Source organism: Streptococcus rifensis (genome assembly GCF_053203525.1).
Genome location: NZ_JBRUCW010000001.1, coordinates 115,344 through 173,014, shown reverse-complemented (window position 1 = coordinate 173,014; position 57,671 = coordinate 115,344). Strand labels below are relative to the sequence as shown.

Here is a 57,671-nt window from a genome sequence, read left to right as displayed (position 1 = left end):
TGAATTCTTTTGAAATCTTAAATGTTGTATTTAGTGCCAAAGTGAAAGCAAATGAAATAACAGCTACTTGTCCAGAACTCAATTGATACATCACATCCTGCTCACTATTACTATTTGCTATAAGCCTGATATTAGAATTATTTTGAGTAGTTAGTAGAACTCCCATTCCTTGTTGGTAATTTTGTAAAATTTTAGCAGTGTACATATAAAAAGGAAGCTTTAACTTTTGAATCATCTGCTCTTGGTAAGATTTTATATTATTATTTAATTCCCTAACACGCTGATGAAGATAAGTAATTGTTCGTCCGATTATTTGAAGGCGATTATCAATTTGGTTAAACATCGTCAACCTTTGTAATTCAAACTGGTTAATAATATACTCTCGTTTTTGAATGATCCTTTCTATAGTACAGTCCTCAAAAGTTTTTTCATTAGATGCATAGTATTTATCAAATAGATTTTGTGAATCTAAACTTTTAGAATAGTCAAATACTATTTGTGATCTAAGTTCATCCAAAAATGCTGAAAGTTTCCCACCATTCTCTTGAAATTTATGCAAGTTAGTTGGTAGATTTTCAAACGAAATTTGAAATTCCTTTATAGATTCTCTCTCTAAAACTGAATATTTTTCTAAAAGCGTTTCAAAATCTACTCTCTTATTTACAACTCTAAGGAAAGTACCATAGACTTCATTTGGAATCAACAGTTTTTCTTGCAATGAACTTATTAACTCTTTTTTCAAAATCTCAAACTTTTGTAGCGAAGCACTTTTATCAACTGACATAGGCGTAATCTCTGAGTTCATTACAACTAAGTTGCTAAAAGACTCAGGAAAATTATAATTACCTATGGATCGTATCACCGCCAAAAATTCATCAGGAAGAACAAAGAGTCTCTCTTGCTCAATTTGAATCTGATTTTGTAACTCTATTTTTAATCTATTTAATTCTTCAACCAAATTTAAAACTTCTATTTCAAAATTAGTCAAATTTTTACGTAGTTGATTCGTTGTTTCTTCATAAGCAAGCAGTAAATTCTTGCTTTCAATCCAATCATAACCACAAAATATACATTCTGAATGGTTATTATCACTATGTTCTTTTAGACGACTTCTTATCTCGAGTAGCTTGTTAATCGAATCTGTTCCATCATCCAACTGCTCTTTTTTAATCTTGTAATTTGTTAACTTGGAATCAAACCTTTCAAACCATACTTGGCCAAATTCCCAACCTGCAAAGCTATTTAAAGAATTCTCAATTGACTCTATATTAAGTTTATCAATTTCTACATCAAGCAGACTCTCTAGAATTTTTCCACGTTTAAACATTTTACTGTCATTTTCCAATGACTCTAGTTGTCCGATATAATTTTTAAGTAAAAAATAGGAATAATTTTTATCATTTGAAATTAAAGTATGATTTTGTTCAATATACTCTATATTCTCCTGATTTTCAAGAATTTCTCTAACTATTAAGTAGATAATAAAATCCTTATCATCCAGTACCTCTCTCGCAAACTGCTCACTTTGTCTTCTGAGGAAGTAATCCTTTGGAGAGAATGAATTTCGAAATTCTTGTAATTTAGCAATTTCTGATAGATATATATTTAAACTTTCATTTGACAATTCATCATCAAAAACAATCGACTCATTGTTAAAAGCAAAGTCAGAATCTGCTCTAAGGGGCAGCTCATTATAAATAACCTCATTTCCTATAGAGAGATTTTTTAACACGTTTTTTTTCTTTTCCAGCTCGTTTTTACTAGACAGTAGAGTTTTTCTTAGTTCAGCTAATCGATTTTTTCTATTAACATAGTTTCCAATATTTAATAGAAAATTCAATTGTTCCTTTCTATCTTTCTCCTTTTGCTTCAAATAATAAGCTGTTTCATCTTGTTGAATATAATGAAATAAATCGAAAATATCACCTAGGCTATAAACTTCTGATTCATATCCTAAAAATTGCCTAATTTCTTTTTGTATATCATTTTCATCTAAACCATCAAAATCTTCAATCGGTTGAACTGAGATTTCTGAATCAAACCGAAATCTTCTTTTGAATTTAGAAAACGAAAACTTTGGCACATTGCTGCCTTCAGAATTCATAGAACTCTTATAAAGGCTAGTTACTATCAAAGAACTACCTTCATCATTTGTCAACATTAGCTCAATGAATGTATCTTCCTCAGGATTATTTTGAAAATAAGGAGTGCTAAAACTACTTCTGCCATCGCTATAATCGGACTCTTCAATTCGACGGATTCTCCCAGTTAATGATAACTCAATGGCATCAAAAATTGTAGTTTTTCCAAATCCATTTGGTCCAACAAACAAAGTTACATTCTCTTGAAAATCAATAATTCTAGTTTCCTTTATATTTTTAAAGTTTTTTATTATGATTTTTTTGATTCTCATGGTAATAATTCCCCTATTTTTCGTAATTCAGAAATATTTTCATCATCAAGAGAAATATCTTTTAGTGATTCTGATAAGTTCTCATCAGTAACTTTACTATAAAAATCCAATAATCTATCATCTAGTTCATCCTTATTATCATGATACTGATTTTCTATACTTTGATAAATATCATTTCTTTTAGGAAGCGTAAAAAACGGTAATTTGACTCCAATTTCCATCGCCATAAAATACGATTCATTAAAAAACATATCTTTTTCAAAATCATCAATATGAGATTCTAAATAATTATAGAGTGCTTCATTAGTGGCTTTGTCTCGTAAATCCGATAACCCATTTTGAGTGTATAATAAAACGAACTTTCTAAAATAGTAATAGTCCTCTTCTATCAATAATATTGATTTTTGTATTTTTTCATCTTCAAATGCTCCTTTCAAATCATCAACTTTTACCAAAATAAACAGAGAGGTATTTTTCTTAATATTCTCGTGTTCTGATTTCACAGACAGTCTTTCAAACTCTTTTATTACTTGTGAAGTCTTACCATCATCAAAAAAATTATACAGCTCTTCTTGACTATATTGACTAACTATAAAATACTCTGAGTTTTGCGAGTTAGTATAGAAATCAAAATCTGTATCCAACTGGTTAAAATGATTATTTTGTAAAAATTCTATAACGATGTCTCTCATAATTAGTCCTCCTGCACACTCAAATTCTTTTCTTTTGCCTTCTTAATACCAATGAATTCCATATTAGGTTTAAAAATATTATGTTGTACTCCTGTATTCCATTCATCTTTATATCTATTATCTGACATACTATCAAATTCATCTATTCTTATTCCAATCGGAAAACCATCTATATCCCTATTAATAAGAAAATCATGATTAAAAGTAGCTTTTAAAAATTCTGAGTTATCAATAATATTTTTAATTACTGTTGCAATACGACCAGGGGACTCCTCAATATCGATTAAGGAGAATCTATAACTTTTTTTTACTTCATCTAAGAAACTGTAATGTTTAAACGAGAATTTTCGAACATCTTTTATCAACGAATAGAATATTCGTTCTAAGAGAGTTATATTAAATATTTTAAAAAAATCTTCATCAGACTTTTCATGAGGTAAAACCATTCTTACAAACTCACAAAACTCTTCTTTAGACATAGACAGTAATTGATTGATTATTTTGTCCATCAGTTTAAAATCATCATCAGAAATGTCACTTACATAATCTCGATGATATTTCTCCCAACTATAGATTAAAGTATTTTTCATTTCATATACTTCATCTTTAGGTGCTTCCTCTTCAATAATGGCAAAAATCTCTTTTAGAGAGATTTTTGGGAATCCTGATTCGTTATGTGCTGCTCCAATACTATGGTCTAATAATGCTCCAATATATCTTAGATATACCTGTTGTAAATGGGATTCATTTTCTTTTAACAAAGACTTTTCTAATATTAAAATCTCTTTAATTTCAGTTATACAATATTCTCTAATCTTATCATTACTATAGTCTTGTGAAAGTGGGCAATAACAAATGTTTTTTTCTCTATCATATGGATATAATTGAATACAGGAATTATTATCAGTATAGTTTTTTCTGCGACCATCTTTTTTTAAATATTCATATCGAGATAATTTGAAATCAATCACATCCACAATGACATGTACATATCTAGAATCAGTACGAACATCAACAGATTTTATTTTTCCCTGTCCATCAAAGGAGTGTATTTGAAACCCCTTTGTATCTATTTTTTCCTTTCCATCTTCAAACTTCCTCTTTTGTATATTAAATAAATCTGAGTAATCTTCTCTCCCATTTCCATTAATATATGCTTTCACTTGATGCCTCGATAATACTTGCCCATCATTGCCAATGATGTCAAAGTCCTCAGCATTCTCATACCGTATACTATACTCCTCATAATTTACATTATCTTTAATACACTGTCGTAGTTGCCTTAATGCTACTAAAAAACCAACTTTTCCTTGATGAATATAACCACTCCAACTTGATGTCGCGTTTCTATTTTGATCAACATTTGAACTCGCCAACTTAATCTCCCTTATTATTTTACTATTTATTAAATTCCCTCAACCGTTCCTGCCCCACTTTAAGCATCTCCTCCTCAACCTTGCTCCATTTTCCGAAGAGGCATTCTTGTAGAACTTCTGCTACTGAACCATCATCTTTTTCAGAATCATAGACACATGTTCTATCTCTTTTATATATTTGAATCTGGTCAAAGAGTTTATCGTTTTCTAACTCTCTTAGATTATCAACTAAATGTTCTACAATACCATCGTGATGTTCTTTAGGAGTTGCTCTAGCCTGACCTGGATTCACTGCATAGACTTCCTCATAACGGATTAAGGTGCTGAGATAGGACAATTCAGGCTTGGTTGCTATCAAAGCTAATGAGACTTGATAGCCTCGTGATTTCAATAGCCGAGCAGTTTTTCTTGGGACTTCTGTTGTTCTCAAGGTTCCTTCGATTAACAAATGATAACCTTGTTTACTTAGCTCATCGACAAGATGCTCCACCATTTTTCCTGCAAAACCTTTGGTATAATCCACGCTATCTTTACCGTATTCTTCTTGTAAAACTAGATAGTTCGGGTGTAAAGAACGATAGCTGTCACCGTCAATAATAATGATATTACCTTGGAACTCTTTCTGCTTGATACGGTGTATCGTTGTCTTACCCGCTCCGCTTTGCCCACCAATTAAGATGGCTTTGGGGTTAACTGATGTCGTTTTACCACGAGTTAAGGAACGAAGAGTCCGTTTTAAGGCTAATTCAAAGTCATCTTTGCTAAATTCTTCTAACCGCATTAAGCCACCACCTGATGACGAGCAAGCTCCAACATTCGCTCAATACCATCCAAATAACCATTGTAACGCTCTACCTCATCAAAGGTATCAACAAGATAAATCTTGGTATTGATAAGATTAGACAAATCATCACTCATCAAAATCCAAGGATTGGTTTCATCGTCAAATGCAATTTCTTGGCTATCTTGATAGCGATACAGTTGGGATAAAATCGCTGCGCCTCGCTCTTTAATGACTTCTATTTTTAACGTTAATTGATAATCTTCTACTGGTGTTAGCATTTTTTCTTCTCCTACAATATCGACATAAGACACGTTGAATTTCTGACAAATACGGTCTATCAGTTCTGTCGAAACAGAGCTTGTTCCATTTTCATAACGGCTAAGGCTATTTCGTGAAATTCCAACAATCTTTGCGAATTCTGGTTGTGTTAAATCATGGGTTTTACGTAACGATTTAATATTCTCTCCAATCATAGATGATGGCCTCCTATTTAGTTACTTTCATTATAACACAAAAAGCGAACAACGCACCAAAAATGGTGCATTATTCGCTTTTCGGTTTCTTCGCCTGCCTAAACTGCTCTATCCGCTTTTCAAGTTGCTCAGTCTTCAGTGTATTCTTAGCTTCAGTAATGGTCTCATCTAAGATTGGCTCCTTTGGCTTAGCTTTAGGAGACTTTTTTTCATCATGGATAGTTTGACGTGTAGCGTCAAAAACGACATCTAATAATTGGTTGACCTTATGTAAGTCCGATTCAGACATTCCTGATAACCGATGAATAAGACGCTTAAAACTATCTTGTTGTTGTGTTCGTTTTTTGAATAACTTCATCTTCTCTCCCCATAAAAAGCAGCCCTTGTGAGGACTGCTCATCGTTACAAGTCATCAATAGCTGCTGAAATGGCTTGTAATTTCTTATTTTGCTTATTTTTGTCATCAATCAACTGGTGCAACTCTTCAATTTTCTTCTGACTTTGACGAATGTCCTCATTGTTTTGATCCATCACATCGGCTAGGTGTTGCTTGTAGTCACTGGTAATAGTTGAGGAGGGCTTTACATCTGGTATAGATTGCTTTTGAGGTTCTTGCTGTGGAGCCATCTGATTTTTAGCCTTTTGTTGTTCCATTTCAAAGGCTGCCACATAGTCAACATCTTCAGTGCCCTCTTGGTTTTCTTTATGAAATAGTGCCGCAATCTTCGCACGTTCTTCCGATGAAGATGTCGGTGTGTTATCATCTAAGGGTTGGTCAAAGGTCCAGTCTTTTGTCATGTGTTATTCCTCATTTCTATTATCTGATGGTATTGGTTTTTGTTCATACTGGCCAAAGGCTTGCGTCAATGCTTCATCAAATGTCCAGGGACTATTTTGTTGGCGTTTGATAAAGGCTTGATACATCGCTGTTTGTAATTGACTGCGATAAGTTTCTAGTTTTTCCGTTTCTTTCGCAACTTTTTCCTCTTGCCTAGCCACTCTTTCAACTAGGCGTTCAATCAGACTCATAGGGTGTCCTCCTTATCACTTTCTAGATTAATCTAAGAAACTTGATTTTGTTATCACAACTCTAAAGCAGTATTTTTTCTAGGCGGAGGATTGCTTCGGATAACTTGTAACTTGGCCGATTGGATCACATCTCTCAGAGAAAGATTTCTCTGACTTTTCACGACATCATTCCAATCTGCTTTAGTTTCCAGTTCCTGTAATGATGGTAAGTCTATTTCAATGGGAAGTCCTTTCTCAGATAACTTCTGACAAAAGTCTCGCCCTGCTTCATCATTGTCAACAGCTAATGTTATCAAACCTGGGTGGTTCTGAAAAAAGATAGTTGTTTCTTGTATGATACGAAGAAAATGCGTTAATTTACTTGGCTTGATATTATCTAAAAAATTGAGCTTGTCATGTTCCTCTGCTGTTAACCTTAGTGTCTGATAAGCAATCACAGAGAGTTTTAAGCCCTCCATAGAAACTAAACGCACATCTGATAACTGCTTCTGATGGAGTTGATAATAACTCATCATATCAATTACCGATTCACAAAAGATAAGGCGTTTCGGTTTTCCAATATCAAAGCTCATTCCCACATATCCATGAGACCCTTTCATGATTTTCTTGAGGTAACCTCGATCATGTCTCTGAGCATTTTTGACAAGCCCTTGAAGACTTGCCCCCTCTAGTTGTCCATGATGATTGTAACTTTTAAAGACAAGGACTGATTCCTGAAAGATCTTTGTCTGGTAATGTGCCTGTGCTAATAGACCTTGTCTGCCAAAAGCATTGATAGTGTCATCACTTAGACCACGAATGTCATTCAGGTATATCTGTGCTTGGTCAAATGGTTCTTCCCTTAGATAATAACGAAAGGGTTGGTAGGTCTCTTCGAACACCTTAGCCTGTTCAAAGTCTCCAGTTTCAAGGTAAGACAGGGCTTCTTTAAAAGACACTCCTGTCATTAACTGAACGAAATCAATCACATCTCCTTGGATGTCACGTGAAAACCATTTGAAAGTATTGGTATCCGCAAAAATCCTAAAAGAATCGTGTTCTGGATGTTCATAGACTTGCGCTGATAGTCGTTTAAAAGAATAACCTAGACTTTCTGCCACCTCTAGAATCGCCTTTTGTTTCACTTTTTCAATTCTTGTCATCTCATCTCCTTATCAAAAAAGCAGAAGATATACTCCTGCTAGTTGGTCTCACTTGTCGTAGTGCCTTGAATCTTTGGAATGCTTGAATTTACTTCATCAGAAGATTCTTTCAAGTCTCCTAGCTTCCCATTCCAAATGGTTACCTGATTGACAAGGAGTTTATCTGACAATTTGGCATAAGATAGTTTAAGAGAGGTCGTTTCTGTCTGTGTACTTTTCTGAGCCTTGTCACTGACATCTGACACGTAAACAACCTGATAAGACACTTCCACAAAAGCTTCATTTTCTTCTGTATTGACATAGATATTGGCAGACTCAAAGCGATAATCCAACATATAGTCTTTATAGACTTGGTTGATAGAATCTTCTTGACGAGCTACCTCTTCCTTAAAGGCAGAATCTGTCATATAGGGCTTGATACGGTTGTTGTTCTCGCCCAGCTTTTCCTTGGTATAGTATTGGGTAAGGAATTCCTTGACTAACTCATCAGAGAGGACACTTGCCTTCTCTTTTTCTTTCTCTTTGATCAGCAGTTTATGAGCTTCAGTCTGAATCTGTTTCTGCGTGTGATTGGTTACAGACTGAGAACCAATGGTGTAGCCCATCATCACCATAAAGCTGGTGACTGCTAGACCACCAAAACCAATCAAAAATCTAGCCTTCATTTTATTTAACATCACTAGTGCTATCTCCTTTTTCCATAAGATAGCACTATGATAACAAGATGAACTTGAAAAAGTTATCACAAAAAGAGGTTAACTTTGACATTAACCCAACCTAATATATAAAAACAATTCCTAAATCAATAGCAAAACTAAATTTATAAAACCCCTTAGTTTCACAACTCTTAATTACAGACTCTGTACTCTTCTAAATTAATAACCTCATCATAATTGTCTTTATTGAATTTATGAGAAATTTCGATTATTGTACAATCTTGGGAATGAATCAGGTGCCGTATCTCTTTCGCATTCGTCTCGTCCAACGCAGCCGTTACCTCATCAACGAGTAAAATCGGCTTAAGTCTTAGCAAGCATCTAGCCAATTCTAATTTCATCATTTGACCACCCGATAAATTTTGTCCGTCAAGATGTATTTCAAGATTTCCACCAACTTCCTCAAACAGATTTACTTTTTGTAATACATCCTGTAAAGTTCTGTCTGAAAAATGCTGGAACAAAGTCAAATTATCCCTCAAGCTACCGTTAAAAATATAAGGTTTTTGATGAATAATTGAAACAATATTATATGATGGCTTGAAAAATGTCTCATTTTCGTTTTCAATATATATATTTCCTGAAAATTCAATATCTTCTCCACTTAATATTCTAAACAAGGTTGTCTTACCACTACCACTCGCTCCTGTAACCAAAACTTTTCTCCCAAAGGAAATACTTAGCGATAATTTCTGAAAGAGATTTTTTTCTCCAAATGATTTACTTAATTGATCTAGGTAAATTCGTAACTTTCCTATTTTTACTGTGCCACTCTCAATATTAATGCACTCATCGCTTAACTGTAAAATTGAAACGACCTTATCCTTAATAGCAGATGCTGATTGTAGACTTGATGTGGCTTCTAGGAGTTGTTGTAAAGGAGAAATGAGATTCATAGATGCTGTCATCATAGCTAATAGGGTTGTCAGTGTTAAAGACGTCGTTCTAGTGAGTAATAAACCTATCATTAAAGGGATCACTAAGCCAATACCTTTAAGAGGTCCGGTCCAAAACATGACCAAATTATGACTTGTAAAATAATGATATTGCTTATTTTCAGTGTTCTCGATATCATCTAAAACATGGTCTGAAAACTGTTGGCCAGCTTGATTGCTCCGAATAGTATCTATTCCTTTTGTAAAATCTGTAATAGATGCCATACTTTTTTCTCTAGATGAACTCAGCTCTTCACCACGTCTCTGTAAAAGTTTATTAAATACAAACTGAGGTATAATCATTAAAAATCCTCCAACTGTAAATAATAAACCAAGTTGAATATGTTGCATTAAAAGGTAGGATACTGATGCAAGAATAGATAGTCCAAAGATAGGATAAATAATTAAAGGGGTAAGATACTCTTGCCAAAACATGGGAATATCTTGTGCCAAAAATGAGTTTAGCTCTGAGGAGCTGTAATGTAATTTTTTTTGATAAAAATTTTGGAGTGCTTTTTGGGAGATGATTACATTAATGTCCTTAATCATTGACCGTGCTAAGATATTATTTACATACATGCAAAAGTATATAAAGACAAACAGTAGCACTCCAAAAAATCCAAATGATAAAATTATTCGAGTATCATTTGCATTAATCTGCCCTGCTATTTGAATAAGAAAAGATGTCAATAAACCTTGCAAGGAATAGAGTAGAGCAAATAGTAGGTATAGAAATAGCTTGACCTTAGAAATATTTTTGAGTATTGTTTTCATATCACTCCACCTTCAATTCATAGTTTATTTTATTTGACAAAATCGCAAGTTCAAAATTTTGTAGTATATTTTGCTGCATACGTTGGCATTTCTCATTAAAGGTACGTTCATTAAAAATATCATTTTCAATCTTTTTAAATAGACGATTCTCAATTTTAATAGCCAAATTATTCTTTGTATTAAACAAAAAGGTATTTTCATCCTTTGGGATTGATACAACATAACGTGAATAATTCATCAAGTTCCTCCTTTAAAAATAATATTTCAAGAGCAGAAAGTATACTCTCTGCCCTTGAAATATAGGTCATATGGAACACTGTGGGCAGTTACCACATATGTTCAAGTAAACTATCAACCTAACAAATAATTTTTAATTTTTTTTATTTGATTAATAGTGTTTACAGAAAAGTGAACATAGGTTTTATCGGAAATCATCTAGCAACCTGAACCACATCCAAGATTTTTAAAGATTTCATAATCTTGAATAAAATCATGTTCTACAATTTCATTGATAATCATGTTTTTTCTCCTTCCCTTTTTGATACCGATATTATATAATGTAAAAAAAGTAAGAAGGAGAAATTTCGGAAATCCGAATATGATGAATCGAGAAAAATTCAAGGCCATTCGTAAACAAAGAAAACTATCCTTAAAAGCACTTGGAGAAGTGGCTGGATCCGCTACTAGTATTTCTGATTTTGAAAATGGACATACAACCCTTTCAAATGATGTGCTATTTCAACTTCTAGGATTTATGCTAGTTGAAATTAATGAATTCTTTGAATGGAAAGATTTTCAAGATAAAGATTTTTACTCGCTAATTGAACAGTTAGAAGAAGCAATAAATAACAAAGATATCCAGGTACTCTCTGAACTAAAGTTATATCTTTCTGAGTTATCATATCAAAAAGGTCAATACATTTATCAAATAATGTCTCTCGTTCTAGAAGTTTTAATTTGCGAGCTCGAACAAGTAACGGTTAATCACAATACTATTTTTCAACTTACTGACTACTTTTTTTCATTAGAATATTGGACAAATCTTGATATTGGTCTACTCGGTAATCTAGTACCTTATTTCACAACTAATGCACTTATAGTCTTCACTAACACTATTCTCGAAGATACTCCTCAATCTTTAAAAAATAATCTCGATCGTATAAAAATTGATACTGTTCTAAACTGCCTCTCTGTTTTTCTAGAACGAAAAGAACGAGATGCTAGCCAAAAACTTTTGACACTATTATTTTGTAAAAAATACCCAACCTATTTTTCTTTTGAAAAGCTATATCTACATGAACTTCAAGCAATGTTTGATTATTTATGGGGGGACAAAGAGAAAGCAATAAAAATACATGAAACGATTCTAGAAACAGTTAATATTATTTTTAACTCTGATACAATGAAAGAGTGGGATTATTACTTTAGCAAAAATACATCTAAAAAAGAATGAATACAGTTCTTAAAACTTTAATTGTATTTCAATTACTAACATGATCATATATTTCTCACTTTAACTAATAGATGTTTCACAAAAAAAGGTTTAGAATACGTCAAATAAAACGTTAATTCTAAACCTTTTTCTTATTTTTTATGCCATCCGACTTCTAACAACTTTTCTAACAAGTCCAAAGACAAGTAAAAGATTAAAAATAATATAGAAAGCGGTAAAGCTGAAAATTCCATTGGTGGCTAAATCTTCCACATAGAGGTATCGCTCTGTAAAAAAGAGGTAAATCCCATAGACTTCTGTGAAAGCTAAAAATCCGATTAATCCAATGACAAATAAGCTTCCAAGCATCTTCGCAATCTGGTATAGGACAAGCAAAATCAGCCCTGTTGCTGCGATAATCAAAAGACTTTGAATAATTTGTTCAATCATATCTGTACCTCTTTCTACGTTAATTGCTTGCGATAATAATCTGCCTGTCCCTTGTCTAGGTCATCCAGTTGTGCCACTAGGTTAAGATACTCTTCTTTGGTGACCTCATCTAAATCTGGAAAGTCATTCTCACGAGTTGTGATAATTACCTCTAATTGACCAATGATTTCTCGCTTTGAAAAGCTGTAATCAAGGGTTTCATCTTCATATTGTTCCTTTAAGGCTTGATAGTTAGCTCGGTCTTCGGAGCTTGTAAAACCTTGTGCTAACCATTCTTCTAATTGGTAACGTATATCTTCTACTGTCTGGGTCATAATCATTTCTCCTTTGGTGAGTTCTTAATGTCATTTTACCGCATTCACTATTTTTTGTCAGCCTTTTTTTAAAATTCTAGAGAAAGTTGTTGGTCGTGTTGCGGTTGGATCGTTTCATTGAACTTAGCTAGTGCTGCATCAATTTCCTCAACCTCTGCTTCTTGTTCAACCAATGGGGCAAGAAGGTCATATTTAGCTTTAACCAGCTGATAATCCTCTTCTTTTGGAAAGACCTTCTCTACTTCAACCCTTGCGACTGCTAGCTTATCTTTTAGATTATTGGCCATTACTTCTGTTTTTTCTTGGTCTTCTAAGATATGGTCAATGGCATTAGTAATGCGTTGAATGGTTCCCACATCTGATTTCAAGTCTAAAGAGACAGAATACTGGTTGCTGCCTGAAATGGTTAAAGACACCATATCTGGCAGCGGCTCACTAGGACTTCTGGTTGCCATTTTAAGCTCAAACCCTCTAAAATTAGCCAGTGTTCTCACTTCTTTGGTTTCAGAACGGTTATAGGTAATGAGTTTACGTAGATAGTCTCCAGCTTCTGCACGGTTATCCATCATTTGATTGTCAAACCGCATGATAAAATCTTGTGACTTAGTTGTCAAAGATTGGGCAATATCACGGTCATATTTGCTAAGGCGATTCTCTAATACAGGGAGGTTCTGCTCACAGTAAGCAATGGTATGGCGATACTCATCTTTGGAGCGATTAAAGCCACGCTTTTGATTGTCCAATACCGTCAACTCATTCTCTAGTTCCATTTTCAGTTTGAGATAAGGATTACCTGTCGCTAAAGCCTTAAAGTCTGAAGCAGTCATGGTTTGTTCATCAATGTCTTCTGCCGACCGTACTGGGTCTTTAGAGGTCATGATTTGCGTGATATATTTGAGTTTATTCTCCTGAGTTTGCCAGAGGTAGTTATCGAAGCTCCCTTTCGTAATGTAATGATAAATATCTACCTCTTGGTGCATATTACCTTGACGAATTAACCTACCATTGCGTTGGACAATATCACTTGGTCTCCAGGGAACGTCTAAATGATGAACAGCTTTCATGCGAGACTGCACGTTTAATCCTGTCCCACCTTTTTCCGTAGAAGCCATGAGAATCCGTACTTCTCCACTGTTGACCTTACGAGATAGAGAGTTCTTTTTCTCATCCGTATTAGCGTCATGGACAAAGGCAATTGCTTCTTTGGGAATCCCTCTATCCACCAAGAGGTCTTTCAATTCATTGTAAACATCAAACCCTTCTTCCTTACTTTTAGGTGTGCCAATATCTGAGAAAATCATCTGGGTAGCTTTATCATGTTCTCCATCACGATAAATGCGTTCCACATTGTCCACTACTTGAAGAATCTTCTGATTGTCAGATAAGGTATAAGCTGGGTCAATAAGGCGCATGTCAATGGCTAATTTTCTAGCTTCTCCAGTAATCTTTAACATGTTATCAACACTAGGGTCAACGCTGCCTGACTTGATAGCGTCTGAACGGTCAACCAACTCTTCAAGATAATATTTCTGAGCTTCTGTCAGTTCGCTCTCCACCGCAATGACTTTAGCTTCAGGAACAGGTAAATCAAGCATGTCTGAGGTCTGAATATCAGCTGTTTCCTTATAAATCCGCATGAGTTCAGGCAGATTCACAAATTTCTTAAAGCGTTTCTTGGGTTGGTATTTATCCCCTGTCGGTGCTAGTTCCATGGAATTTTCGATATTTCCAAAAGCACCCACCCACGAGTCAAAGTTAGAGACTTGATACCGTTCTAAGACATCTGGTTGAATATAGCTCATCATGGTATAGAGTTCACTAATAGAGTTAGAGACTGGTGTTCCTGTCGCAAAAACCACATTACGATAGTCGTGTTCTCCTTGAACCTGTCTCACTTTCATTTCCATATCCACGTTCTTTTTTGAGGTAGTGTTGGTAATCCCTGCCACATTTCCTAATCCAGTAATGGGGCGAATATTCTTGAAATGGTGAGCTTCGTCCACAAAGAGAAAATCAATGCCAAGGTTTTCAAATTCAATAAAGGTATCTCGCTCCAGTTTTTGGAGTTCTTCCAATTGGTGTTCCAAACCTTTGATGGAACGCTCTGCTTCTTTGACCGTATAATCACTATCACTGCCTTGCTTGATGTCACGAAGTTGTTGTAACTTATCTTGGATATAAGTCACCTGCTTTTCATGGCTCATGGGGATTTTTTCAAACTGGGAATCCCCAATGACAATGGCATCGTAGTCCCCTGTGATGATCCGTGACACAAATTGCTTGCGTTTAGCTTTCGCAAAATCTTTCTTGGTCGTCACATAAACATTCTTGGTTGGGAAGAACTTCATGATTTCTTGGCCAAACTGAGCGGTCAGACTAGACGGCACCACATAAAGAGGTTTATGCACCATTCCGAGTTCTTTCAGTTTGAATCCTGCCCCAAGCATGGTTAAGGTCTTACCTGAACCCACTTCATGAGCTAGAAGCGCTCTTTTTTCTTCCACAATCCGTTGAATAGCATTCTTCTGGTGAGGGCGTAAGGAAATATTCTGGGCAAGCCCATCAATGGTTAAATGACTGCCATCATAAACTTTTGAGACTGTACGATTATAAAGGCTATTATAGGTCTCTTCAATCATCTGTTGCACCTCTTGGTACCTCGCCACAAAATCTTGGAAGAGTTCTTGAAGCTCAGTTTCCTTAGCACGAAGAACCGTTGTCTTCTCCACGTCCGTCACATGCTTTTTCTTATCCCCATCTTCCACTTGTTTGGTGATGGTTGGTTGATTGGAATTAAGCAGATTTTCAAAGATTTTTCGGCCACTATCATAGCGTGACCCAGACACACCTAGACTTCTGTCCATTGCGGTTGAATATCTAAAGGCAAACTTGGATTGATAGGACATCGTCCCATCAATTGGACTGACTTCAAGAACAGTTGATACTTCTTGATCAGTCAGGTCAAAAGTTTGTCCCATAAAGGTTTCTTGGGCAAATTTCCCATAAACGGCTAGAGGAATCCAACGTGAGCCAATCCGATAATCAATATCAGCTAAGGTCACACGTGGTGGTTTCACGTCTTCTAAGAGGTTTTGATAGTGTTGCCACGGAAAATCAGAATTGTCTTCTTTAATGAGTAAGTCCACGACCTCTAACTTAGTCATCACATCCCCTGATAAGAAATCCTGCCGAGATACATAGACCACTTCCCTATCGTTTAGATAGCGTTCTGGGTCTGGAATAATAGCGTCTCCTAATTCCTCAATCAAAGACGCTTTAGAATCCGTCTGATAAATAGACATCATGTAATCCAAATCGACCCCACGACCATCTGCTAGACTAGAATTGAGAGCGTCAAGGGCAGAAGAAACTGCCGTTACTTCCTTTTCAGGACGAACTAGGGCTTTCTCAAAAGCCAGAGACTTGGTATAAATAACTGTCTTCCCACTTGAGTCAAGACTTTCATCTTCTAAACTCGCAAGGAGCGAATACTTATCATCACTATCAAAAAGGTTACGATTCACAGCACTATTGACATAACCAAAGCGTTTCACAAAAGTATCATAGGTGCGATTGAGTTTTCCAAGTAAGTGTGCAAACTCTTCCTTGTCATAATCATAGTAACGTTGAATGGCGATGACCTCTTGGTAAACATTTCGAATATCAACCATCCCTTTAATCCGTGCCACTTCTTTCTCTGACAAGGGAGCTTCATAGAAAACCGTCTTTTTGAAATAGCCCTTAAACCGCCCACGTTTAGTGGCTTCTTCGGTCACATAAACATCAAGAGCAGTGCTATCGGTGACTTCGAGGTCATTAAAGCGGTCAATCTGTTTTTGAGAATGCTTAGTATCCCAAGCCTTAAAGGTCCCCTCCTCGTCCACATAATAGCTAATCTCCTCTGTCTTTGTCCCTACACGAATGCCCTTATGATCTCGGTAGTAAACCGTAGAATCCTTATAACCAAAACTATATTGGTCTAAGCTTTCTCTGATGTCAGAAGGAATCGAAGTATCAATAACTTGTCTTCTCATCACATCAGGAGTGATAAGGATGTCAGAAGGGTCAACACTTCTAGGCGATTTAACCTGTTTAAGAGCCGTCTGAACAGCTTCTATTAAGTTATCAGAATTGCCTTTTACAGAAAGTGTCCCACCGTTAAAGTTTCTAACCTCATAGCTCCCAATAACCTGACTGTTGTATTCTCCATCAAAGTAAGGATTGAGCCAAATACGGTCATCCTTGTCATAGCGAATAGAACCTGAAAAAGCTAAATCATCTGCCACATATCCCTTATCCACATGTTTCTGGAAGAACAACATGTCTGTTGTGACAGTCGTTCCTGCAATGGCCTTAAAGGCGCTATCTGGTAAACGCACACCACCAAGAAAATCAGTCGTCTCACGAATGTCCTGGAGAATATTTTCTGTCCGTTTGTCCATGGTTCCTGTGGAGGAAATGATAGCGACTTGCCCACCATCATGCACCAAATCTAATGATTTTTTGACAAAGTAATCATGAATCATATAGGGTTTGTCATAGCGACTATCCGCAATCCTGATATTGGCAAAAGGCACATTTGAGAGAACCAAATCAAAGCTATTGTCATTAAAGGCAATGGTCTCAAAGCCCTTTACTTCAATGTAACTATTCGGATGAAGGTGTTTGGCAATAACCCCTGTAATCGTGTCTAGCTCTACACCATACAACTCACTATTTTCTCTCAGGTGTTTAGGCATTGCCGCAAAGAAATTTCCCGTTCCCATAGACGGGTCTAGGATTTTACCACCTGTAAAGCCATCACGTTCTAACTTCTCCCACATCTGACGAATCAAGTGAGGATCTGTGTAATAAGCTGTCAGAGAAGATTGTTTCATATCGGAATATTCTTTATTGGTGACTAGCGTTTTTAATGCCCCACGTTCCTTAGAAAACTTTGGATTATACTCGTCAAAGAACTCGTTAGCTAAGCCTCCCCAACCTACGTATTTGGCAAGGAGTTCTTGTTCACTAGATGTGGCTTGACGGTGTTCAGATTCAAGAACTTTTACAAGACGAATAGCAGCAACATTCATTTCAACCTTATCCCTTGTTGTCTTAGGGTAAAAGTCTGTCAAATCTTCTGGGAAGTGAAAATCAGTGGCAGGAACTGTTTCAGTGATATCAGAATCCATCTCCAACCCATCTTCTGACAATGCTTCTTCTTGTTTAGCCTCTCTCTTATTTGATGATAGAGATGTCATCACTTGAGAAACCGACTCTTTTTGTTCTTCCATATCCATGAAGGAAAAGAGGTCTAATTCCTGATGAGATTCTTTCACTTCCTCTTTTTCTTCGACAGAAGGAAGATGGAGAGACTGATTGATGTCGTCTAATGTCCGTAAGAAAAGAACGGGGTTTTGTTCAATCACATCGGTGAAATCATTTTGTAATTCAATCCGTATCAGGTTATTAACACCTGAGTCTTCTATGGCCATTACCTGAAACTCTTGCCCTTTATAAGACACAATTGAAGCAATCGGATAGCGTTTCAGTGCTTCATCTATGATAGGATTTTGAGATGTTGATGGAGGCGTGATGATTTCAGTTTCTGTTTGCGATAGGTGTTCTCGCCATTCTCTATAGGATAGGTCTGGTTGGGACTGTTTATCGCTTTCAAAGGTTCTAGCTTCCTCAAGAGTGAGTTCTTCATGTAAGAAGGCGTAGGCAATGGGTCTTGCTTCTTCTAAATCTAGCTGACTGGTCAAGAAAAATTCTGCCTTGTCATGGGTAAGTCCCATCTGAAGCAATTCTGTCGCAAGGGCTAATTGAGTAACGGTTGCTTTGGGATAGCCCCCTAGTAAGGCTAGGTCGGCATTCTTCAAATGAAAACGCCCTGCAGCATCTATCAGTATGCCACCTTGTTGCTCACCAAAGTCAGCCAAATCTATCCCTAAACGGGTTAGTTTTTCAGTATTTTCTGCTAAAATCGTTTGACCAATTCCAGATACGATGGCTTCTTCTTGCGGTGTAAGGGGACGTTGCAAATCATAGACTGTCCCATCAGCTTCTAAAAAGGTTAATAGCTCATTGCCCTCATAGATTGGCGTCATTTCCATTTCATGGTCAAACTCCCCACGTCTCAGATTTGGAAGTTTGGGACGGCTATTTCGCACTTGGTCAAAGTGACTTAGTATCTCAAATTTTTGAGACAAGTTTAGATGTTCATAAGCTGGTAAATGCTCTGTTTGCCCTGTTCGTAAATCCAGTTGTGATAAATCTTCCTCAAGACTTGCGATTATCGCAAAATCTTCTTCCGCAAAATCTTCTTCTCGGAAGGTGATCTCTTGACGAGACTCTGATATTACTATATTCTCAACAACCTCCTTTTTTTCCTCTACCGTTTCCTGAGGACTTACCCGTTCAGGTTCATAGGTGAGAAGAAACTGTTCAATATCACGGCTAATACGGTCAGACAAATTATTGGCCACTCGGTAGACATTAACCAAATTAGCAGCTTTGCTTTTATCAAAAAGAGAAGCTACCGAAATGGACTGATAGGCGCCCTCTTGGTCTAAGAGCTGAAAGCGAGTGGCTAGGTTAAAGAGGGCTACCTCAATCACCAAGGCTTTCTCATCACTGTTTAATTGAGGTAACTTCTTTAAGCCAGCTTGACCAAAGGTCTGTGTGTAGCTGCTTAGGTCTGTTGCCTCGTCAAAGGAGCTTGCCTCTACAAAAGCAGAAACCTCTGTTTCAAAGCGAACCACTTGAACAGGTGAGGTGACTACTCCTCTTTGGGTTGTAAAATTTTGGATAAGGCTATCCCAATCCTCATCAAAATGGACTGCTTGATAGCGTAAAAAGGATTCCAAAAGAATCTGGTCACGTGGCAATCTCGCCCGCAACATCTCAAGTAATTGTTCTTGAGTCATATGTTCCTCCAATTAAAAAAGGAGCTGAGAGGTATTCTCAGCCCACTGCTTTAGTCTAGGACCAAGGCTCTTTGGTCTTTTTCTTGTGGCAACTTTTCCATTAAAGTCGTCACATACTGTTGTAAGAAATGGCTTTTCTGGTCTAACAAATCCTTCTGCAGGGCGAGATAGGTCACATCTCCAAAATAATCTTGACTCGTTAAAGACAACTCCTTTTGGATAATACCCTGCAAGGTTGCTAAGGTGAGAGACGAATAATCCTCCTCATTCAAAACCTCATATTGTGCAAGGGACTTAGAAATATTGTTGGACGCTATCACTTCCATGATGAAACTAGTTCCCTCCCCTGTTCGGTAGAGTTTATCTAACAAGTCAGTCAGTTCTTCTTGAAGCTGTTCCTGATAACCATCTGCTCTTAGGCGTAAGTCATCACTGACTAAAGACAAGTCATCAATGCCCCTAAAGTCTTGATAAAGCCTGTCAAGAAGTGGCTTGTTTTGAATGTTTAGCTCCATGGCTAAAAAGGCTTTAACCATGTCTTCATAATTTTCTCGTGCCATCTCAGAAAGGGCTCTAGAAATTGTGTCATAATTCCAAGCCATAGTTTCTCTCCTTACGCTGTTGAATTGGATTCAAGTCTTGTTGGACTTCTTCAAGGTCTGTCAGTCCATCACTATCCGTATCGCTACTAAAAGGATTGGTTCCTAAAGCTAACTCTTGAGCATCCGTTAAGCCATCTTGGTCTGAATCCATTGTGTAAATGTTTTTGGGTTCCATCTAGTTGTCCTCCATTTTGCGTTTAGAAAGCCCATAAGCTAGGCCTAAAAGAAGTCCTCCACCAACCAGTGCCAAGAGCGATTGACTCTCCCCTGTATTAGGAAGAACGCTAGCAGGAACTGGTGGTTCTTGTGTTGGAATAGGTGGTTGCGGTAGCGTTGGTTGATTTGGAGTAGGTATCTCTGGTTCTGGAGTAGTTGTTTTAACCGTGTTTGAACTGATGGTGTAACCATTAATGGTATGTAGCACGGTGTTTTCTACTTCACCTGAAGCAATCCGTTTCATCTGCAAGTAAACATCAGCCTGAAACTCGGATTCTTCTGCTAGTTTTTCAAGGAATTCCTGATCAAAACTGATGGTAACCGTTCCTTTTGACGTGTCGACATGTTGTAGCGTGTACTTCGTCACTTCTGTCCCTTTTGGTAAAACCGTTCCATCTTTTAGAGTCACATCTACTAAGGTATAAGCCTTGTACACACCATTATAGTCGTCATGGCCTTCATCGTAATCATCGTCAAAGCGGTATTCGATGAGTGGTGTCGCACGATTACCTGGAATGAGTGCTCCCACCAAACGGTAGTTAAAGACCTGATTCAAGGCAACTTCTTTTCCATCAAGGCTTTTCTCCTTTTGTGATAAATCAATCACCACATCTTTTTGTGGGTCTAGTTTTGGCACATTATTGACCACTGTCTCTGTCACATAAGCCAAACCAAAGTCAATCTGATAAGCGGTGTTTTCATACTTCCCACCAGTCTTTGTCAGCTCATTCTTAATGGTCATTGGAAGGGTCACCACTAAGGTTTGACCAGTTTTAACATAAGCCTCGTAGAACGCTTTTGGATCTTCAGCACTTAAAACTTGAATGGCTCCTTTGGGTGTGAACTGGCGTTTGGACATAGCGTCTTGAACCACTTTAGGCGCTTCTGACAATGAGGCATAGGCTTTCACCGAAATCCCTTTAACAAGATTTCCTGCCTTATCCATCACTTGGACACCATCTGCATTGAGGATAAGCGCTTCTTCAGGGTAATCATCCACCATGTAAAAACCTTTTGCAAGAACATCCTCCGTCACCACCAAGTCCTTGTACTGACTGTAATCCAGAACAATCTTATAGTAATTGACGGTATTTGGAAGAACGGTCTTCCCATCAATAGACACGCCCTCTTTATTGGTATTGGACTTATGAGGGTTTACTTTTGGCACGTGATTCGTTACCGTATTGGTTTCATAGGCTTGTCCAAAGTCTACTTGATAAGCTACATTGTCATAAGACTTTCCTGAATTAAGCATAGACTCACGAACAGTCATAGGAGTAATGATGGTGATGTTTTGACCTTTCGTTACATAAGAATCATAAAAGGCTTGCGGATCTTCTGCCATAAAGACTTGGAAAGCTCCTTTAGGAGAAATCTTGCGTTTTGATAGGGCTGCTTGTAGGGTTTCCGGAACTTCTGATAGGCTCGTATAAGTTTTTACTGTAACTCCTGTGACAGCTTTACCATCAGATGTAATGAGTTGAATCGCTGTTTCATCTGGTAATAGAGCTTCTTCGGGATAGTCATCCACAAAGTAAAACCCTTGTGCAATCTGAGCCTTATCGGCCTTAGTGCCTCGGTATTGGTCTAAGTCCCATGACAAGGTATAGTAGTTTTGTGAACCCACTATCATCGGTTTTCCGTCAATGTCCACCTTATCCTTATTAAGGTTTTGTTTTTTAGGTGTTGGGCTAACAAGGGTATTGATCACCTCATCGGTTTCATAGCCATTGCCAAAATCCACTTGGTAGGCTTTGTTTCGATAAGTCTTCGTCTGACCATAAAGGCTGTCTTTGACGGTCATTTTGGTGAGAAGGTTTAAAGAAGTTCCTGTTTTGACATACTGGTCATAAAAGTCTTGATTGTCATTAGGCATAAAGACTTGGAAAGCCCCTTTAGGAGAAATCTTGGCATGAGTGAGTTTATCTTGAAGGTCTTTAGGAGCTTCTGACAGCGACGCATAAGCCTTAACAGTAATCCCTGATACGGCTTTGCCATCAGGAGTGGTGATACCTGTCCCATTGTCTACTAAGTCCAACACTTCTTCTGGGTAGTCATCTACAAAGAAGAAACCACGAGCAATCGTCTCTTTAGAAGACCTATCGCCTTTATATTGATCTAAATCCCAGGTCAAACGGTAATGATTAGTTGTTCCTAAAGCCACTACCGTATCGTTAATGACCACACCATCTTCATTTTCATTGCGTTTTTGAGGCTCAATACGGCTAGTGGTCGTTCCATCACCAGGCGTTCGCACCGTCACGACATTGGAAGTCACGGTATAGGCATTTGGGGTTCCCTTATTAATGAGAAGCTGATAACTGTTGGAATAGGTTGCTCCATCATTTTGAAGGCTACCATAAAGTTTAGGAGCCGCCAGTTGATAAGGCTTGGTCAGGTCTTTGTTGACCTCTTGAAGCAAGGCTTCCTTGGCGGTCAAGGTCACAAAGTTCTTAGCAGCATCAAAGGTAAGGGTATAATTTCCATTTTCTGACTGCGTTTTTTCCTTGTCAAAAGCATAGCCTGCTGGAAGGTAATCTTCAAAGGTGAGGCTTGTGGTTTTGGCTCGATTTGGAGAAAAAGCGTCTACGGTTAAAGGGTAAATGACCGTTGAATCTTTTGCGACCGTTTTGTCATGAAGGTTCACTTGGTCGGTATTGATAACTTCCTTAACAATTTCAGGAGTCGTTGTCAGACGATAGTCGTGATAATGAACCGTTGGCACTTGTGGTGCTTTTGGTAACGGTTCTGGCGTAGATTCTTTAGGCAAGGTGACCTTGGTAAGTGTTAGGCTAGGCTGAGTAACTTTCTCTAATGTTTTTTCCTTAAAGCTCACAGGTGGCTCTGGCGTAAAGGTTTTTGGGGTAAAGGTTTTTGGCACAACCTTAACGGGTTCTGGAACTGGCTCTAACTTTGGTGTCACATGTGGTTTTGGACTATAAGGTTTAACCGTCCGTGCAACTGGAAGGGTATTTAAGGCAAACCAATAAGAGAGACCAACATTTTGGGGCATATCCCCTTGACCAAAGGTCACCGTATAGGTGTTGCCTGATGTAACCGTTGAGACAATCGCTCCCTTATAGGCATACTTACTATATGACGTATCCCATTCTTCAGGAAGATTTAAATCACTGGCACGGTTTGACCCAAGTGAACGAGCCAAACCTTCGTTAGTCACTTGAATGGTTGAGCCATTGATAGGAACAAACTTACCTGATGTGTCTTTTACATACTCTAAACCGATGTCATTGTGGTTGAGTGAGGAATGAGTAAAGACACCTGGTTTTTCCTTGGTGAAGCTGACTTGTGAGCCATCTTCTAAGAAATACTTGGCCTTGACACGAAACTCCATCTTGTCTGTTCGCCAATTGCCTGTCCCATCATTACGGTAAGCGATAAAGCCTTCTGTTGGGTCATTTGGCACGACTAACTGCACGGCATTAGTTCCAGTTGGAGAAACAAGGTTCGTAATGTCATAGGCTACTTTTGTGATTTTCTTACCATCAAAGCGAGCATTTTGAAGATTTTGATAGGTAAAGGAAAGGGTTTCTCCCGTTTTGAAAGTATCATAGACAAAGAAACCAGTAGAATCTAGGATTTTAGAATACCCACCAAGCATAGCGTCACCTTTTGCAACGATACGATTTGGGTTTCTTGTATCAGCTGAATGGCGTGCTTGTGGTTCTCCATTATTCAAATTTAAAGCCTGAGCAAGAGCTTGTGAGATGTAGCCTTCCTCACCTTTTGAAATCTCAGCTAAATCACGTTTATAGCGATCCATTTCTTTGGCGTTGTAGGTATCAATCGCTTCATTTTCTTTCTTGGCGGCTTCTTCTTTTTCCTTATTGCGTTTCGTGATAGCAGCAATCTCAGCTTCACGGTCTGTCACCAATTTTTGTTGGTCTTTATTGTAGGCATCCACAGCAGCTTGAGAGGCCTTATTTTCGTCATCTATCGCTTGTTGCCCAGCTTGATTGCGTTTAGTAATAGCTTCATTATCAGCCTTTGCTTTAGCAAGACCCGCTTCATTTTCCTTTTGAGTCACTAAGTTCTTTGCGACAATGGCATCTGCATCTTTTTTCTTCGATTTATATTCAGCTAGATTGTCCTTATTTTGCTTATCAATAGCAGCTACCGCAGAGGTATAATCCTGATAGCCTGAAACAGTTGAGCCATCTCCTGATGTTACGGTTTGAGTTGTAACGGTCACATTAGCCGACTGATTTTGGCCTTTGATTTTTGAAACTGTGCTATCCACTGACTGGTTCAAGGCTTTTCCTGCTTGAGTGGCGTCTTTATGACTAGCAGCCAACGCAGCATTCCCTTGTTCAACACGAGTTTTATCTTGTTCATAGGTGGCTTTATCTGCTTTATAGGTATTGGTCACCTGAGTGATGGCTTCAGCCTGCTTAGCAGCATCCGCTTCCGCCTTATCCAATTGCTTACTGGTCTCACTCGCAGAAGTTGTATTTCCCAAGTCCATAGGTTGGTCTTGAACAGTAGTAACTCCTTCAGCAGTTGCTTGATTGACAGCCTGTGTCACAACATCATGAGGAACCGTAACCGTGATAGCCCCATCTGATTGACCAGTTGAGGCAAGACTATCCTTCTGTTCAACAACTGGAGTTGGCTGAGCTTCTGGTAAGTTGGTCGCAGGATTATCTGTCAACTGAACGGCTTTATCTTGCGAGGGTGTTACCACTTCGTCAGCTTGTGCTACTTGGCCACCCCAAGCGACAACAGCCGTCACCATAGTTCCAAGAGCTACCGAACAGAGCGTACGGTACTTCTTACTTTTACGGAAGACATGTTTTTCTGCTTTTTCCTGATTGACTAAAAAGTGATGATGACATTGTTTGGTCATAAAAAGTCCTTCTTTTCTTTTGATAAGTAGTAACAATCTGTCACTCTCTCCCCATCATAAAAAAGACGACTTGATTTTGGTATCACATCAAAGAAGGACAAAGAAAAAAAGCTATCAGTAGCACTACCGGTAACTTCTGAAAATCCCAATAAAAAAGGAGAGGACTGACGCATCAGACCCTCCCAGAACCACTCTATAATGCCAAATTATGGTGAAATACTTCATTTATAATCTTTCTTCAGCGAACGTAAAGAAAAATTCATAACCCATCATCTGCAAAGTTCCTGTCAGCATACACTACTAACCCCCTAATTGATTTAAAATAATTGCCACCACTTCTACCGACTCCTCAAAACTAATTTCACTGGCATACCTAAATGATTTTTGATAGCGAGACCAAAGCTGATTCTGATAGTCAGAGCTACGGATTACCTCTAATTGACTTTCCCAATTTATCAAAACATCTAAGCTTTCTCTTTTTTTAGCAGTATTATTTAGAGCAGTTTTCAATATTGGGATATCAATCTCATCTTTTCGAAGGTGATACAATGTGTAGAGGTCATAGCGATCACGAGGTCTAGTTGAAGCAGCTCCTCGACGAATAATCGTTTCTAATTTTTCAGCAAGAACAGTTTCTAAATTATAAGTCCAAACTTCTAGCTTATTCTCTGAAAAAACAGACTGCAATTGATAAGTAATTTCTCGTGGCGTTATCCGATCACCTGTTGTTATATCAATAAAGACAACTTCACGTAGGGTATCGAATGTTGCCTTGAGTTTGAGGGTAAAGCCACCATATTCGTCATCTTGTCGAATTGGCTCTAACATATCAACTTCAAATTGAAAACCTTCAGAAGGTTGACTTACAATTTCTTTGAAGATTTTTTGAATATTTTCCTCGCTAAGAGGTTGACCTTTCAAAGTAACATCTAAATCCATTGTTGTTCGTTTATCTAAGCCAATCATCTGTCCGATAAGGAATCCACCTTTCACAATGAAAGAATCTTTATACCGACTTTCAGAGATGAGTTTTAAGATTTTTTCAATCAAATAGTTCTGCTGAACTTGTTGAACAGGTATCCCTTTTTCTCTTGCGATATTCTTAATTTTCGCTTTGAAGCTATTGGCATTTGAAAATTTCACGACAAGACCTCCACATAAGATTGCAGCTTTTCAGTTACTTTAAATAGTTGTGCATAGTGGTACAACTTGGCATAATTCACAGATCCTTTTTTGAAGTAAGCTTGAAACGCTGGAGCAATGACTTGAACATCAACATGATAAGCTGTTCTCAAACACTCTACCAAAGTTCGTTCCATATCATATACTGAGATAAACTGTCCAGCCTGTCGCTCTAGTTTTATAATACCGATTTCATGATGATTTCTAGCAACAATCGGCTTAACACCAGCTTCTTTCATTAGCCTCGTGTTCGTCCCAAAAGGAAAAGTCATCACAGGTTCAAATGGAACAGTGAGGGAAAGGCCATGTAACCATAGTGCTGTTTCTAAGGAATAAATTCCTTTTGGAAAACGATACTGTAAACTAAAGAAATCATCAATATAGGTATCAGGCAGATGATAAATCCCTCTTTCAATTGATTCCACTTTACCTTTTAAGACCAATTGATTCAGTTGTTGGTAAGAAAAGTTAAGCTCTTCTATATCACGAAAAGTTATAACTCCATTATTTTTTTTTATGTAATTATAGACAGGTTTCTCTAACAAATCCACATTACCACCTCCTAAATAATATGCTAACATTTCACTACAATGTTAGCATATTGTTTAGAAAAAATCAACCACAAATAAAACAATATGCTAACAACATGATGGTTTGTTAGCATATTGTTTTCTATTTCGTCGTAAAGACGACTTGATTTTGGTATCACATCAAAGAAGAACAAAGAAAAAAAAGCCACCCACAAAAAGTGGATGCCCCAATGGTTATCATATCAATATTTCCATTAAGATGGCCAATTAACCTTTCTAGCTTTAGCAGTCTTAAAGCGTTTCTTGTCAACAAGTTTTAGCTCTATTTCTCTACAATTTGTAATTAAGGTGTCGTTGATTTTAAGACTTCTTGGAAAGTATTGGTTCCCTTGTTCCCGCGATAATTCAACGGTATAACTAATACCATTACTTAATTTAAAGACCACAAAATAAATATTATCTCTTCTAAATCGTTTGCCAACTTTTCTATTCAAAATACCATCCGTTGTGTAGAATTTACATTCCATCACATGTAACATTTGATAAAGTAATAATGTTCCAACGATTTTGAATTTATTTTCGTTAAACCAACCATTATCAGCCTTATTTAGACGCTCCAATGTCCAATCATCCTTTAATCCTTCAAAAATACTCCCTGCGTTATTAGTTGGTAAATTAACATGATGATCTCTTGATAATCCTAATAAATGGGGAATAGAGGAATTTGGGACAGAAAGGACAATTTCGGGATAGTCCTCCATATTTGTCTGATAAATGTATTTGTACTGAGAAACATATTTCTCAATAGTATTGGCTAGACGAGACATATCGACATTGAGAATATCAATTTCTCCATCAAAGGTCTCGAGCCATTCCAAAGTATATGTCATTCTATTTTTCTCCTAAAAAAGAGAAGGAAGCAGATGCTTCCTTCTCTTCCACGTATTGAGTTTCACCTCACGCTAGATATGCCCTATCTATTCCTCAAGGGTAGGCAGTCCTGCTATTCTTTTTCTCAACAAACAGTTTGAACTGAGTGCGGAGCCCACAGGCGGGTGCAGACCATATCCACTAGCCCACAAGTAATTTATAACCTTTATTTACTATTATTATACGGGATAATTCCTTATTTGTCAACACCTATGTTCACGCTTAAAGTTTAGATGAGATGATTACTTTGTCCCAAATATCATACAATATTAGGGACAAAAAGACAAGTATTCTAAGATTATTTCGTCGTATAGGCAAAGCTAATCGTACTATCAACTCCTGATAACTTACGGAAGGTATAGTTAGGATTACCATTAACATTGGTCTCTGAGATGAGGAAAGATCCATCTGGGTAAACCTTCTCGACAAAGGCGACATGACCGTATTCTGTTGGCGATCCATGACCTCCTCCCGCAAAGGAAATAATCGCTCCTGCTTTTGGTTGCTTGCCTGTTTCACCACCAAGACGTGCTGCTGTTGCCACCCAATCTTGACCATTCCCCATGGTACTGATGATTGGAATTTTTTCACCGTTTCGGCCTTTGAGTTTCAAGCCCAATTGGTTAATCCGAGCGGCCACTCCCCAAGTACATTGCCCATAGGCATAACCCATACCGTCACCCCCACCTGGAACGGAGTTGTCAAAAAGGTCTCCTCGAACCGCTTCCAGCGCCTTTGGATCACTCTGGGCGGTTCCACCATTTGGTTGGCTAAAGCCTTTCTCAATTTGGTAATACCACTCTGTAGCTCTCGTTTGACGTTCTAAGAGCTTATCACCACTATTTCCCTCCCAATAAATGAGAAAGACTTGGGCAAGGCTAGCTGGGCTTCCTGAATTTTTGAAAAAGTCTTTTAACCAGTTGGTATAGTAAGGATTGTCCCCATTGAGCATAAAATCCAGTTGTAAGCCTAAGTCATACCACTTCTGGTTTTTTCGTTTGGCATACTCTAATAATAAGGTATGCCTGCGTGACCCATCTGCTGTATCTGTCCACTGCCCTAAGCCTAACCCTCGTCTTAGGATATTCGGGAACCTGCCATTATAGATAGCTGGACCATTTAGAGACAACCACCCCTCATCGTCCCAAGAACTATCCGTTGCCCCAACAGGAGGAGATAAGTAGTCGCCTTCAGCTCGTTTGGGATTGATTGAGGATTCTACTGACCAGTTTCCTAAAATAGCCGCAATCGCTTGATTAGTCGCCCCTTGACTCTTCAAATACTCATAGATAGCTTTGGCTCTCGCAAACTCATCGCCTCCAAATTGTCCAATGGTAGGGAGAATCGTCGTTTGGAGTTGAATGACTTTAGGAAAGTAAAAGGCTGGATTAACGTAAACCAGTTTCTCTGAATCATCGTCAACCTTTTGATAGGTCACTTTTAGACCAGATCCATCCTTGGTTTGACCAATCACTTCTCCTGCTTGGACTTTTTGGCCATCGCTCACTCGACCAGTATGGATATTAAACAAGGTCAATTGAGACTTGTTTAGTCCCTTACCTGACGTGATGATAATGTTCTCGCCATCTAGGGAAACCTTACCATCCATGGGAGCCACAATCACTTGATTTTCTTTAGCTTCTAGAATGATATGATGATGAAGCTTTGGCTTGTCATCAATCACCTCATAGCCATAGCGGACCGTCATGGTTAGCGCATCGTCTTCAGTCTGTCCCTGAAATGGATTATCCAATTCTTGGAGGGCAAGGTAGGTACCTTCCTCACTTAATTCCTTTAAGTCTTCTCTATCGTCATCAGAGAGCTTATAGGCAGGCTCCTTACTTAACTCAAGCATAGATTTTAAAGAATCCCCACCGTTTAAGTCCTGCCAAAGTTGACTGAGATAGGCTTGATAAGTCTTATCCCCATTTTCCATGACTTCTTCTAAAGCATAATCTTGATACTTGAGATTCATAAAGCCCATGACGTCATCAATCTTGGTGTAGTAGGTAATGCCAGTGGAGTTAGTTCGGGTGTTTTCCGCATCTTCCCACGTCATATGCGTATAGGCTTTTGTCAGTTCACTCTCATCCTGTTGAATGAGAGTGGTTCCTGAAATTCCTATCACAAAACTCATCATCAGAAGCAAGAAAAACAAGAGACCTGACACCACCCAAGTCATAGGATTAAGGGCAATCGATGAAAAGAAGGTCAGGCTATTCTTAATCGCTTGAATAACCCTTGTTATTCCTGACACACTGTGCCTTCTAGCTTGCTTGAGAAAGGTGTGGTATCGCCTTTTGGGCTTTAGGGGCTTCTGTCGGGTGAACCCTTTCCCCTTTTTAAAGTTCTGATACCGCTCCTTACTATGAGCGACTTTCGTCTTCGTAAACCGAAGACCTGTCTGCCCACTTTTGACAAGGAGTTTTCCTGACTGATAAGTAAATCTCCCATAGCGTCTTCCTTTAATCACAGACTCTTTTAGGGTTCTGATTCCCTCCAAGTCATCATCTTGAGCGACTACATCCAGTGATTCTGAGGCGACATAGCGTAAGCCTCGTTTGACCTTGGTCGAGGGGTTCTTAAACTGATGTGCTTTTTTCAGTTGTTTCACGTCACGCTTAGCTGATTTCACCTCTTTTTCTGCCTGAAGGCGTTCAAGAGGTTTTTCTTTTTGAAACTGAAACCGTGACGTTTTTGATTCTGTTCGCTTTTTCTGATAAGTAAACTTAGAGGTAACAGCCTCCTCTTTTTCGGCCATCTTGACCTCTGCCAAGTGTTTTCTTGCTACTGCTAGGCGCTGTCTAGCTTGAGGAAGGCGATACTTTTTAATTTCCTTACTTTTTAGCCATCTGGGAGACACATAGGCAATCGCTTCCTTAAAGGTATCTGTCGCTAGGTCTTTTTCCTCCTGATAGGTTTGCTTCAGAGTCTGACGTTGTTCCCTTGATTCAGCTTTCTCAGCTCGGCGCATGATAAAGCGTCGTTTCGGAAAAGAGCGTTTCAGCCCCTTCTTCTCCCTGCGGTAATGGATACGGCTAGCCTTTAAACTACTCTGAAAGGTTTTACGGGCAACCTTGACCTTCTCTTGCTCTCTTGTCATTGTTCAGCCCTCATCTTTTCTGGATCGGTACTCATGATGTCAAAGAGTTGGGTTTGAAGTGGGATTTTATTTCTAAAGGGAACAACAGTTGAGCCTGCCTTAATCAATCCAGCTCCCTTTTCTGGATTAACCAAGTATTTCTCAAGTTCTTTAGATAAGCCCAAAAGATGAACCAACTCTTCTCGGTCACTCTTAGCTTGTTTTAGAAGTATCATGAACTCGCTATTAGCGATAATACGTCTGCCGTTGGCATCAAGAAGTAAGGTTTCTACGTTTTGAGTAATGCCTGTTGGAATGGCGCCATACTTACGGACACGGCTCCATAATTTAAAGAAGAAATCAGAAGCGTACTTATCCAGCAACAGAAGCTGCATTTCATCAAAGTAAATCCAGGTCTTCTTGCCAAGTTTTTGGTTTTTAACCACGCGATTCCAAATCTGGTCAAAGATGACCATGAGGGCAATCTGCTTCAATTCATCCCCTAATTTTTTGACATTGTAAATGAGGAAATGGCTATCCGTTTTAATATTAGTACGGTGTGAGAAAATGTCGAGTGACCCTTCCACATAGAGTTCCATGTCAAGGGCTAAGTCCTTGGCTTCTTGTTCAGGTTGTTTAGAAAGAACAAAGACCCATTCCACGAGAGATGGTGTGTCAAAATGTTTATAGGTTAGCCGTGTTACACGGTCAATTAGGGACTTTTCTCGACCGTCCATTTTCCGGTCTAAGAGTTTCCCAATCCAAGACAATAGAAATTCAGATTTGACCTTAATAGGGTCTTCATCCATATTGTCATCGGATAAGTCTAAAACGTTTAAGAAAGTGGTAGAGTCAGGCGCAATGTCAATACTTTCCCCACCAAAGGCTTGACCAATGATACTGTACTCATTTTCAGGGTCTACAATGATGATTTCGGTATCAGTCTCTGCTTCTTTTAACTTGGTTGAGATGATTTCATGCTTAGTCGCCATCCCTTTACCAGCACCTGATGTCCCTAGAATCAATCCTGATGGGGTATTGAGCTTCCCACGGTCAATAGTAATAATGTTACTTGAAAGCTGGTTTATCCCATAAAACTTCCCGCCCTTATCTTGTAGGTCAACAGAGGTCCATGGGGAGTTGACGGCAATGTTTGAGGTCAAAAGAGACCGAGACACACCCTCAAGGTAGTTCTTCCCAAATGGCAATAAGCTATTAAAGGCAGCTTCTTGCATATAGGTCAGATTATCAATCACAAGGTCATTAGAACCTGCCACTTGTTTGATAATATCAAGGGAGTGCTTCAATTGGTCTTCGTTATCCGCAAAGACCCCAATCACAAAGAGGGTGTCAAAGAGCTTGTCGCCTGTTTGCGTCATGGTTTTAATCAGCTCATCGGCTTCATCGATGTTACTTTCTAGGACCTGACTAACCTTTTCAAGATATACGCCAGATCGTGCCATCTTTTGTTGTTCCCCAATTTTTTGCGATTCCATCAAAGTCTTCTTGGTACGGAGCTTGGTCATGGCTTCTGACTTGGCTGACCCTTTGGCATGGAGACTAATCATCACTTCCAAATCCGACTGCATGAGTTCTCGTAAGAACTTATCTCCCAACTCCATCCCATAGTCACGAACATAGACAATCTGAAGCAGTCTATCATCCATTTCAATATGATTTTTGTGCTTAAAGGACAGACTGGTTGGGGCAATAAAGTGCTTGGTTGTTTGTCCTGAACGCACCAGGTCTTGATAAGTAAAGGGCAAATGATTTTCCCCACGCAACATATCAGCCAAGTGATTCACACGGCTTTCTCCACTGAGGAGGGTAAAGTTCGCATCAATTTCAGAAAAACCACTCTTGAAGTATTCCCCAATCTGAGACAGAGAGCGATAAGCGAGTTTCGGATTTTGGTCTGATTTCCCAAAAGAGATGAATTTAACAGCTGAAAAGTTATTTTCTCCAGCTTCAAGGTTATTTTCCATAATACGGTTGAGTTCTTCCCGATAGGTATCGTAGCCATCCTCATGAAAAGGATACAAGACACCCTTTCTAAACTTATCCAAGTTGACCCTCTGGTTAAAAATAGTAAGTTGGAAATTGGTCTTGTCATCCAAACTGTTAATCAAGTCCGAATAGGTTTCCATAATGGCTCCCTTATCCTCCAAACCAACCGTTTGGTAATTGACATCTCCTAAAAGATAGGACTGAGAAAAATAATCTGGGGTGACTTGCATGAGACCATTAGGAAAAAGGGCTTGGTAAAGAAGCGTATTAACAGTTGTTGGTAGCACTTCTTCTTTTGGTTTACGTGTCTTCTTGTGTTTAGAAGAGGTCTTTGGTTTCATTGAGCGATTTGTTTTTTTCACGTTGTATTCCTTTCTGTCCAGTTAGTGTACGGTCTGGTATGGTCATTTCATAATGCCATTTATAATTAAGATACGTTTCAAAAGGTAAGTCATTAGGGCGATAGACCCCAAATAACATGAGGGGAATGGTAAAAGTAAAGATAAGACCATAGACAAACCAATCCCCAAATTGCCAATAAAAGAGGTTTAACCCTAAAATCAGGATGGTAATAGCAATGGCTGGTAATACAAAAATAACTTGTCGTGTGGTAAAACCTAGCCAAGCCCTGTGTTGAACTTTTGTGATGTCCTTAAAAACACGTGTATTCATAAGTATTATCTCCTTCTTTGATAAAAGGACTAAGATGGAAATCTCAGTCCAGTTTGAATGGTTTAATGAATTTGACGCAGTAGACGTCTGAACTCTCTTCGCTAGTTCCTAGCTATGACAGTTCTAGTCGTCCTTGCGGAGGTAGGACGACGTAATCGACTGCAAAGCAGTACCGATTCCTGTCCTACTCTCACATGCCTAGGATACTTCTCGCAGTCCGTTGACTGCCCACCAAGGCAATGATCAATAAAATAGCCTGAACTAAACCACCAAAGGCAGTCGCTAGCGTCTCCATCACTCCCGCCCCATTTGAGAGAGCCAATTTCCCAGCTGATTCAAAGAGGGGAACAAGGGAGATGATTAAGAAAATCAAGACACCTTGGAGAGCATAGACCATGATGTTTTTCAGGTAGCCAATCCCAACGCTTCGCCAATCGTCACTAAGGAAAGTCGGAATCGTTAAAGGCGCAAATGGAATCATGAGATAAAGTTGGATAAAGCGAATGGTAATGAGGAGATTCACCACCATCACACTAACCAATCGCACTAACCATATCAGAATGGCAAAAAAGCCAACAATGAGTTTTCCAATAATTCCTGACCCTTTAAGTCCTGAAATGGTCTCATAAGTCGTTCCCCCATGAGAAACGACACCAGCTACGCCTTCAATGATGTGAGAAGCAACGGCTAAGATGGCTTCTACAATAACGGTGGTGTTTGTAATGACCACAGCCACCATGATATAAGAGACAATCATAGGAGCAATAGCTTCAAAAGTCATGGCACCACCTGAGTTGGCGATTTTCTTAGCCATCTTCGAGAACTCAAGGACTAAAACGACTGCTAAAATAGCCACTCCCAATGGTTGCATCACTCCTTTTGTGATAGCTGACATATAAGACCAAACGGTTGGGTTATAATCCGCAAGGGATTTGACCAAGTTGGCCGTCGATTCCAAGTCAACGTTAAAGCCTTCAAATAGGCTATCGCTTGAAATTTTCTCCGAGGCTAGAAAGACAAAAGATGAAGGTAATGTGTTGTTCATGTCATACTTAGCCCTCCTAAATGGTAATTTGGGTGATGAAGGCACCTGCGGCACCTACCATAACACCCCCCACAATTTCTAAGATGGCATTGCGGACACCAGGTCCACCATCCTTGATATTGGTTGATAGGTTAATAATGCCCATGACGACAAGAAAGGCGCCTGTCGCAACCATTCCTTTTTGTAAGAGCGCCATGGCTTGGGCAAACATGGAACTAGCGTCCACGCCATAAACAAAGCCTGTTAATTTTTGGTTCATACGATTCCTCTTTTCTATTAGTGTAGTGTGTTTTCTGTACTTAAATCTCTGACCTTATGGTCAGAGGGTTCAAACGGAACTTCCTCTGTTTCTAGTGGGTCAATGTGGTAATGCCACCAACGTTCATCTGACTCCTTATCCGCCAGGTATTGCCAGTTCTTATGTTTCAAAGGAAAGAACTTTTTCTCCTTAAAAACAGGAACCCCTGCAATTCTCACCAAGCACTCATCACGTTTCATTTTTCCAATTTCATCAGGAGTCATGAGATCCCTTGCAATTTTCTGATGAGACGTTGACCCAGACCCTGTTTGGCCATATGACCGACTGGTACTTCTCACATCAATGGTTTGTTTGCCTAAGAGACCACTCATGAACTTGAAGGTCTCTTCATCATTGCCACCAAGATAAAGCAAACTGTCACAGTTTCCTAGAATGGTTTTCCAAGCCTCCTTCTCCTTATAAAGCCCTTGAAGTTGGGCAATGTTTTGAAGAATGGGTACGAGACTCATGTTCCGTGAGCGAACTGTTGAGGTTTGTTCCGCAAAGTCTGGAATTTCACCGACATTGGCAAATTCATCTAGATAACTTCTGACGTGGATAGGCAGTTGCCCCTTAAAGTCCACATCAGCTTGTCTCGTTAAGGTTGAAAAGACGGTGGAGAAAAAAAGGGCTGAAAGAAACCGAAAGGTGGTGTCATTATCTGGAATAACGAGATAGACCATGGTTTTCTGCGTTCCCCATGTTTTTAAGTCCAAGGTGTCACGTTTGGTTAAATCAATGACGGATTGGATATTAAAGAGGGCAAACTTAGCTGTTGTGACAGCAATCACCGAATCCAAGGTCTTATCCTTGTAGTTTTGGAAGTCTGCCCAGTTACGCATGGTGAAGTTTTCTGTCCCATATCTCTTGGCATAGGTCTCAAACATCACTTCTAAGACACTCTTATCTTGATTTTCTCCTTTGGATAAGAGCTTGATGAGTTTTCCAATTTCAGAAAAAGAGGGGTAACGCCCACTCTTACGACGACTGTCTGCTTCTTCCTTTGTACTACCTGGAGGATTGTAAAAATCCACCAAGTAAGAGGAAATGGCTCTCACTAAGGTCATGGAAGCTTCATCCCAAAAAGGATCACTGCGACTGCCATTGCCTTTGGTATTATTGAAATAGACCGTAAGCATACGGTTCAAATCATTCTCCGTTTCCACATAACGAAAAGGATTAAAGCCATCTGAGTTAATCATGTTTACAAGGTCTAAGACCTTGACCTGATAGCCATGCTCTAAAAAGAGCTTCCCTGTCTTTTCAGCTAAGTGATCCTTAGGGTCAACGACAATATTGGAACAGTTTAGCTGAATCAGATTGGGTTTGACAAATCGAAAGGTCTTCCCGCTACCAGACCCACCAATGACCACAAGGTTCTTGTTTCGGTCAAACTGTGGGGCTTTCTTTTCTAACAGGGTTAGCCTAACATTTCGTGACAAAATGGTGTCATTAAAGGGATTCTTACTGAGAAAGGATTTACGCTCACGATTGTTTCCAAAGCGAGCAGAACCATACTCAGCCCCTTCCCGGTAAACCTTTTGACCAGTTGAAACATAAAGATAGACTAGGCCCATCGTCACAAGCCCAAAGCAAAAGCCTAAAACTGATTTGCCAGTGAAATTTCCATTCCACAAGGGATTTAAGACCTGATTCTGTCCCTCTCCTAAGAGATAGACAAGACGTTCCAAGGGCGGTTGATTAGGTAGACTATCGTAAAGCAAGACTAGTCTATGGCAGAAATAGCCAAGAGCAAGTCCTAATACGCCAAAAATAAAGGCTTTTTTCCCTGAGACCATTAGAGAATGACCTCCTTTGTTTTCACAGCAGAGGGTTCTGACATCACAATCTGTTCCTTGGCTTGTGCGATTTCCTCATCAAGAGTTTTATCCATAGTTAGCCCTTTCAGTTTTTCTGGATTGGAAACCAACTTCTGAAGCAACTCATCTAAGTGCTTGTCTAAGAGCGACTTATCCTTAGCATAGAAATGAAGGTAATCTCCTTGCCAACTAATGGCAATAGGAAGGTGCTCTGACTGCACCAATTCCTTAAATTTTTCGACATCAACGGGTTTATCCAAGATGTCTTTTGAGATATTCAGCGACTCAATGGCATAAGGACTTTGAAGGAGTTCTTCTAACTTTTGAACCCCAATCTTATAAGCCGAGTCTTGTGCTAGGGCGTGTCTAGCTGACCACTCTAAGAGTTTGAGAAGGACCTTTACCGTAAACATAGCACTCCGTTCCGCATATTGAATAGCTTGGCGTTCCTGTTGTTCGGATGACATCATTTCCTCCTTTATATGATTCCCCATCAAAACAATAGGGTGCTTTCATGATACGAAAGCACCCTTGATTTTGGTATCACAATATAGATAGGAGAAAAGCGATACTGTTCCAAGACAGATGAACGAGAGTTGAGTTCAAGCAGTCTGTTTGCCCTCTCACCACACCAAGTGTGAGACCTAAACTCCCATAAAGCACCCAAGTGAATAAACTAGAGGGGTGGTGGGCTAAGGCAAAGAGGAGACTCGTTAACACAACTTGACTCATTGGTTGAGACAAGAGTCCCCACAACACTTCTCGGTAAAAGACTTCTTCCACGACACTGGCATTAAGGAGAAAAAGAATAAAGGACAGAACAGGAATCTGGTTTTGAACAATCACTAACGTTTCTTGATTTGCCTCACTTCCTGAAAACATAGCACTCATGATAAGAGCAATACTTACCATGACACCTAGACTACCAAGTACCCAAAGCCCTCTCTCCTTCAAGGATAGGTTTCTTTTCGGTATCTTAAACCTTTTCCAGCTCCACAATAGCAGGGCTAGAAACGTCACTTGTAAAACTGTTAACCATGCCCCATTTAGCAAACCAACTAGGTACACACTCACTAGGAAGACATTAACATGAATGGCTCCGTACATGACTACTAAACGTTTCATCTCTACCTCCTAAACAAATCTTCATAGTCAATCTCTAAGACGGTCACTATTGTCTCCACCCATTTGACTTGTGGCATGAGACGATGAGATTTGTAGTGACGAAAGGTTTGGTAGAGGCGCTTAAACTCACTAGGGTAGACGTATTGTCCCTTAAACATCTGTCGAGCAAGGTCAGCCCATGACAGTCCTTTTTCCATAACGATAATTTCCAAATTTTCCCAAAAGCGTTCGTTCATAGCTCCTCCTTATGTCGTCATGTCCTTAAAAAGATATTCACGAAAGGAAACCACTTTTTGACTTCTCGGAAGAAAGGTCCTCGCTTCTTCTAAACTCATATCGGGATACACGTTATCCTCACAAACCACAAGTGGGAGACGAAGATTCTGGTCAGGTTTCCGTAGAACTACCGTCACTAACTCACTCAATTTCATCTCTCTATGACCTTTAAATCGTTGTAGCGAAGGGGATAAGAGCGTAAAACAATCACTGCTTTTGGTAAACAACCTCAGTAATTCTTCACGTGATAGATGACTCACTTCTTTACAGGAGTAGGAAATACCATGCGAGTCACAAAAAGACAGGAGTTTTTGATTCCGACTGGTATTTCGACTTAAATAGATTTCTAACATCGCTTCCTCCTACACAGATAGCTCCTTCTCTAATGCTTGAGTTGGTGGGGTAAACACCTTACTCATATCAATAGGTGACATGCCTTCACCGTAGCATTTAATTGTTATAAGACATTGGACCATTTCATATTGACCTTTGTATTTGTACAACTGACCATAAGTTCTGAATGCTAAATGATTTTCATCTGTTAAAAAGGCATCCCCACCATTTTTTAGATCCTCATTCTGAATAAATTCTTGATAATTCTTAAGATTTGATTCAAACAGCTTTGGTGAAATTTTCTCTTTGTGATAACTATCCTCGTAGACGACCATGACATCACAATCATAGTCTGGTAGACTAGCAATTAGGCTGTCCTGTCGTTCTGTTTCAGCATAATGTATTTCTAACTCAAGATCTGAGCAGTCTAAGATACTTTTTTCATGTAGTAATTTCATGTTTCTTCCTCTTCAACCTTTCTATTGGTTGTCATTCTTAGATTTTTGATAGCCTATACCTAGACCATCTATACGATTAGCACCATTTCTTGAGTTGGTGGTGTGAACACCTTACTCATATCAATCGGTGACCTGCCTTCCCCAAAACATGTCACAGTCACAAGTGCCGTTAAGATACCAACATTTTCCTGATATGAATAGCTCTGACCATAGACTTTAAAAGCTAGATCGTTCTCTTCAGTTAAAAAGACATCCACTCCATTTATAAGGTCTTCATTTTGGAGTAACTCTTCTATACGATGTAAGTTTGACTCTAAAAAGTAAGGCGACCAATAATTTTTATGATAGTCATCAATATAGGTTACTGAAAGTTCACAGTCATAATCTGGTAACTCAAAGACTAAATTCATGATATTATCCATTTCTTCTTGATGAATGGCTTCTTCCAGTTCTGTGCATTCCCTAATACTCTTAGTGTGTAATAATGTCATGTTCTTCTTCCTCTTCAATCTTTCTAAATTCTCTAGCAATGGCTTCAATAACGGTTACGGTCACGCTATTTCCGGCCTGTTTATACAACTGACTTTTACTGGATACGCTCTCTGCCCTTTGATAAGCCCAATCAGGAAATCCTTGGAGCCTGAAACACTCTCTTGGGGTTAGGCGTCTGATTCTCAACCGATACAGTTTTCCATCTAGGATTATTCCAGTCACTTCATACCACTTGTCCTTACGGTATTCCAAAGCAGCAACAACCACTCCCATATTGTCAGAAGTTGTTAAAGTATTTGAAATCCCCTTTCCCACTCGTCCTCTGCGTTTGGTAGACTCTGGGGAAGCAAGGTTGACAGAATCTCCCACTATTGCCTTGGCATAGCCTAGTTTGGTCGCTTCCCTAATTTTCAAATGTGGCGCTTCTTCACGACAGAGAATCTTAGGAACTTTATCCCCTCCTTGCATGGTTGTCAACGTTGGAGAAAGCCCTGAAAGATCATAAACTCGTCCAGTTTGGATAAAAGAAGTTGGTAAAGTTCCTGCGACAACTACACCATGCCGATCTTGGCTAGTTAAAGTAAACATTGGATCATCGTTCCCTTTAAAGCGCCTCCCATGTTGGCGTTTTTCTAGCCTATCAGGAGTTAAAACAGGAATGGCAATTTTAGTTCCCTCACCTTTTCCTCTGGTTAAGATTGGTGCTATCCCACGTGATAAATAGACTTCTCCATTCATCCCTTTGCCTGACGGATTAACATTACCTAATCGTTCAAGACTAGCTGAGCTGTTTTCTCCTCTGAGAGGAAATAGGAATCGGGGACGGTATCTTCTAGAATGTCCGACAATAAAAATTCTTTCACGGTTTTGCGGCACCTGGAAATCTTTACTGTTAAGCACCTGCCATTCGACATCATACCCCAACTCATCCAATGTGGCGAGGATTGTTCGAAATGTCTCTCCCTTGTCGTGACTGAGTAAGCCCTTGACATTTTCGAGGAATAAAAAACGTGGTTGGATCTGTTTGGTCGCTCGAGCAATCTCAAAGAACAAAGTTCCCCTAGTATCCTCAAATCCCAATCGTCTGCCTGCGAGTGAAAATGCCTGGCAAGGGAATCCCCCACAGATGATGTCCACTTGCCCTCTAAGTTGTCTAAAGTCTTGGTCTGTGACTTGTCTAATATCATGAAATTCAATTTCTCCTTCGGTCTCATAGATGGCCTTGTAAGATTTCCTCGCAAACTTATCAATCTCACAAAAGCCAATACACTCATGGCCTTGCCGAGTTAACCCCAGTCGAAAGCCTCCAATTCCTGCAAACAAATCTAAAAACTTCATGTCTCTCATTCCTTTCTGACAAAATTAAAAAGGACCTTACTTCTTGCGTAACGTCCTTTCTTAACAATGATCTTCCATTTCTGGGGCAGTTATAAGTTCAAAAATAAACCAAATCATTCCTAATCCCCAAATACTTAATAATATCCACCAAAACATCTTACTCACCCCCCTTTTAGGTCTTTTAAGCGTTGGACCTTAGTCCATTCGGATAAGACGCCATTAAAGACATATTCCGCTATCGTTTCTGTTCTGTCCGCAAACCTCATATTCTCTAAAGCGTACTGATACCGATGATCAAAATAAATCATGGCATAATCACTAGCAGCCTGTGATAGACCAACTTGTCTCAACTGATCATGTACCAAGCCCCAAATGTAATCTCTGTCGTATCTTGTGACTCTGTCTACTTTACGTTGAAAATTGTCATTGTCACATTTCATACTTGTTAGACTTTCTTTCTCCTCCTCGTTCTCAATGACTGACTCACTCTCTTTAGTTTCACTCATATCAGTCTCACTAACTTCAGTCTCACTAGTGGCTGAATTTAAGACTGGCCCCGGCTGATTTTGATACCCCCCTGGTATTTTTTGAACACTACCCCCGTCTGAATTTAAGACTGGGGTAGCTTCATGTTCCAACTCCCCTAAGTAAATCTTATTAGCCATTCGCCCTTTTTCACTGGAAGACTGTTGGACTTCATCAATCAAGCCATACTCTCGTAAGGTTTTCTTAATCGTCAGTAACTTTGACTTGGAACAGCCAAGTAGTGCCATGAGCTTGGAGTTGGAATAGACCAAATAGATAGCCCCATCTTCATCAATCCAACCTTTACTCAGAGATAATTCCAAGCGATCTTTGAGAACAGCATAAGCTACTTTAACTTCAAGTTTCATGTCCTTATATCGATCACTCTCAAACAAAAGTTTTGGGAGCTTATAGTAACGCTCTGACGTTTGATAGTGATTTGCGGTAATACGTTTCATGATTGTCCCTCCAACACTAATAAACCGACATTTCCTAACTCATCAAATTGAATTAGCCCTGACTCTTCCATTTCAGTAATTAACTGAGTTGCTTTCTCAATATTTATTCCCATGATAGCAATGAGATGACACATCACGATTTGACGTGATGACTGTTCTTCCTTCTGCATGTTTTTCCTCCTGAAAATAAAAAAAGCGAGAACACTTATTGAAATGTTCTCGCTCACATAAAAATATATTTCTACAAATACAAATGTTGAAGAATAGCAATTCTGCACAGTATATTTATATAAAAATAAAAATCCTGCCAAAGATTTTTTGGCAGGATTTTTGGCAGGAAACCAAATCAAATTATCAGTTTCTTTAAATCGCTATAAGCTCTAAAAGACTGGTAAATCGGGCTTCCGCTCTCAAATTGCTATGTGCTTCTTATTTAAGAGTTACGCTAGCGCCAGCTTCTTCAAGCTTAGTTTTGAATTCTTCTGCTTCTGCAGCAGCAACGCCTTCTTTGATAACGCCTGGTGCGCCATCAACAAGTTCTTTAGCTTCTTTAAGACCAAGACCTGTGATTTCACGAACAACCTTGATAACGCCAACTTTTTTGTCGCCAGCAGCAGTCAATTCGATATCGAATGAATCTTTCGCTTCTGCAGCACCAGCATCTCCGCCACCAGCAGCTACAGCTACAGGAGCAGCTGCAGTTACACCAAATTCTTCTTCGATAGCTTTTACGAGTTCGCTCAATTCAAGGATTGAAGCTTCTTTAATGTCAGCAATAATGTTTTCAATGTTCAATGCCATTGTAATTTCCTCCAAAATGTTTTTAAATAAAATAGTATTTTTGTAGTCTTAAGCTACTAACAGCCTTAGGCTGCATTTTCTTTGCTGTCTGCGACAGCTTTGACAGCGAGTGCCACGTTGCGAACAGGCGCTTGAAGTACTGAAAGGAGCATAGACAGCAACCCTTCGCGGCTTGGCAATGTTGCAAGGGCTTTGACGTCTTCCACTGAAGCGACTTTACCTTCGATAGCACCACCTTTGATTTCAAGTGCATCTGCAGTCTTAGTATAATCAAAAATAACTTTCGCAGGTGCAACGACATCTTCGTTAGAAAATGCAACAGCTGTAGGACCAACGAAAACATCGTTCATACCTTCCAAACCAGCTTTTTCAGCTGCACGGCGCAAGATACCATTTTTGATAACTTTGTACTCGATTCCTTCGTTACGCAAGTTACGACGAAGAACAGTGTCTTGTTCTACAGTCAAACCACGGGCGTCTACGACAACGATAGATGCTGCTGCTTTCATTTTTTCTGCAACAATATCAACGAGTTCTGCTTTTTTAGCAATACTTGCTTGGCTCATTAGTTTACCTCCGTTTTTATTTTGGCTGGGTGGGTCTTTCCAAAGAAAAAACGCGCCCAGACCTAGACACGAAAGTACAAATGTTAAAAATTTTAGTTAACGATTTGTGCCTCGGCAGGATGTTTATGGATTAAATCCCCCTGCTGTCTTAGGTCAGTTTTTTCAAACTCCTTACATTCTACCATAATTTCGGAATAAAGCAAGCATTTCGCATGTTTTTATGAAAAAAGAGCGCTGACGCGCCCTCAAAATCAGTTTTAAGGTTTAATCCGATGCAACATCCGTGGGAATGGAATGGCTTCACGAATATGCTTGGTTCCTGCTACAAAGGTTACCATCCGCTCCAGACCAAGTCCAAATCCACAGTGTGGGACTGACCCATATTTACGGAGATCAAGGTAGAAAGCGTAATCTTCTGGATTAAGGCCTTCTTCTTCGATTTTGGCTAAGAGCTTGTCGTAGTCGGTTTCACGCTCAGACCCACCGATAATTTCACCATAACCTTCTGGTGCCAAAAGGTCCGCACAGAGCACGCGCTCTGGGTTTCCAGGAACTGGTTTCATGTAAAAGGCTTTAAAGCTTGCTGGGTAGTTAACCACGAAGGTTGGCACGCCAAAGTAATTGGAAATCCACGTTTCATGAGGTGAACCAAAGTCATCGCCATGTGCGATTGGCTCGTAGTCTGCATCCTCGTCGTTAGCATGTTCTTGTAAGAGTGTAATCGCATCGTCATAGGCCACGCGCTTGAACGGTTCTGCCACATAGCGTTTCAGTGCGTCGATATCACGTTCTAAGGTTTCCAATGCTTGTGGAACACGGTCAAGGACACCTTGGATTAAAGCTTTAACATAGGCTTCTTGCAAATCAAGAGATTGGTCATGCGTCAAGAATGGGTACTCAGCATCCATCATCCAGAATTCTGTCAAGTGACGACGAGTTTTCGATTTTTCCGCACGGAAAACTGGCCCAAAGTCATACACACGTCCAAGCGCCATTGCTCCTGCCTCAAGGTACAACTGACCTGATTGACTAAGGAAAGCTGGAGTTCCAAAATAATCTGTTTCAAAAAGCTCAGTAGTATTTTCAGCAGCATTTCCTGACAAAATTGGGCTATCGAACTTGATAAAGCCGTTTTTGTCGAAGAACTCTGTTGAAGCCATCAAAATGGCATTACGGATTTGCATAATAGCCGTTTGACGACGCGAGCGCAGCCAGAGGTGACGGTGATCCATTAAGAAATCTGTCCCATGCTCTTTTGGTGTAATCGGATAATCCACAGATTCCCCAATCACTTCTATATCCGTCACATCAAGCTCATAACCAAACTTAGAACGCTCATCTTCTTTGACAATACCTGTCACATAAACAGATGTTTCTTGACTAAGGCGTTTGATTGTATCAAACTTAGCAGCTCCTTCTTCTTCACCAAATTTTTCTAAAAAGTTTGGCTTAAAAGCTACGGCTTGGAAAAAAGCAGTTCCATCTCGAAGTTGTAGAAAAGCAATTTTTCCTTTTCCTGATTTATTAGCAACCCATGCACCAATGATCACTTCTTGGCCAACATATTGCGGAATATCTTTAATGGTTATTAGTTCTGTAGACATTTCTCTCTGTAGTTCTCTTTCTCTATGGTTTAATCGTGTCGTCCAAGGAATTCTATCAGTCACCTGACAGCCATAATTGGACCTAACGAAGCAAATCCGAGTGGAAACGTCCTATACCAAAGAATTTGGCCAAACGTCTTAGAACACTCGGTGCTCGTTTATTGTGAGTTTATTAAGCTTCCATATAGGCTTTAATGCGACGGACGGCCTCTTTTAAGGTTTCTAAATCAGTAGCATAGCTCAGACGCAGATTATTGGGCGCACCAAATCCATCACCTGTGACGACAGCTACACCTGTTTCTTCTAGAATAGCATCCGTAAAATCAGTGACATTGGCATAGCCCTTCATCTTCATCGCCTCAGAGACATCTGGGAAGAAATAAAAGGCTCCTTGGGGCTTAAGACAGCTAAAGCCAGGGATTTCAGTCAAAAGAGGGTAAATCGTATTGAGACGCTCTTCAAAGGCTTGACGCATTTCTTCGACTGAATCTTGTGGACCTTCCAAAGCTTCAATGGCCGCGTATTGAGCTGCTGCTGTTAAATTAGAAGTCGTTTGACTGATCATTTTAGCCATGCTAGAGATGATTTCTGAATCCCCTGTTGCATAACCAACCCGCCATCCTGTCATGGAGTAAGATTTAGAAACACCATTAACGACAATCGTCTGCTTGCGAATAGCTCCTGACAAGGATGAAATAGGTGTAAATTGGTTTCCATTGTATACTAGTCGACCATAAATATCATCCGCCAGAATCAAGACATCATGTTCCACAGCCCAATCACCGATGGCCTGTAACTCATCACGATCGTATATCATTCCCGTAGGGTTTGATGGTGAATTTAGCAGGAGCACTTTTGTTTTATCCGTTCTGGCTGCTTCAAGTTGGTCTACTGTTGCTTTAAAAGCGTTTGTTTCTGTAGCCTCCACGAAAACAGGCACACCTTCAGCGAGTTTAACTTGATCAGCATAACTCACCCAGTATGGCGTCGGTATGATCACTTCGTCCTCAGGATCAAGAACCGCCATGAAGAAAGCATAGAGAATGAACTTAGCCCCTGTCCCGGCGACAATTTGATTCGGTGCTAAAGAATAACCATAAAAGGTTTCAAAGTGCTTGCTAATGGCCTGTTTTAAAGCAGGTAAGCCACTCGCTACTGTATAAAAACTCGCTGTCCCATCTTGGATAGAGGCAATCGCAGCATTCTGAATGTGAACAGGTGTTATAAAATCAGGTTCACCAACCGTTAAACTAAGAATATCACGACCTTCTGCTTTTAATGCTTTCGCTTTAGCAGCAGCTTTTAAGGTGATGCTTTCTTCCATCTCTCTAATGCGCTTTGACAGTTTCATATATCCTCCTCGGAGACTTGTTCTCCTGTTTTAAAATTAAAATAAAAGAATTGCCCATCGGAAAAAACTTCCCAAACAGGCTGATTATCAATAATTCCTAAAGTCACCCGCTTAATTTGCTGAGTTCCTAGTTTCTGAACAGCTTCTTTCACTTCATTTGCTGAAACACCTTCCTCAGCTGAAAAAGTAAGAATTTGTCCACCGTCTTGAGGGATGAGAACATGTATGTCTTGACTATCTGTCGATCCAGACAAGCTATAATAGCTTTCATCAAAATGAAACAGAGAGTAAGAGTCGACCGTCTCTAAGCCAGTGTACTGGTTCGCGATTTTGATGGCTTCTTCCTTGTCCTTGCGGTAGGGCCTTATGATGACAAAAAGACTAATTGCTGAAGTTACAAAGAGAGTTAATAGTAACATTAGCCCTCCAATCAACAATTGCTTTTTAACAGTAAATGGCTTCAACACTGAATTCACCCCAAAATCTTTCTCCCCATTATACCAGAAATAGGAAGAATTTTCTAATATTTTAGAAAAAAAGGTTTCATTTATGAAAGTTATTTTACAGCAATAGTCAAAATGGCTTGTTTGTTCAACTAAAACTTGCTACAATATAGGCATGAAAAAGAATGACATCGATACTATTATAGAAGCTAATCGCTCTGCACTAAACAGCGTGATTGCACTCAGACGAACTGTCCATACTATTACACTCCTCGAATCCCCCTTAATCAAACAGCATGGGATTACACTGACCCAATTTGGAGTGCTTGAGATTCTCTATAACAAAGGAGACCTCCGAATTCAGGATTTAATTGATAAAATGTTAACGACATCAGGAAATATGACGGTTGTCGTCAAAAATATGATTCGAGATGGTTTGATTACAAGACATCCCAATCCCCTTGATAAGCGAGCATGCTTGATTAGTCTGACAGACAAGGGAAGGGATTTTATAGAAACGATTTTACCAGATCATTACCAAAACGTTGGTCGCATTTTTAGTGTCTTGACCGATGAAGAACAAGACCTTTTAGTTAGTCTCCTCAAAAAATTTAAAAACTTGAGCTAATTTATTGCTAATTAGTGATAAAAGGAGTATACTACTTTCATGCTTAAAAAGCACATTAATTCAAAGGAGTTTTATCATGAAAAAAGTATTGTTTATCGTCGGATCGCTTCGCAAAGGATCTTTTAACCACCAACTCGCTGAGCTTGCGGAAAAAGCACTTGAAGGCAAGGCTGAAGTAAGTTATCTTGAGTATACTGACGTTCCCGTTTTCAACCAAGATTTTGAGACACCAGTTCTACCATCAGTTGCAGCAGCCCGTGAAGCAGCTCAAGATGTCGATGCCATTTGGATTTTCTCTCCAGTTTACAACTTCTCTATTCCTGGCCCAGTGAAAAACCTGCTTGATTGGTTGAGCCGTGCGGTAGACCTTTCTGACCCAACAGGCCCTTCTGCTATCAATGGGAAACTGGTAACTGTTTCTTCAGTCGCTAACGGTGGTCAAGAAAAAATGTTTGACAGTTACACAGATCTCTTACCATTCATCCGCACAACTGCTGTTGAACCATTTACCGCTACTCGTGTTAACGATTCTGCCTGGGGTGATGGTCAATTGGTTCTTGAAGCCGATAAGTTAGCGGAACTTCAAGCACAGTCTGACGCTTTAGTCGCAGCTATTGGATAAGCTGACCGTGTCTTATTAAAAAAACCTACTTTAAAAGCCTTGAAGCAATTTGCTTCAGGGCTTTTTGATCGCTATTTTTTGACGAAAACAAGTTCTTTTTCCTTGGAGAGGTCTGCCTGATACCTGAACCCTTCGAAGACCAAGCTCTTGATGTCTGAGACAGTAGTCACGTGATTGTCCACCAATGCATTAAGGCACTTGCCACGCGCTTTTTTAGAAATGGTCGAGTGGGTTTTGAGCTGACCGTCCCTTTCTTCCATAAAAATCAGTTTGACCATCTTCTCCTGAGTAGTCTTTGAAAAAACAGTCTCAAACTCATTAGATAATAGGGAAATAAGCAGGTCGTCTTCAGCAACAGCTTGGTCATACTGCTCACGCCAGTAGTTTTTCAGGCTTTGCCCATTGACCTTAAAGCCCATCAGAAAATCCAAACGATGAGGCGCAATAGGCTCAAAGACATTAATAACGCCATAGAGGGCTGACGTGATAAAGACATGCTCGTTAAGATAGCGGATTTGGCCATCGCTAAGATTTTCGCGCTTCATCTGTCGGTACATCAGCCCATTAAACAGCTGCCAAGCAGCATAGGATTGCGCCTGGCCTTTAGCTAAACGAGACCAGTGATCGGCTTCCTGTTCAACGGCTTCTGGTTTGATTTTGTAGTGCCTCTGTAAGTCTGTTGAAGACAAGAAAGACAGTGTTTGAACAATGGCCTCTGTCCGCTCATCAAGGGCTTCCATTTGGTAGCCTGGTAGATCTGTATTTAACTCTTTTGCCGTGGGTAATAAAATTTTCATAAGGCTAGTATATCATAAATCCGACTGCCATTTCAAAAGACGCAGACCATTTAGGATAACCAGAATGGTCGAGCCCTCATGAAAGATAACCCCTCGGGTCAAGTCAAGGATCCCTAAAACATTGAGAACAATTAAGATGATCATGACACCGACTGCAAATCCAACATTTTCAATAATAATGCGTTTCAGTTTACGGCTCATTTGGTAAACCTCATAAAATTTGGCCAAATTATTTTGAACCATGACGAGGTCCGCCGTTTCCATGGCAATGGCCGATCCAGACCCCATTGCGACCCCGAGATGGGCATGTGCCAGAGCCGGAGCATCATTGATTCCATCTCCTATCATGGCGACGATTTCCGTTTGAACCGTCTCTTGAACCCGCGTTGCCTTATCCGTAGGAAGGCAGTTCGCTTCAAATTGATCGATACCAGCTTGGGCGGCAATTTGCTCAGCAACCCTTTCGTTGTCTCCTGTCAGCATTTCTACACGAATGCCTTCTTTTTGGAAGGCTTGGACAGCTCGAATCGCCTCCGGTCTTAATTGATCTTCAAGGGCTATAAATCCTAGAATTTCCTTCCCATCTGTCAAAAAGCTCGTTGTCAGAAATTGAGCTGCTTGGGTAAAAAAGTAACTGGGATCAGAGAGAGTAGCCACTGCTTTTCTATTTAGCAGCTGGTAAGGTCCCGCCTGTAACCCTTGACCTGGATGTTCTTCAATAGGGGCTGTCATTTTTTGAGGTACTACCCCTTTTTCCAAGAGATACTGGCTAATGGCTTGGGATATGGGGTGTTGGGAATGACTGGTCATCCCTAAAAGCAAGGGTTGGTTTTCTGTTGATATCGAAAGGTTGACAACCTTGAATTTTCCTTCTGTTAGGGTACCCGTCTTATCTGTATACAACACACTGATTTCAGCTAGATTCCCCATAGCCTGACCTCCCTTAACGAGGACACCTAGCTTGGCCGCACGACTGATAGCACTTAAGGTTGCGGGTGTCACAGAGGCCACCAGTGCACAAGGACTTGCGACAGTCAATAGAACCATCCCCCGGTAAAAGGCATCCTGCCAACCCAACTCCTGTATCACCATCAAAGCTATAATAAACAATGGTACGGTAACCAGTACAGCTATAACATACCACCCTTCGAAGTGATCGATCCACCTCGCTAGCTGGGATGGTTGTTCTTGAGCTTCTTGAACTAGACGAACAATATTAGAAAAGACAGTTTGGTCACTCCTTTTTCCTACTTCAACTTGCACCGGCTCGCCAAGATTGACCGTTCCTGCAAAGACCTCCTGACCCGATTGCTTTTCAACAGGTGAAGCCTCTCCGGTCAGAGCCATTTCACTGACTGTCGTTGCTTGCGACACGAAACCATCAATAGGAATCTGAGCCCCTTTACTGACTAAGACAAGATCTCCTAGCTGTAATTGATCGGTAGAAACGGTTTGGATGTGATTACCTTTACCTACCAGTTGTGCTGTTTTAGGGACAGCTTCCATCAAACTGGTAATAGCTGAACTGGACCTGTCAGTCACATAGCGCTCTAACACTTCAGCAGCCGCAAAGATAAAGAGCAAGACGGTTGCTTCCACTTCCTCTCCGATTGATAGAGCCCCAATGGCAGCTAATACCATTAAAAGGTCCACATTCACTTTGCGCTCTTTTAGCGACAAGTGAATGGCTTGCTTTGTTGCAAAATAGCCTAGACATACGACTGCTAAATAATAACTCCAACTACTAAGTTCACTCTCTTTAGCTCCCAAAACAAATCCTACGACCATCAAACACGTTCCTGCCAGAAGAAACTGGGATTGACGGTTATTTCTGATATAGTTCATCATATCATTTCCTCCTTCTCCACTTCTCATCCGTTCAAAAAAAGGACGCACCTGTGGACAGTTTTCTACTGTCTCACAGATACGTCCTCAGATTACTGACGGATTTTCTGCTGCCTTCAGACTCGAAGGCCCGGCTGCATGACCTAAGCCACCGCTTGTTCATATCTTATTGTTACCTTTATTATACCTAACCAAGAAACCCTTTTCAAGTGTTTTTTGCCATCTTAAAAAAGTTGCACAATTTAATGTTTGTGTAAAAAAATAAAAAATTATCAAAAAACGATAAAAAAGTGTTGCAATTCAAAAATTATGTGATATACTAAATATATCGAAAGACGATAACAAAACATTTAAAAACAGCAATTCGTCATCGATAAAGGAAAAAGCAAGAGCTCGGCTTTTTCAAAACAAATCTCAAAATAAAAGGAACATCTATCATGAAACTCATTAAATCATTCTTGCACATCACTCTCTCAGTTGCTACCGCTCTTCTGATTATCCAAAGCCTCTTGGCTCTACTGATCATATTTCTCCCAATGACAGACCTCTCCTCTTTCAACACCCTCGGCATGACCATGACCAGTCACATCAGCCTTGGAAACCTTGCTGTTCTCCTTATGCACAATGGCCTTTGGATTTTTGGCTTGCACATGCTCAAGCGACCAATCAAGCACTTCCAACTATCTGACCTGATGACAGAAGACTTCTCTAAAACGATCAAACGCTTGGGTGGCCTCATCTTTCTAGCAGAACTCTTCTCCAGTTACCTCACCACAATTCAAGCACCAGTTGGTACCTACATCATTGACATCAAATATAGTGTTTACCTTATCATTGCAGGTTTTGCTTGCGACTACGCCCGCCGCTACATGACAAAAGAAAATTTAACCATTTAAAAGAAGGGAAAACCTATGTCTACTCCATTACTCACAATCGAAACTATCAGCAAACACTACGGTTCACAAAAAGCCTTGGACCAGGTCAGTTTCTCCATTCAAAAGTGCGAAATCTTAGGACTTGTTGGCCAAAACGGCGCTGGAAAAACCACCCTTATCCGTATCCTATCTGGCTTGATTCCCGCAACAAGTGGGACCATCACCAAGGCAGACAACTACAAAATCGGAGCCATTATCGAATCCCCTGTCCTCTACCCCAATATGTCTGCTAAGGAGAATCTGACCTATGCCGCTCTGCAAATTGGCATTGAAAAGCCGAAGCAACGAATGGCAGAAGTCCTTGAATTGGTTGGTTTAGCCCATGTTGACGACAAGAAAAAGGTGAAAGATTTTTCTCTAGGTATGCGACAACGCATGGCTATCGCTCTTGCTATCCTTGATTTTCCTGATTTTCTGATTTTAGATGAACCTGTCAACGGCTTGGACCCTTCCGGTATCAAGGAAATGCGGGAAATCATCCACAATCTTCGTGACAACTACGGCATTACCGTTCTCATTTCCAGTCATATCCTATCGGAATTGGAATTAGTGGTTGATCGTTTTGTCATCCTGCACAAGGGACGTGTCATTCAAGACATCGACAAGTCAGACCTGCACCATGAGGTCGCCAATCAGATTGTCCTAGCAACAACCAACAACGACCAAGCTCAAGTCCTTCTAACGGAATGGGGAATTGAGATGACACGGTCCGCTGATGCCATCCTCCTTACGCCAGATAAGAGCGTTCAAGAAGTGATTACATATCTTAACCAGCATGCCATCGAAATCACCGCTATCTACCCTTCTGGTAGCAGTTTTGAAGACTATTACTTAAGCCTATTAGATTAGAAAGAAGAACCCCATGTTGAACTACCTCAAAGCCGATGTATACCGTATGCAAAAAGAGTACCTGTCGCTCCTCTCTCTTGGTCTCTTGCTTGTCTTTGCCAGCCTCTTTGCCTACCTCTATCGAGAGGACACTTCGCAAACAGCTGCCCAAAACCTAGTCATGGTTTGGCCGACCTTACTCCCCCTCTTTTTTGTCACACCTGCCAAAATTTTCTTGGGAGAAGATTTGACCAACCGTACCATCAACAATATTTTGATCAAAAGTCAAAACCGTCTCAAGGTCTTTGCCTACAAATGGGGCATGACCATCGCCTTAGCATGGAGCTATCTCGTAGTCGCTCTTGGAGTGACCAGCCTTATCCACCATCTTTTGTCTGGTGTCGCTAGCTATTCACTGGTTTTCACTTATCTTTGGTACCAACTGCCACTCTACACGGTCATCATCAGTCTCTGTGCTCTTATATTTGCCTTTTTTGACCGTATCTACCAGTCTTACATGGTGTACATCATTATCGCCTTACTCTTTGATCAACTCTTTAGCCTCATGATGGGCATGCTTTTTCAAACAGACAAGCTCACTCCTTACATGATGTTCAATCAGCTAGGACAAGTTGACATTACAGGTCACTACTTCACACCAACTAGCTTGGCCTCCATACTCTTTACCATTTTCTATGCCCTTGCTGGCTACCTCCTCTTTGCCAAACGCGAATTTAAATAGAAAGAAGCAGATACCATGAAAAAACAAATCTTACTAGGACTCTTAGGTCTCCTCATCATTGGGTTAGCCGGTCTCGTCTGGAAAGGCGTTAAAAACGACGCTGCGGATACCCTCTACGACAATACCTTTACCCTCACTGCTGAACCCATTAAAACCATCTATATTGACGGGCTTGAGCAGCCAGCAACAATCCTTGTCAAAGAAACAGAAGCTAGCCAAACCACTGTCCGTGTCCAAGGACAAATCGCCCAGTCCAACATCGCCAACTTGGAAGAACAGTTTGGCATGGACAAAGACGGAAACCTCTTCATTAGCTTTTCCAAAGAAGGTCTCAGTATGACTGTCATGGGAGACAAGCCATCCGTTACCATTGAAATTGCGCTTGCAAAAGGTACTTCATTTGAAGATTTTTCCCTCTTTACCTCAAACGGCCAGCTTGATGTGACTCTTCCTACCAGCTTTGACGGCCATTTTACGGTTAAAAGCAAAAGTGGCCAAGCAAATCATCCCAAAAATGGAGAAAACAGCGACCGTGAAGCCAAAATCAAATCTCAGAAAGGAGATGTGACCGTTACCTTAGAAGACTAACGATTTCACACCAAAACCATGAGAAAAACTCTCTTTATCAGCTTTTGTATCGCTATGCTCGGACTTTTGGGAATTGGCGTCGTCGCTTTTGCCAGTCAAGAAGACACCACCGAATCCATTCATCAGACCTGGAACCTTGAGGCGACGATTGATGACATCTATGTCGGTGGGCTCAATCAGCCTGTCCATCTCATTATAGAACAGGGAGATCAAACAGAAACAAGTGTTCTGGTATCTGGCAAAGTTCCCAAACGCAGTCTCGAAAGCCTAGCTAATCCTGACTACACAACCGTTAGCCCTAATGAGCTACTTCTTTCTTTTGAACGCTGGAATTCAGGAATCGGAACAAGTCATATTAACATCAATGAAGACAAGCGTGAGGCTGTCACCATCCATGTGATCTTAGGCCACAAGAGCCTTTTAAAACACCTCCAGCTAGACAGTGCAGGCGGTGACATCACTGTTACCGTCTCAAAAGAGTTAGCCCTCACCTACCAACTCGATGCCCATGGTTATGGAACAGTTAGCAAAACAACTTCAGTCCGTGATGCTCCTTCCCTTCTCGAAGTCCATAACTACGGAGGCGACATAACAGTCACCTCCAGATAGACTAGCTTTCTATCTGGCTTTATGGTACACTATTCTTATCGCTCTAGAATAAAAAATTTATCTTTATCAGCAATTAATACTACTAGATACCAAAGGAGACATACTATGCTATTTCCTGTCCTCATTCTCTTACCCCTAATTCTCATCGCCATGGGCATCTTCATCTGGGGATTCGTAAGTAACAAACAGAAACCGCTGATCAACCGTGAATTCAGCTATCTCCGTTGGGTGATTTATCTAATCAATATCCTAATCGTTGGATTAGCTGTTGCAACGATCGCTGGACTGATTTTTTGGTTCTTAACCTGGTTAGGCGATGCAGAATGGATCCAGAACATTTTTGAGAATTTCTCTCTAGAATTCAATAGCGACCCTGCTACCAGCACGCCAATCGGCTTATTGATTGAAGTAATTAACACTATTGCAACGCTCGGCATTCTTATCTGCATGCGGGCCTTTATGAAAAACATCATTGCTGAAGAGATTTTTGTCCCACAAAACGTCCGTTTGGCCAAGTTATCGACCTTTTTCTTGGTGCTTGGCTCCTTGATTCGTCAAGGAAATGATGCTGCCAGTCTTGTCATCCATAGCTACTATTCCAATGGCGCCAATGAAGTGTCCTTCGAGTACGGCTTTTTCAACATGTACTACCTCCTAACAGCTGTTTTGGTTTGGACCTTGTCCATCATCTTGGAAAAAGCCACTGCCATCGCTGAAGAAAACGAATTTACCATCTAAGGAGGCCAGGAAATGATTATTGTTAATCTCGATGTAGAACTGGCCAAGAAAAAAATGCGGTCTGGTGAGTTAGCAGAGCGTATCGGCATCACACCGGCCAATCTCTCCATTTTAAAGACCGGAAAGGCCAAGGCCATCCGTTTTTCAACCTTGGAAGCCATTTGCAAAGAACTGGGTTGCCAACCAGGTGATATTTTAGAATATGTGCCAGACGAATAAGAGTTCCCAGACCCAACCACAGGGTCTGGTTTTTTGATTCTATCTCCTGTACCCTTTCCCTTGTCTTTGGGCAATGGCTACGCTATAATAGGGCTAAACCATCTGTACGGGGGACAGTTTGATGACCAGTAAATACCAGACCATCGTCAATGACATTACCGAGCAAATCACAGCCGGTCAGCTCAAGGCCAGTGATAAACTGCCGTCTATACGGCAACTCAGTCAAGCCTATCAGTGCAATAAGGACACTGTCCAAAAGGCCTTGGCTGAACTTCGCCACCAGAACCTGATTTACCCCGTTCACAAATCAGGCTACTATGTCCTAGAATCCAAAGTCAAGGACGCCCCTCTACCCTTACCCCCATCTGACATTGCCAATCTGGCCTATGATGATTTCAGGCTTTGCCTCAATGAAAGCTTGGTCGGTCGGGAAAACTACCTTTTCAACTACTACCATAAGCAAGAAGGCCTTGAGGATTTGCTTCAAGCTACTCAAAAATTACTGGTCTCTTCTGATGTCTATAGCAAGCAAGATCAGCTGGTCATTACAACAGGGACCCAACAAGCTCTCTATATTTTGAGCCAGCTGGATTACCCAGATGGTCGCGACACTATTCTACTGGAAGAGCCGACCTACCCTCGGATGATTGAATTGGTCAAACAGTTGGGGCTGACCTACCAGACAGTAGCTAGAACTTGGGACGGGCTTGATTTTAAAGTGCTTGAAGAGCAGTTTCAATCCGGTCGGATTCGGTACTTTTATACCATCCCGCGCCTACATAACCCTCTAGGAACGGCCTATACCGAAAAAGACAAACAAGAGCTGGTTCGCTTAGCAGCCAAGTATAAGGTCTATATCGTCGAAGACGATTACATGGCAGACTTTGACCGAAAACACCAACCACCGCTCCACTACTACGATACTAATCAGCAGGTCATCTACCTCAAGTCCTTTTCCAGCGCTATTTTCCCAGCCCTACGTCTAGCGACTGTCGTGTTGCCTGGCGCTCTTGTCAAACCTTTCTTGTCCTATAAGCAATTAATTGACTTTGATACCAACCTCATCATGCAAAAGGCCCTTTCACTCTACATTCAAAATGGCATGTTTGCCAAAAACAAACAAGCTTTACAAGCTAGGCTCCAGCACAACGAAGCCTTGAACCAAGCCATCTTAGACAAGGCTAACTGTTCTTTGCCTTATCGTCTCCTCAACCAACAGGTTATCTTTCAAATCAATCCCAAGAACTTGTCCAAACAGCAATTAGCGCAATTCAAGCCCTTTGATCAGCTGCATTCGCATTTTGCCGACCGCAATCCCTTGACCTATGTCCGCGTTACTGGGGCAGACCAGCTCAATCAATTTCTATCGCTAGACGTAAATACCCTCTGATGCCAAGACATCAGAGGGTATTTGATTAAGCTTTTTCCATCATACCGGCTTGAAGCTGATACATTTTGTGATAGGTGCCACCGAGAGCCAATAACTCCTCGTGAGTTCCTGACTCGATGATCTCACCCTTATCAAGCACATAGGTGCAATTGGCATCTTGAATGGTTGACAGGCGATGGGCAATCGCAATGGTCGTTCGACCTTGACGCATCTTGCGAAGAGACCCTTGGATGATTTCTTCGGTTTCAGAGTCAATGTTGGCTGTCGCTTCATCTAGAATCAAGATTTTAGGTTCCGTTGCCATGGTTCTTGCAAATGCCAAGAGTTGGCGCTGACCAGATGAGTACGAGGTTCCACGCTCTGAGACGGGGTTATCATAACCAGCAGGCAGGGCTGAGATGAAATCATGAGCATCGACAAAGCGTGCCGCAGCCTCCACCTCTTCTCGACTAATATCCTGGTACATCTGAATATTAGAGGCGATGGTGCCATGATAGAGGAAAGGATCCTGCAGAACCAAGCCAGTCTGACGACGCAGCGCATCCTGCGAGTAGTCTTTAATGTCATGCCCATCAATGGTAATCTGACCGCGCTCATACTCGTAAAAACGCATAAAGAGATTGATGATTGAGGACTTTCCTGATCCAGTCGATCCGACAAAGGCAATGGTTTCTCCTTGTTTGACCGTAAAGGAAATATTTTTTAGGACATCTTTTTTCCCATCGTATGAGAAGCTGACCTTATCAAAGACAACATCACCTCGTGTGATTTCAAGATCTTGCCCAGCTTGATGAGGCTCGTAGTCATTACGGTCAATCATCTCAAAGACCCGCTTGGCTGAAATCATCGATGTTTGTAAGGTCGCATAGTTTTGTGTCACCTCAATCAGTGGATCAAAGAGCTGAGACACATACTGGATGAAAGCATAGATTAATCCTGCTGAGAAGGTCGAAGTTTGCCAATTTAGACCAAAGTAGGTCAAAATCATGGCATAAGCCAAAATCTTCAGAAGGGACATGGCTGGACGCAGAAAGAAGGAATTGACATTAATCGTGCGATTGGCATAAAGCATATGCTCCTCGTTAATGGCTTCAAATTCATCTGTCAGACGCCCTTCCTGACGGAAGGCCTGAATAATCCGCATGCCTTCAATCGACTCTGATAACTTAACATTGATCTCAGACAGTTTTTGACGGGTCTGTGTGACCAATTCTTCTGAAAAATGGCGGTAAAGAGCTACTGATCCCCAAATGACTGGTAGAAATAGCAAG

The 57,671-nt window shown here is 40.1% G+C and carries 56 protein-coding genes, 1 riboswitch and 1 other annotated feature (2 of these 58 cut by a window edge); of the genes, 11 read left to right on the top strand and 45 right to left on the bottom strand.

Annotation, left to right across the window (positions count from 1 at the left end; all coding sequences use genetic code 11):
* The 12 genes from ACVRYP_RS00795 to ACVRYP_RS00740 form a co-directional block, all read right to left on the bottom strand.
* Positions 1-2,413, bottom strand: partial view of an AAA family ATPase gene (locus tag ACVRYP_RS00795; RefSeq protein ID WP_307122168.1) — the 5' portion only. The gene continues 236 nt to the left of window position 1, outside the view; the window shows 2,413 of its 2,649 coding nt (coding positions 1-2,413); its start codon is at positions 2,411-2,413; the stop codon falls past the left edge of the window.
* Positions 2,410-3,105: an ABC-three component system middle component 1 gene (locus ACVRYP_RS00790; protein ID WP_307122167.1), complete on the bottom strand. Its 696-nt coding sequence runs from the start codon at positions 3,103-3,105 to the stop codon at positions 2,410-2,412. The genes ACVRYP_RS00795 and ACVRYP_RS00790 overlap by 4 nt, the downstream gene beginning before the upstream one ends.
* A gap of 2 nt (positions 3,106-3,107) precedes the next feature.
* The gene (locus ACVRYP_RS00785; protein ID WP_307122166.1) at positions 3,108-4,481 is read right to left on the bottom strand and encodes an ABC-three component system protein; all 1,374 of its coding nucleotides are present in this window, start codon (positions 4,479-4,481) and stop codon (positions 3,108-3,110) included.
* 22 nt (positions 4,482-4,503) lie between these two features.
* The gene (gene pezT / locus ACVRYP_RS00780; protein ID WP_307122165.1) at positions 4,504-5,262 is read right to left on the bottom strand and encodes a type II toxin-antitoxin system toxin PezT; all 759 of its coding nucleotides are present in this window, start codon (positions 5,260-5,262) and stop codon (positions 4,504-4,506) included.
* Positions 5,262-5,738, bottom strand: coding sequence for a type II toxin-antitoxin system antitoxin PezA (gene pezA / locus ACVRYP_RS00775; protein WP_307122164.1), 477 nt, complete (start codon positions 5,736-5,738; stop codon positions 5,262-5,264). The genes pezT and pezA overlap by 1 nt, the downstream gene beginning before the upstream one ends.
* Positions 5,739-5,808: 70 nt before the next feature.
* Positions 5,809-6,096 carry a hypothetical protein gene (locus ACVRYP_RS00770; RefSeq protein WP_307122163.1) on the bottom strand — a complete coding sequence of 96 codons (288 nt, stop codon included), beginning with the start codon at positions 6,094-6,096 and terminating at the stop codon, positions 5,809-5,811.
* 44 nt (positions 6,097-6,140) lie between these two features.
* Entirely contained in the window at positions 6,141-6,536 is a 396-nt protein-coding gene (locus ACVRYP_RS00765; RefSeq protein ID WP_307122162.1) for a DUF5945 family protein, read from the bottom strand.
* Between the two features lie 3 nt (positions 6,537-6,539).
* Complete coding sequence (locus ACVRYP_RS00760; RefSeq protein ID WP_124758848.1) at positions 6,540-6,767, bottom strand: DUF5965 family protein; 228 nt, start codon at positions 6,765-6,767, stop codon at positions 6,540-6,542.
* Between the two features lie 53 nt (positions 6,768-6,820).
* Positions 6,821-7,909, bottom strand: coding sequence for a toprim domain-containing protein (locus ACVRYP_RS00755; protein ID WP_307122161.1), 1,089 nt, complete (start codon positions 7,907-7,909; stop codon positions 6,821-6,823).
* Positions 7,910-7,947: 38 nt separating this feature from the next.
* A complete protein-coding gene (locus tag ACVRYP_RS00750) occupies positions 7,948-8,586 on the bottom strand; it encodes a peptidylprolyl isomerase (protein WP_307122160.1) in 639 nt (212 codons plus the stop codon).
* Between the two features lie 170 nt (positions 8,587-8,756).
* The gene (locus tag ACVRYP_RS00745) at positions 8,757-10,334 is read right to left on the bottom strand and encodes an ATP-binding cassette domain-containing protein (protein WP_307122159.1); all 1,578 of its coding nucleotides are present in this window, start codon (positions 10,332-10,334) and stop codon (positions 8,757-8,759) included.
* A 1-nt stretch (position 10,335) separates the two neighbouring features.
* Positions 10,336-10,572, bottom strand: coding sequence for a hypothetical protein (locus ACVRYP_RS00740; protein WP_307122158.1), 237 nt, complete (start codon positions 10,570-10,572; stop codon positions 10,336-10,338).
* A 360-nt stretch (positions 10,573-10,932) separates the two neighbouring features.
* Here ACVRYP_RS00740 and ACVRYP_RS00735 point away from each other — a divergent pair, with 360 nt between their 5' ends.
* The gene (locus ACVRYP_RS00735) at positions 10,933-11,787 is read left to right on the top strand and encodes a helix-turn-helix domain-containing protein (protein ID WP_386702829.1); all 855 of its coding nucleotides are present in this window, start codon (positions 10,933-10,935) and stop codon (positions 11,785-11,787) included.
* 138 nt (positions 11,788-11,925) lie between these two features.
* Here the strand turns inward: ACVRYP_RS00735 and ACVRYP_RS00730 are convergent, their stop codons facing one another.
* The 30 genes from ACVRYP_RS00730 to ACVRYP_RS00585 all read right to left on the bottom strand — a co-directional run bounded on the left by ACVRYP_RS00730 (position 11,926) and on the right by ACVRYP_RS00585 (position 46,435).
* Positions 11,926-12,216 carry a DUF5966 family protein gene (locus ACVRYP_RS00730; RefSeq protein WP_447466898.1) on the bottom strand — a complete coding sequence of 97 codons (291 nt, stop codon included), beginning with the start codon at positions 12,214-12,216 and terminating at the stop codon, positions 11,926-11,928.
* A gap of 14 nt (positions 12,217-12,230) precedes the next feature.
* On the bottom strand, positions 12,231-12,530 hold the full coding sequence (locus ACVRYP_RS00725) for a DUF5962 family protein (RefSeq protein WP_447466897.1): 300 nt from the start codon (positions 12,528-12,530) through the stop codon (positions 12,231-12,233).
* 68 nt (positions 12,531-12,598) lie between these two features.
* A complete protein-coding gene (locus ACVRYP_RS00720) occupies positions 12,599-19,441 on the bottom strand; it encodes a helicase-like domain-containing protein (protein WP_447466896.1) in 6,843 nt (2,280 codons plus the stop codon).
* Between the two features lie 50 nt (positions 19,442-19,491).
* Complete coding sequence (locus tag ACVRYP_RS00715) at positions 19,492-20,043, bottom strand: hypothetical protein (RefSeq protein WP_447466895.1); 552 nt, start codon at positions 20,041-20,043, stop codon at positions 19,492-19,494.
* The gene (locus ACVRYP_RS00710; RefSeq protein ID WP_447466894.1) at positions 20,027-20,218 is read right to left on the bottom strand and encodes a calcium-binding protein; all 192 of its coding nucleotides are present in this window, start codon (positions 20,216-20,218) and stop codon (positions 20,027-20,029) included. The genes ACVRYP_RS00715 and ACVRYP_RS00710 overlap by 17 nt, the downstream gene beginning before the upstream one ends.
* Positions 20,219-25,123, bottom strand: coding sequence for an SspB-related isopeptide-forming adhesin (locus ACVRYP_RS00705; RefSeq protein WP_447466893.1), 4,905 nt, complete (start codon positions 25,121-25,123; stop codon positions 20,219-20,221).
* Complete coding sequence (locus ACVRYP_RS00700; RefSeq protein ID WP_307122785.1) at positions 25,120-25,296, bottom strand: hypothetical protein; 177 nt, start codon at positions 25,294-25,296, stop codon at positions 25,120-25,122. The genes ACVRYP_RS00705 and ACVRYP_RS00700 overlap by 4 nt, the downstream gene beginning before the upstream one ends.
* Before the next feature lie 127 nt (positions 25,297-25,423).
* Positions 25,424-26,266 carry a nucleotidyl transferase AbiEii/AbiGii toxin family protein gene (locus ACVRYP_RS00695; protein ID WP_447466892.1) on the bottom strand — a complete coding sequence of 281 codons (843 nt, stop codon included), beginning with the start codon at positions 26,264-26,266 and terminating at the stop codon, positions 25,424-25,426.
* On the bottom strand, positions 26,263-26,856 hold the full coding sequence (locus tag ACVRYP_RS00690) for a type IV toxin-antitoxin system AbiEi family antitoxin domain-containing protein (RefSeq protein ID WP_307122794.1): 594 nt from the start codon (positions 26,854-26,856) through the stop codon (positions 26,263-26,265). The genes ACVRYP_RS00695 and ACVRYP_RS00690 overlap by 4 nt, the downstream gene beginning before the upstream one ends.
* A gap of 233 nt (positions 26,857-27,089) precedes the next feature.
* The gene (locus tag ACVRYP_RS00685; RefSeq protein ID WP_447463844.1) at positions 27,090-27,725 is read right to left on the bottom strand and encodes a hypothetical protein; all 636 of its coding nucleotides are present in this window, start codon (positions 27,723-27,725) and stop codon (positions 27,090-27,092) included.
* A gap of 338 nt (positions 27,726-28,063) precedes the next feature.
* Positions 28,064-30,868 carry a phage tail tip lysozyme gene (locus tag ACVRYP_RS00680; RefSeq protein ID WP_447466891.1) on the bottom strand — a complete coding sequence of 935 codons (2,805 nt, stop codon included), beginning with the start codon at positions 30,866-30,868 and terminating at the stop codon, positions 28,064-28,066.
* Positions 30,865-33,216, bottom strand: coding sequence for a VirB4-like conjugal transfer ATPase, CD1110 family (locus ACVRYP_RS00675; protein WP_447463839.1), 2,352 nt, complete (start codon positions 33,214-33,216; stop codon positions 30,865-30,867). The genes ACVRYP_RS00680 and ACVRYP_RS00675 overlap by 4 nt, the downstream gene beginning before the upstream one ends.
* On the bottom strand, positions 33,173-33,526 hold the full coding sequence (locus tag ACVRYP_RS00670; RefSeq protein WP_307122765.1) for a PrgI family protein: 354 nt from the start codon (positions 33,524-33,526) through the stop codon (positions 33,173-33,175). Before ACVRYP_RS00670 ends, ACVRYP_RS00675 begins: the two co-directional genes overlap by 44 nt.
* Positions 33,527-33,716: 190 nt before the next feature.
* Complete coding sequence (locus ACVRYP_RS00665) at positions 33,717-34,571, bottom strand: VirB6/TrbL-like conjugal transfer protein, CD1112 family (RefSeq protein WP_001066429.1); 855 nt, start codon at positions 34,569-34,571, stop codon at positions 33,717-33,719.
* Positions 34,572-34,587: 16 nt separating this feature from the next.
* Entirely contained in the window at positions 34,588-34,830 is a 243-nt protein-coding gene (locus ACVRYP_RS00660) for a hypothetical protein (protein ID WP_001072180.1), read from the bottom strand.
* 17 nt (positions 34,831-34,847) lie between these two features.
* Positions 34,848-36,668: a VirD4-like conjugal transfer protein, CD1115 family gene (locus ACVRYP_RS00655; RefSeq protein ID WP_447466890.1), complete on the bottom strand. Its 1,821-nt coding sequence runs from the start codon at positions 36,666-36,668 to the stop codon at positions 34,848-34,850.
* Complete coding sequence (locus tag ACVRYP_RS00650) at positions 36,668-37,156, bottom strand: hypothetical protein (RefSeq protein WP_386702837.1); 489 nt, start codon at positions 37,154-37,156, stop codon at positions 36,668-36,670. The genes ACVRYP_RS00655 and ACVRYP_RS00650 overlap by 1 nt, the downstream gene beginning before the upstream one ends.
* A 76-nt stretch (positions 37,157-37,232) precedes the next feature.
* On the bottom strand, positions 37,233-37,814 hold the full coding sequence (locus tag ACVRYP_RS00645) for a CPBP family intramembrane glutamic endopeptidase (protein ID WP_386702839.1): 582 nt from the start codon (positions 37,812-37,814) through the stop codon (positions 37,233-37,235).
* Positions 37,815-37,816: 2 nt separating this feature from the next.
* Positions 37,817-38,050, bottom strand: coding sequence for a transcriptional regulator (locus ACVRYP_RS00640; protein WP_447466889.1), 234 nt, complete (start codon positions 38,048-38,050; stop codon positions 37,817-37,819).
* Positions 38,051-38,059: 9 nt separating this feature from the next.
* Positions 38,060-38,443 (bottom strand): thioredoxin domain-containing protein, encoded by a 384-nt coding sequence (locus tag ACVRYP_RS00635; protein WP_447466888.1) that lies wholly within the window; start codon positions 38,441-38,443, stop codon positions 38,060-38,062.
* A 9-nt stretch (positions 38,444-38,452) separates the two neighbouring features.
* Entirely contained in the window at positions 38,453-38,881 is a 429-nt protein-coding gene (locus ACVRYP_RS00630) for a hypothetical protein (protein WP_017649787.1), read from the bottom strand.
* A gap of 68 nt (positions 38,882-38,949) precedes the next feature.
* The gene (locus ACVRYP_RS00625; protein ID WP_017649788.1) at positions 38,950-39,372 is read right to left on the bottom strand and encodes a hypothetical protein; all 423 of its coding nucleotides are present in this window, start codon (positions 39,370-39,372) and stop codon (positions 38,950-38,952) included.
* Positions 39,353-40,711 (bottom strand): DNA (cytosine-5-)-methyltransferase, encoded by a 1,359-nt coding sequence (gene dcm / locus ACVRYP_RS00620; protein ID WP_447466887.1) that lies wholly within the window; start codon positions 40,709-40,711, stop codon positions 39,353-39,355. Before dcm ends, ACVRYP_RS00625 begins: the two co-directional genes overlap by 20 nt.
* A 161-nt stretch (positions 40,712-40,872) precedes the next feature.
* Positions 40,873-41,694, bottom strand: a complete 822-nt coding sequence (locus ACVRYP_RS00615) for a replication initiator protein A (protein WP_307122283.1) — start codon at positions 41,692-41,694, stop codon at positions 40,873-40,875.
* Positions 41,691-41,864, bottom strand: coding sequence for a hypothetical protein (locus tag ACVRYP_RS00610; protein WP_307122284.1), 174 nt, complete (start codon positions 41,862-41,864; stop codon positions 41,691-41,693). The genes ACVRYP_RS00615 and ACVRYP_RS00610 overlap by 4 nt, the downstream gene beginning before the upstream one ends.
* A gap of 259 nt (positions 41,865-42,123) precedes the next feature.
* Positions 42,124-42,495: a 50S ribosomal protein L7/L12 gene (gene rplL / locus ACVRYP_RS00605; RefSeq protein ID WP_447466886.1), complete on the bottom strand. Its 372-nt coding sequence runs from the start codon at positions 42,493-42,495 to the stop codon at positions 42,124-42,126.
* Positions 42,496-42,560: 65 nt separating this feature from the next.
* Positions 42,561-43,061, bottom strand: coding sequence for a 50S ribosomal protein L10 (gene rplJ, locus ACVRYP_RS00600; protein WP_447466885.1), 501 nt, complete (start codon positions 43,059-43,061; stop codon positions 42,561-42,563).
* 35 nt (positions 43,062-43,096) lie between these two features.
* Positions 43,097-43,232: a sequence feature (ribosomal protein L10 leader region), on the bottom strand.
* Between the two features lie 86 nt (positions 43,233-43,318).
* Entirely contained in the window at positions 43,319-44,665 is a 1,347-nt protein-coding gene (gene asnS, locus ACVRYP_RS00595; protein WP_447466884.1) for an asparagine--tRNA ligase, read from the bottom strand.
* Positions 44,666-44,837: 172 nt separating this feature from the next.
* Complete coding sequence (locus tag ACVRYP_RS00590) at positions 44,838-46,016, bottom strand: pyridoxal phosphate-dependent aminotransferase (protein WP_447466883.1); 1,179 nt, start codon at positions 46,014-46,016, stop codon at positions 44,838-44,840.
* Positions 46,013-46,435 (bottom strand): cell wall elongation regulator TseB-like domain-containing protein, encoded by a 423-nt coding sequence (locus ACVRYP_RS00585; protein ID WP_447466882.1) that lies wholly within the window; start codon positions 46,433-46,435, stop codon positions 46,013-46,015. The genes ACVRYP_RS00590 and ACVRYP_RS00585 overlap by 4 nt, the downstream gene beginning before the upstream one ends.
* Before the next feature lie 199 nt (positions 46,436-46,634).
* On the opposite strand from ACVRYP_RS00585, the gene ACVRYP_RS00580 reads away from it, so the two are divergent.
* Entirely contained in the window at positions 46,635-47,087 is a 453-nt protein-coding gene (locus tag ACVRYP_RS00580) for a MarR family winged helix-turn-helix transcriptional regulator (RefSeq protein ID WP_447466881.1), read from the top strand.
* Positions 47,088-47,163: 76 nt separating this feature from the next.
* The gene (locus ACVRYP_RS00575) at positions 47,164-47,709 is read left to right on the top strand and encodes an NADPH-dependent FMN reductase (protein WP_447466880.1); all 546 of its coding nucleotides are present in this window, start codon (positions 47,164-47,166) and stop codon (positions 47,707-47,709) included.
* A 71-nt stretch (positions 47,710-47,780) separates the two neighbouring features.
* Here ACVRYP_RS00575 and yaaA read toward each other — a convergent pair whose 3' ends face one another.
* A complete protein-coding gene (yaaA, locus tag ACVRYP_RS00570; RefSeq protein WP_447466879.1) occupies positions 47,781-48,506 on the bottom strand; it encodes a peroxide stress protein YaaA in 726 nt (241 codons plus the stop codon).
* A 12-nt stretch (positions 48,507-48,518) separates the two neighbouring features.
* Positions 48,519-50,354, bottom strand: a complete 1,836-nt coding sequence (locus ACVRYP_RS00565) for a heavy metal translocating P-type ATPase (protein WP_447466878.1) — start codon at positions 50,352-50,354, stop codon at positions 48,519-48,521.
* Positions 50,355-50,417: 63 nt separating this feature from the next.
* Positions 50,418-50,524: riboswitch (NiCo riboswitch) on the bottom strand.
* Between the two features lie 264 nt (positions 50,525-50,788).
* Between ACVRYP_RS00565 and ACVRYP_RS00560 the strand changes: the two genes are divergently transcribed.
* From ACVRYP_RS00560 to ACVRYP_RS00525, 8 genes are all read left to right on the top strand, one after another.
* Positions 50,789-51,247, top strand: a complete 459-nt coding sequence (locus ACVRYP_RS00560) for a hypothetical protein (RefSeq protein ID WP_447466877.1) — start codon at positions 50,789-50,791, stop codon at positions 51,245-51,247.
* 15 nt (positions 51,248-51,262) lie between these two features.
* On the top strand, positions 51,263-52,135 hold the full coding sequence (locus ACVRYP_RS00555) for an ABC transporter ATP-binding protein (protein ID WP_447466876.1): 873 nt from the start codon (positions 51,263-51,265) through the stop codon (positions 52,133-52,135).
* A 13-nt stretch (positions 52,136-52,148) separates the two neighbouring features.
* On the top strand, positions 52,149-52,856 hold the full coding sequence (locus ACVRYP_RS00550) for a hypothetical protein (protein ID WP_447466875.1): 708 nt from the start codon (positions 52,149-52,151) through the stop codon (positions 52,854-52,856).
* Between the two features lie 15 nt (positions 52,857-52,871).
* Complete coding sequence (locus ACVRYP_RS00545; protein WP_447466874.1) at positions 52,872-53,444, top strand: hypothetical protein; 573 nt, start codon at positions 52,872-52,874, stop codon at positions 53,442-53,444.
* Between the two features lie 18 nt (positions 53,445-53,462).
* Complete coding sequence (locus tag ACVRYP_RS00540; protein ID WP_447466873.1) at positions 53,463-54,053, top strand: hypothetical protein; 591 nt, start codon at positions 53,463-53,465, stop codon at positions 54,051-54,053.
* Positions 54,054-54,158: 105 nt separating this feature from the next.
* On the top strand, positions 54,159-54,791 hold the full coding sequence (locus tag ACVRYP_RS00535; RefSeq protein WP_447466872.1) for a DUF2975 domain-containing protein: 633 nt from the start codon (positions 54,159-54,161) through the stop codon (positions 54,789-54,791).
* 12 nt (positions 54,792-54,803) lie between these two features.
* Positions 54,804-55,010, top strand: coding sequence for a helix-turn-helix domain-containing protein (locus ACVRYP_RS00530; RefSeq protein WP_307122300.1), 207 nt, complete (start codon positions 54,804-54,806; stop codon positions 55,008-55,010).
* 121 nt (positions 55,011-55,131) lie between these two features.
* The gene (locus ACVRYP_RS00525) at positions 55,132-56,400 is read left to right on the top strand and encodes an aminotransferase-like domain-containing protein (RefSeq protein ID WP_447466871.1); all 1,269 of its coding nucleotides are present in this window, start codon (positions 55,132-55,134) and stop codon (positions 56,398-56,400) included.
* 25 nt (positions 56,401-56,425) lie between these two features.
* Here the strand turns inward: ACVRYP_RS00525 and ACVRYP_RS00520 are convergent, their stop codons facing one another.
* On the bottom strand, positions 56,426-57,671 hold the 3' portion of the coding sequence (locus tag ACVRYP_RS00520) for an ABC transporter ATP-binding protein (protein ID WP_447466870.1). It continues 506 nt past the right edge of the window; the window shows 1,246 of its 1,752 coding nt (coding positions 507-1,752); its start codon lies beyond the right edge, outside the window — the gene reads right to left on this strand; it ends in the stop codon at positions 56,426-56,428.

Excerpts from the sequence above, each read along its gene's own strand:
- ACVRYP_RS00700 (WP_307122785.1), bottom strand. The coding sequence starts at position 25,296 with ATGCGTCAGTCCTCTCCTTTTTTATTGGGATTTTCAGAAGTTACCGGT.
- ACVRYP_RS00585 (WP_447466882.1), bottom strand. The coding sequence starts at position 46,435 with ATGTTACTATTAACTCTCTTTGTAACTTCAGCAATTAGTCTTTTTGTC.
- ACVRYP_RS00710 (WP_447466894.1), bottom strand. The coding sequence starts at position 20,218 with ATGGAACCCAAAAACATTTACACAATGGATTCAGACCAAGATGGCTTA.
- ACVRYP_RS00705 (WP_447466893.1), bottom strand. The coding sequence starts at position 25,123 with ATGACCAAACAATGTCATCATCACTTTTTAGTCAATCAGGAAAAAGCA.
- ACVRYP_RS00770 (WP_307122163.1), bottom strand. The coding sequence starts at position 6,096 with ATGAAGTTATTCAAAAAACGAACACAACAACAAGATAGTTTTAAGCGT.
- ACVRYP_RS00625 (WP_017649788.1), bottom strand. The coding sequence starts at position 39,372 with ATGACATTATTACACACTAAGAGTATTAGGGAATGCACAGAACTGGAA.
- ACVRYP_RS00615 (WP_307122283.1), bottom strand. The coding sequence starts at position 41,694 with ATGAAACGTATTACCGCAAATCACTATCAAACGTCAGAGCGTTACTAT.
- ACVRYP_RS00555 (WP_447466876.1), top strand. The coding sequence starts at position 51,263 with ATGTCTACTCCATTACTCACAATCGAAACTATCAGCAAACACTACGGT.
- ACVRYP_RS00760 (WP_124758848.1), bottom strand. The coding sequence starts at position 6,767 with ATGAGTCTGATTGAACGCCTAGTTGAAAGAGTGGCTAGGCAAGAGGAA.
- ACVRYP_RS00725 (WP_447466897.1), bottom strand. The coding sequence starts at position 12,530 with ATGACCCAGACAGTAGAAGATATACGTTACCAATTAGAAGAATGGTTA.
- rplJ (WP_447466885.1), bottom strand. The coding sequence starts at position 43,061 with ATGAGCCAAGCAAGTATTGCTAAAAAAGCAGAACTCGTTGATATTGTT.
- ACVRYP_RS00765 (WP_307122162.1), bottom strand. The coding sequence starts at position 6,536 with ATGACAAAAGACTGGACCTTTGACCAACCCTTAGATGATAACACACCG.
- ACVRYP_RS00665 (WP_001066429.1), bottom strand. The coding sequence starts at position 34,571 with ATGAACAACACATTACCTTCATCTTTTGTCTTTCTAGCCTCGGAGAAA.
- ACVRYP_RS00560 (WP_447466877.1), top strand. The coding sequence starts at position 50,789 with ATGAAACTCATTAAATCATTCTTGCACATCACTCTCTCAGTTGCTACC.
- ACVRYP_RS00635 (WP_447466888.1), bottom strand. The coding sequence starts at position 38,443 with ATGTTAGAAATCTATTTAAGTCGAAATACCAGTCGGAATCAAAAACTC.
- ACVRYP_RS00655 (WP_447466890.1), bottom strand. The coding sequence starts at position 36,668 with ATGGTCTCAGGGAAAAAAGCCTTTATTTTTGGCGTATTAGGACTTGCT.
- ACVRYP_RS00720 (WP_447466896.1), bottom strand. The coding sequence starts at position 19,441 with ATGACTCAAGAACAATTACTTGAGATGTTGCGGGCGAGATTGCCACGT.
- ACVRYP_RS00530 (WP_307122300.1), top strand. The coding sequence starts at position 54,804 with ATGATTATTGTTAATCTCGATGTAGAACTGGCCAAGAAAAAAATGCGG.
- yaaA (WP_447466879.1), bottom strand. The coding sequence starts at position 48,506 with ATGAAAATTTTATTACCCACGGCAAAAGAGTTAAATACAGATCTACCA.
- ACVRYP_RS00650 (WP_386702837.1), bottom strand. The coding sequence starts at position 37,156 with ATGTCATCCGAACAACAGGAACGCCAAGCTATTCAATATGCGGAACGG.
- ACVRYP_RS00640 (WP_447466889.1), bottom strand. The coding sequence starts at position 38,050 with ATGAACGAACGCTTTTGGGAAAATTTGGAAATTATCGTTATGGAAAAA.
- ACVRYP_RS00745 (WP_307122159.1), bottom strand. The coding sequence starts at position 10,334 with ATGAAAACAATACTCAAAAATATTTCTAAGGTCAAGCTATTTCTATAC.
- ACVRYP_RS00790 (WP_307122167.1), bottom strand. The coding sequence starts at position 3,105 with ATGAGAGACATCGTTATAGAATTTTTACAAAATAATCATTTTAACCAG.
- ACVRYP_RS00730 (WP_447466898.1), bottom strand. The coding sequence starts at position 12,216 with ATGATTGAACAAATTATTCAAAGTCTTTTGATTATCGCAGCAACAGGG.
- ACVRYP_RS00545 (WP_447466874.1), top strand. The coding sequence starts at position 52,872 with ATGAAAAAACAAATCTTACTAGGACTCTTAGGTCTCCTCATCATTGGG.
- ACVRYP_RS00565 (WP_447466878.1), bottom strand. The coding sequence starts at position 50,354 with ATGATGAACTATATCAGAAATAACCGTCAATCCCAGTTTCTTCTGGCA.
- ACVRYP_RS00645 (WP_386702839.1), bottom strand. The coding sequence starts at position 37,814 with ATGAAACGTTTAGTAGTCATGTACGGAGCCATTCATGTTAATGTCTTC.
- ACVRYP_RS00525 (WP_447466871.1), top strand. The coding sequence starts at position 55,132 with ATGACCAGTAAATACCAGACCATCGTCAATGACATTACCGAGCAAATC.
- ACVRYP_RS00685 (WP_447463844.1), bottom strand. The coding sequence starts at position 27,725 with ATGACATATACTTTGGAATGGCTCGAGACCTTTGATGGAGAAATTGAT.
- ACVRYP_RS00540 (WP_447466873.1), top strand. The coding sequence starts at position 53,463 with ATGAGAAAAACTCTCTTTATCAGCTTTTGTATCGCTATGCTCGGACTT.
- ACVRYP_RS00660 (WP_001072180.1), bottom strand. The coding sequence starts at position 34,830 with ATGAACCAAAAATTAACAGGCTTTGTTTATGGCGTGGACGCTAGTTCC.
- asnS (WP_447466884.1), bottom strand. The coding sequence starts at position 44,665 with ATGTCTACAGAACTAATAACCATTAAAGATATTCCGCAATATGTTGGC.
- ACVRYP_RS00610 (WP_307122284.1), bottom strand. The coding sequence starts at position 41,864 with ATGCAGAAGGAAGAACAGTCATCACGTCAAATCGTGATGTGTCATCTC.
- pezT (WP_307122165.1), bottom strand. The coding sequence starts at position 5,262 with ATGCGGTTAGAAGAATTTAGCAAAGATGACTTTGAATTAGCCTTAAAA.
- ACVRYP_RS00715 (WP_447466895.1), bottom strand. The coding sequence starts at position 20,043 with ATGGCTTGGAATTATGACACAATTTCTAGAGCCCTTTCTGAGATGGCA.
- ACVRYP_RS00580 (WP_447466881.1), top strand. The coding sequence starts at position 46,635 with ATGAAAAAGAATGACATCGATACTATTATAGAAGCTAATCGCTCTGCA.
- ACVRYP_RS00750 (WP_307122160.1), bottom strand. The coding sequence starts at position 8,586 with ATGTTAAATAAAATGAAGGCTAGATTTTTGATTGGTTTTGGTGGTCTA.
- ACVRYP_RS00590 (WP_447466883.1), bottom strand. The coding sequence starts at position 46,016 with ATGAAACTGTCAAAGCGCATTAGAGAGATGGAAGAAAGCATCACCTTA.
- ACVRYP_RS00735 (WP_386702829.1), top strand. The coding sequence starts at position 10,933 with ATGATGAATCGAGAAAAATTCAAGGCCATTCGTAAACAAAGAAAACTA.
- rplL (WP_447466886.1), bottom strand. The coding sequence starts at position 42,495 with ATGGCATTGAACATTGAAAACATTATTGCTGACATTAAAGAAGCTTCA.
- ACVRYP_RS00550 (WP_447466875.1), top strand. The coding sequence starts at position 52,149 with ATGTTGAACTACCTCAAAGCCGATGTATACCGTATGCAAAAAGAGTAC.
- ACVRYP_RS00535 (WP_447466872.1), top strand. The coding sequence starts at position 54,159 with ATGCTATTTCCTGTCCTCATTCTCTTACCCCTAATTCTCATCGCCATG.
- pezA (WP_307122164.1), bottom strand. The coding sequence starts at position 5,738 with ATGATTGGAGAGAATATTAAATCGTTACGTAAAACCCATGATTTAACA.
- ACVRYP_RS00740 (WP_307122158.1), bottom strand. The coding sequence starts at position 10,572 with ATGAATTATTCACGTTATGTTGTATCAATCCCAAAGGATGAAAATACC.
- ACVRYP_RS00680 (WP_447466891.1), bottom strand. The coding sequence starts at position 30,868 with ATGACAAGAGAGCAAGAGAAGGTCAAGGTTGCCCGTAAAACCTTTCAG.
- ACVRYP_RS00755 (WP_307122161.1), bottom strand. The coding sequence starts at position 7,909 with ATGACAAGAATTGAAAAAGTGAAACAAAAGGCGATTCTAGAGGTGGCA.
- dcm (WP_447466887.1), bottom strand. The coding sequence starts at position 40,711 with ATGAAGTTTTTAGATTTGTTTGCAGGAATTGGAGGCTTTCGACTGGGG.
- ACVRYP_RS00575 (WP_447466880.1), top strand. The coding sequence starts at position 47,164 with ATGAAAAAAGTATTGTTTATCGTCGGATCGCTTCGCAAAGGATCTTTT.
- ACVRYP_RS00630 (WP_017649787.1), bottom strand. The coding sequence starts at position 38,881 with ATGAAATTACTACATGAAAAAAGTATCTTAGACTGCTCAGATCTTGAG.
- ACVRYP_RS00670 (WP_307122765.1), bottom strand. The coding sequence starts at position 33,526 with ATGAATACACGTGTTTTTAAGGACATCACAAAAGTTCAACACAGGGCT.